The organism is Kitasatospora sp. NPDC003701 (assembly GCF_053587085.1).
In genome coordinates, this window is the sequence record NZ_JBSFNM010000022.1 from 1 (window position 1) to 55,922 (window position 55,922).

The 55,922-nt window shown below is 74.6% G+C and carries 51 protein-coding genes and 2 pseudogenes (1 of these 53 running past the window's edge); 31 read left to right on the top strand and 22 right to left on the bottom strand.

Annotated features, from left to right (window positions below):
* Window positions 1–108: 108 nt before the first annotated feature.
* Window positions 109–1,497: an APC family permease gene (locus tag ACWDRR_RS21445; protein WP_449773889.1), complete on the bottom strand. Its 1,389-nt coding sequence runs from the start codon at window positions 1,495–1,497 to the stop codon at window positions 109–111.
* A gap of 328 nt (window positions 1,498–1,825) precedes the next feature.
* Between ACWDRR_RS21445 and ACWDRR_RS21450 the strand changes: the two genes are divergently transcribed.
* The 3 genes from ACWDRR_RS21450 to ACWDRR_RS21460 are packed head-to-tail and all read left to right on the top strand — an operon-like array spanning window position 1,826 to window position 6,662.
* On the top strand, window positions 1,826–2,851 hold the full coding sequence (locus ACWDRR_RS21450; RefSeq protein WP_449773765.1) for a chitinase: 1,026 nt from the start codon (window positions 1,826–1,828) through the stop codon (window positions 2,849–2,851).
* An 11-nt stretch (window positions 2,852–2,862) separates the two neighbouring features.
* On the top strand, window positions 2,863–4,518 hold the full coding sequence (locus ACWDRR_RS21455) for a glycosyl hydrolase family 8 (RefSeq protein ID WP_449773766.1): 1,656 nt from the start codon (window positions 2,863–2,865) through the stop codon (window positions 4,516–4,518).
* Window positions 4,518–6,662, top strand: a complete 2,145-nt coding sequence (locus tag ACWDRR_RS21460; RefSeq protein WP_449773767.1) for a PQQ-dependent sugar dehydrogenase — start codon at window positions 4,518–4,520, stop codon at window positions 6,660–6,662. The genes ACWDRR_RS21455 and ACWDRR_RS21460 overlap by 1 nt, the downstream gene beginning before the upstream one ends.
* A 211-nt stretch (window positions 6,663–6,873) precedes the next feature.
* Here ACWDRR_RS21460 and ACWDRR_RS21465 read toward each other — a convergent pair whose 3' ends face one another.
* Window positions 6,874–8,391 carry an MFS transporter gene (locus ACWDRR_RS21465; RefSeq protein ID WP_449773768.1) on the bottom strand — a complete coding sequence of 506 codons (1,518 nt, stop codon included), beginning with the start codon at window positions 8,389–8,391 and terminating at the stop codon, window positions 6,874–6,876.
* A 326-nt stretch (window positions 8,392–8,717) separates the two neighbouring features.
* Between ACWDRR_RS21465 and ACWDRR_RS21470 the strand changes: the two genes are divergently transcribed.
* Window positions 8,718–9,260 carry a hypothetical protein gene (locus ACWDRR_RS21470; protein WP_449773769.1) on the top strand — a complete coding sequence of 181 codons (543 nt, stop codon included), beginning with the start codon at window positions 8,718–8,720 and terminating at the stop codon, window positions 9,258–9,260.
* A gap of 229 nt (window positions 9,261–9,489) precedes the next feature.
* Here ACWDRR_RS21470 and ACWDRR_RS21475 read toward each other — a convergent pair whose 3' ends face one another.
* The 11 genes and pseudogenes from ACWDRR_RS21475 to ACWDRR_RS21525 all read right to left on the bottom strand — a co-directional run bounded on the left by ACWDRR_RS21475 (window position 9,490) and on the right by ACWDRR_RS21525 (window position 18,925).
* On the bottom strand, window positions 9,490–11,067 hold the full coding sequence (locus ACWDRR_RS21475) for a carbamoyltransferase C-terminal domain-containing protein (RefSeq protein WP_449773770.1): 1,578 nt from the start codon (window positions 11,065–11,067) through the stop codon (window positions 9,490–9,492).
* 48 nt (window positions 11,068–11,115) lie between these two features.
* On the bottom strand, window positions 11,116–11,943 hold the full coding sequence (hisN, locus tag ACWDRR_RS21480; protein WP_449773771.1) for a histidinol-phosphatase: 828 nt from the start codon (window positions 11,941–11,943) through the stop codon (window positions 11,116–11,118).
* A gap of 4 nt (window positions 11,944–11,947) precedes the next feature.
* On the bottom strand, window positions 11,948–12,637 hold the full coding sequence (locus tag ACWDRR_RS21485; RefSeq protein ID WP_449773772.1) for a methyltransferase: 690 nt from the start codon (window positions 12,635–12,637) through the stop codon (window positions 11,948–11,950).
* Between the two features lie 31 nt (window positions 12,638–12,668).
* Window positions 12,669–13,958, bottom strand: a complete 1,290-nt coding sequence (locus ACWDRR_RS21490; protein ID WP_449773773.1) for a DegT/DnrJ/EryC1/StrS aminotransferase family protein — start codon at window positions 13,956–13,958, stop codon at window positions 12,669–12,671.
* A gap of 29 nt (window positions 13,959–13,987) precedes the next feature.
* Window positions 13,988–14,956: a Gfo/Idh/MocA family protein gene (locus ACWDRR_RS21495; protein ID WP_449773774.1), complete on the bottom strand. Its 969-nt coding sequence runs from the start codon at window positions 14,954–14,956 to the stop codon at window positions 13,988–13,990.
* 145 nt (window positions 14,957–15,101) lie between these two features.
* Window positions 15,102–15,572: an NUDIX hydrolase gene (locus tag ACWDRR_RS21500; RefSeq protein ID WP_449773775.1), complete on the bottom strand. Its 471-nt coding sequence runs from the start codon at window positions 15,570–15,572 to the stop codon at window positions 15,102–15,104.
* 516 nt (window positions 15,573–16,088) lie between these two features.
* Entirely contained in the window at window positions 16,089–16,931 is an 843-nt protein-coding gene (locus ACWDRR_RS21505) for an SAM-dependent methyltransferase (RefSeq protein ID WP_449773776.1), read from the bottom strand.
* A 335-nt stretch (window positions 16,932–17,266) separates the two neighbouring features.
* A pseudogene (locus tag ACWDRR_RS21510) lies at window positions 17,267–17,565 on the bottom strand (IS5/IS1182 family transposase); the annotation flags it as partial.
* A gap of 27 nt (window positions 17,566–17,592) precedes the next feature.
* Window positions 17,593–17,736 (bottom strand): annotated as a pseudogene (locus ACWDRR_RS21515) (IS30 family transposase); the annotation flags it as partial.
* A 151-nt stretch (window positions 17,737–17,887) separates the two neighbouring features.
* On the bottom strand, window positions 17,888–18,154 hold the full coding sequence (locus ACWDRR_RS21520) for a hypothetical protein (protein ID WP_449773777.1): 267 nt from the start codon (window positions 18,152–18,154) through the stop codon (window positions 17,888–17,890).
* A 48-nt stretch (window positions 18,155–18,202) separates the two neighbouring features.
* Complete coding sequence (locus tag ACWDRR_RS21525) at window positions 18,203–18,925, bottom strand: VanZ family protein (RefSeq protein WP_449773778.1); 723 nt, start codon at window positions 18,923–18,925, stop codon at window positions 18,203–18,205.
* Between the two features lie 205 nt (window positions 18,926–19,130).
* On the opposite strand from ACWDRR_RS21525, the gene ACWDRR_RS21530 reads away from it, so the two are divergent.
* A complete protein-coding gene (locus ACWDRR_RS21530) occupies window positions 19,131–19,433 on the top strand; it encodes a YkvA family protein (protein WP_449773779.1) in 303 nt (100 codons plus the stop codon).
* A gap of 91 nt (window positions 19,434–19,524) precedes the next feature.
* Here the strand turns inward: ACWDRR_RS21530 and ACWDRR_RS21535 are convergent, their stop codons facing one another.
* Window positions 19,525–20,289: an alpha/beta hydrolase gene (locus ACWDRR_RS21535; RefSeq protein WP_449773780.1), complete on the bottom strand. Its 765-nt coding sequence runs from the start codon at window positions 20,287–20,289 to the stop codon at window positions 19,525–19,527.
* A gap of 290 nt (window positions 20,290–20,579) precedes the next feature.
* Between ACWDRR_RS21535 and ACWDRR_RS21540 the strand changes: the two genes are divergently transcribed.
* The 5 genes from ACWDRR_RS21540 to ACWDRR_RS21560 all read left to right on the top strand — a co-directional run bounded on the left by ACWDRR_RS21540 (window position 20,580) and on the right by ACWDRR_RS21560 (window position 25,936).
* Window positions 20,580–21,365, top strand: coding sequence for an ABC transporter ATP-binding protein (locus ACWDRR_RS21540; RefSeq protein WP_449773781.1), 786 nt, complete (start codon window positions 20,580–20,582; stop codon window positions 21,363–21,365).
* Between the two features lie 5 nt (window positions 21,366–21,370).
* Complete coding sequence (locus ACWDRR_RS21545) at window positions 21,371–22,864, top strand: FtsX-like permease family protein (RefSeq protein WP_449773782.1); 1,494 nt, start codon at window positions 21,371–21,373, stop codon at window positions 22,862–22,864.
* Complete coding sequence (locus tag ACWDRR_RS21550; RefSeq protein ID WP_449773783.1) at window positions 22,857–24,164, top strand: sensor histidine kinase; 1,308 nt, start codon at window positions 22,857–22,859, stop codon at window positions 24,162–24,164. Before ACWDRR_RS21545 ends, ACWDRR_RS21550 begins: the two co-directional genes overlap by 8 nt.
* Window positions 24,165–24,617: 453 nt before the next feature.
* Window positions 24,618–25,148, top strand: coding sequence for an SMI1/KNR4 family protein (locus ACWDRR_RS21555; RefSeq protein ID WP_449773784.1), 531 nt, complete (start codon window positions 24,618–24,620; stop codon window positions 25,146–25,148).
* A gap of 215 nt (window positions 25,149–25,363) precedes the next feature.
* On the top strand, window positions 25,364–25,936 hold the full coding sequence (locus tag ACWDRR_RS21560) for an SMI1/KNR4 family protein (RefSeq protein ID WP_449773785.1): 573 nt from the start codon (window positions 25,364–25,366) through the stop codon (window positions 25,934–25,936).
* Between the two features lie 123 nt (window positions 25,937–26,059).
* On the opposite strand, the gene ACWDRR_RS21565 is transcribed toward ACWDRR_RS21560, so the two are convergent.
* Window positions 26,060–26,749, bottom strand: a complete 690-nt coding sequence (locus ACWDRR_RS21565) for a LuxR C-terminal-related transcriptional regulator (RefSeq protein ID WP_449773786.1) — start codon at window positions 26,747–26,749, stop codon at window positions 26,060–26,062.
* A gap of 197 nt (window positions 26,750–26,946) precedes the next feature.
* Between ACWDRR_RS21565 and ACWDRR_RS21570 the strand changes: the two genes are divergently transcribed.
* Entirely contained in the window at window positions 26,947–27,528 is a 582-nt protein-coding gene (locus tag ACWDRR_RS21570; protein ID WP_449773787.1) for a DUF6368 family protein, read from the top strand.
* Window positions 27,529–27,636: 108 nt separating this feature from the next.
* On the opposite strand, the gene ACWDRR_RS21575 is transcribed toward ACWDRR_RS21570, so the two are convergent.
* The gene (locus ACWDRR_RS21575) at window positions 27,637–27,867 is read right to left on the bottom strand and encodes a hypothetical protein (protein ID WP_449773788.1); all 231 of its coding nucleotides are present in this window, start codon (window positions 27,865–27,867) and stop codon (window positions 27,637–27,639) included.
* Window positions 27,868–28,193: 326 nt separating this feature from the next.
* On the opposite strand from ACWDRR_RS21575, the gene ACWDRR_RS21580 reads away from it, so the two are divergent.
* The 13 genes from ACWDRR_RS21580 (at window position 28,194) to pgm (ending at window position 44,280) form a co-directional block, all read left to right on the top strand.
* Window positions 28,194–28,742 carry a DUF4240 domain-containing protein gene (locus ACWDRR_RS21580; RefSeq protein WP_449773789.1) on the top strand — a complete coding sequence of 183 codons (549 nt, stop codon included), beginning with the start codon at window positions 28,194–28,196 and terminating at the stop codon, window positions 28,740–28,742.
* Between the two features lie 95 nt (window positions 28,743–28,837).
* Window positions 28,838–30,043: an AAA family ATPase gene (locus ACWDRR_RS21585; RefSeq protein WP_449773790.1), complete on the top strand. Its 1,206-nt coding sequence runs from the start codon at window positions 28,838–28,840 to the stop codon at window positions 30,041–30,043.
* Window positions 30,040–30,537: a bpX5 domain-containing protein gene (locus ACWDRR_RS21590; protein WP_449773791.1), complete on the top strand. Its 498-nt coding sequence runs from the start codon at window positions 30,040–30,042 to the stop codon at window positions 30,535–30,537. Before ACWDRR_RS21585 ends, ACWDRR_RS21590 begins: the two co-directional genes overlap by 4 nt.
* Window positions 30,534–32,210, top strand: coding sequence for a hypothetical protein (locus ACWDRR_RS21595; protein WP_449773792.1), 1,677 nt, complete (start codon window positions 30,534–30,536; stop codon window positions 32,208–32,210). Before ACWDRR_RS21590 ends, ACWDRR_RS21595 begins: the two co-directional genes overlap by 4 nt.
* Window positions 32,207–35,173, top strand: a complete 2,967-nt coding sequence (locus tag ACWDRR_RS21600; protein ID WP_449773793.1) for a bpX6 domain-containing protein — start codon at window positions 32,207–32,209, stop codon at window positions 35,171–35,173. The genes ACWDRR_RS21595 and ACWDRR_RS21600 overlap by 4 nt, the downstream gene beginning before the upstream one ends.
* A gap of 461 nt (window positions 35,174–35,634) precedes the next feature.
* Window positions 35,635–36,696, top strand: a complete 1,062-nt coding sequence (locus tag ACWDRR_RS21605; protein WP_449773794.1) for a phosphatidylinositol-specific phospholipase C domain-containing protein — start codon at window positions 35,635–35,637, stop codon at window positions 36,694–36,696.
* An 82-nt stretch (window positions 36,697–36,778) separates the two neighbouring features.
* Complete coding sequence (locus tag ACWDRR_RS21610) at window positions 36,779–37,210, top strand: GNAT family N-acetyltransferase (protein ID WP_449773795.1); 432 nt, start codon at window positions 36,779–36,781, stop codon at window positions 37,208–37,210.
* 205 nt (window positions 37,211–37,415) lie between these two features.
* Complete coding sequence (locus tag ACWDRR_RS21615; RefSeq protein ID WP_449773796.1) at window positions 37,416–38,465, top strand: DUF4129 domain-containing protein; 1,050 nt, start codon at window positions 37,416–37,418, stop codon at window positions 38,463–38,465.
* The gene (locus tag ACWDRR_RS21620) at window positions 38,462–39,049 is read left to right on the top strand and encodes a hypothetical protein (protein ID WP_449773797.1); all 588 of its coding nucleotides are present in this window, start codon (window positions 38,462–38,464) and stop codon (window positions 39,047–39,049) included. The genes ACWDRR_RS21615 and ACWDRR_RS21620 overlap by 4 nt, the downstream gene beginning before the upstream one ends.
* Window positions 39,050–39,131: 82 nt before the next feature.
* Window positions 39,132–40,235, top strand: a complete 1,104-nt coding sequence (locus ACWDRR_RS21625) for an AAA family ATPase (protein WP_449773798.1) — start codon at window positions 39,132–39,134, stop codon at window positions 40,233–40,235.
* Entirely contained in the window at window positions 40,232–41,800 is a 1,569-nt protein-coding gene (locus ACWDRR_RS21630) for a DUF58 domain-containing protein (protein WP_449773799.1), read from the top strand. Before ACWDRR_RS21625 ends, ACWDRR_RS21630 begins: the two co-directional genes overlap by 4 nt.
* Entirely contained in the window at window positions 41,797–42,429 is a 633-nt protein-coding gene (locus ACWDRR_RS21635; RefSeq protein WP_449773800.1) for a hypothetical protein, read from the top strand. The genes ACWDRR_RS21630 and ACWDRR_RS21635 overlap by 4 nt, the downstream gene beginning before the upstream one ends.
* 201 nt (window positions 42,430–42,630) lie before the next feature.
* Complete coding sequence (gene pgm, locus ACWDRR_RS21640) at window positions 42,631–44,280, top strand: phosphoglucomutase (alpha-D-glucose-1,6-bisphosphate-dependent) (protein ID WP_449773801.1); 1,650 nt, start codon at window positions 42,631–42,633, stop codon at window positions 44,278–44,280.
* A 181-nt stretch (window positions 44,281–44,461) separates the two neighbouring features.
* Here the strand turns inward: pgm and ACWDRR_RS21645 are convergent, their stop codons facing one another.
* A complete protein-coding gene (locus ACWDRR_RS21645) occupies window positions 44,462–45,310 on the bottom strand; it encodes a hypothetical protein (RefSeq protein ID WP_449773802.1) in 849 nt (282 codons plus the stop codon).
* Window positions 45,311–45,606: 296 nt separating this feature from the next.
* On the opposite strand from ACWDRR_RS21645, the gene ACWDRR_RS21650 reads away from it, so the two are divergent.
* Window positions 45,607–47,280, top strand: a complete 1,674-nt coding sequence (locus ACWDRR_RS21650) for a phospholipase D-like domain-containing protein (protein ID WP_449773803.1) — start codon at window positions 45,607–45,609, stop codon at window positions 47,278–47,280.
* 54 nt (window positions 47,281–47,334) lie between these two features.
* On the opposite strand, the gene ACWDRR_RS21655 is transcribed toward ACWDRR_RS21650, so the two are convergent.
* Window positions 47,335–47,631, bottom strand: coding sequence for a hypothetical protein (locus ACWDRR_RS21655; RefSeq protein WP_449773804.1), 297 nt, complete (start codon window positions 47,629–47,631; stop codon window positions 47,335–47,337).
* A gap of 383 nt (window positions 47,632–48,014) precedes the next feature.
* Between ACWDRR_RS21655 and ACWDRR_RS21660 the strand changes: the two genes are divergently transcribed.
* The gene (locus ACWDRR_RS21660; protein WP_449773805.1) at window positions 48,015–48,575 is read left to right on the top strand and encodes a hypothetical protein; all 561 of its coding nucleotides are present in this window, start codon (window positions 48,015–48,017) and stop codon (window positions 48,573–48,575) included.
* A 38-nt stretch (window positions 48,576–48,613) separates the two neighbouring features.
* On the opposite strand, the gene ACWDRR_RS21665 is transcribed toward ACWDRR_RS21660, so the two are convergent.
* Window positions 48,614–49,033, bottom strand: coding sequence for a PPOX class F420-dependent oxidoreductase (locus tag ACWDRR_RS21665; protein ID WP_449773806.1), 420 nt, complete (start codon window positions 49,031–49,033; stop codon window positions 48,614–48,616).
* 234 nt (window positions 49,034–49,267) lie between these two features.
* Between ACWDRR_RS21665 and ACWDRR_RS21670 the strand changes: the two genes are divergently transcribed.
* A complete protein-coding gene (locus ACWDRR_RS21670; protein WP_449773807.1) occupies window positions 49,268–50,839 on the top strand; it encodes a S8 family peptidase in 1,572 nt (523 codons plus the stop codon).
* A gap of 31 nt (window positions 50,840–50,870) precedes the next feature.
* Here the strand turns inward: ACWDRR_RS21670 and ACWDRR_RS21675 are convergent, their stop codons facing one another.
* On the bottom strand, window positions 50,871–51,773 hold the full coding sequence (locus ACWDRR_RS21675; protein ID WP_449773808.1) for a LysR family transcriptional regulator: 903 nt from the start codon (window positions 51,771–51,773) through the stop codon (window positions 50,871–50,873).
* Window positions 51,774–51,890: 117 nt separating this feature from the next.
* Between ACWDRR_RS21675 and ACWDRR_RS21680 the strand changes: the two genes are divergently transcribed.
* The 4 genes from ACWDRR_RS21680 to ACWDRR_RS21695 all read left to right on the top strand — a co-directional run bounded on the left by ACWDRR_RS21680 (window position 51,891) and on the right by ACWDRR_RS21695 (window position 54,440).
* On the top strand, window positions 51,891–52,817 hold the full coding sequence (locus ACWDRR_RS21680; protein WP_449773809.1) for a pseudouridine-5'-phosphate glycosidase: 927 nt from the start codon (window positions 51,891–51,893) through the stop codon (window positions 52,815–52,817).
* Between the two features lie 4 nt (window positions 52,818–52,821).
* On the top strand, window positions 52,822–53,700 hold the full coding sequence (locus ACWDRR_RS21685) for a carbohydrate kinase family protein (RefSeq protein WP_449773810.1): 879 nt from the start codon (window positions 52,822–52,824) through the stop codon (window positions 53,698–53,700).
* Between the two features lie 48 nt (window positions 53,701–53,748).
* Entirely contained in the window at window positions 53,749–54,051 is a 303-nt protein-coding gene (locus ACWDRR_RS21690; RefSeq protein ID WP_449773811.1) for a hypothetical protein, read from the top strand.
* A 134-nt stretch (window positions 54,052–54,185) separates the two neighbouring features.
* Entirely contained in the window at window positions 54,186–54,440 is a 255-nt protein-coding gene (locus tag ACWDRR_RS21695; RefSeq protein ID WP_449773812.1) for a hypothetical protein, read from the top strand.
* 150 nt (window positions 54,441–54,590) lie between these two features.
* Here the strand turns inward: ACWDRR_RS21695 and ACWDRR_RS21700 are convergent, their stop codons facing one another.
* Together ACWDRR_RS21700 and ACWDRR_RS21705 are read right to left on the bottom strand one after the other, a co-directional pair.
* Window positions 54,591–55,523, bottom strand: coding sequence for an aldo/keto reductase (locus ACWDRR_RS21700; protein WP_449773813.1), 933 nt, complete (start codon window positions 55,521–55,523; stop codon window positions 54,591–54,593).
* Between the two features lies 1 nt (window position 55,524).
* On the bottom strand, window positions 55,525–55,922 hold the 3' portion of the coding sequence (locus tag ACWDRR_RS21705) for an NAD-dependent epimerase/dehydratase family protein (protein ID WP_449773814.1). It continues 553 nt past the right edge of the window; 398 of the gene's 951 nt are visible here — the last part of the coding sequence; the start codon falls outside the window, past its right edge; it ends in the stop codon at window positions 55,525–55,527.

Consider the following 55,922-nt stretch of genomic DNA (forward strand, 5'->3'; position numbering starts at 1 on the left):
CCCCGCGGGCCGCCCCCCTCATCTGACCGGAGAACCCCCCGCAACACCACCGGGGGGGCCGGGGGGGGGGGGCCCGGGCCCCCCCCCCCCCCCGCCGCGGTAGGTCGATCAGGCGGGGACCTCCTCCGCCGCCAGGTACTCCTCCCGGACCTCGCGCGGGCCGAACGGCCAGGTCCGTTCGGCGCGGGCCCAGAGGAGGAAGGCGCCGCAGCCCGCGACGACCCAGGCCAGTGACCACTCGATGGGGTGGAAGCCGGGCGCGTTGCGGTCCGCGTAGCCGTAGATGACCAGCCAGCCGACGGCCGCGATGATCCCCGGCGCCGGGTAGAGCCACATCCGGTACGGCCGGGCGAGCCCCGGCTGGCGGCGGCGCAGCACGGTGACCGCGACGATCTGGGCGAGTGCCTGGACGATCACCATCACGGTGGTGAGCAGGTTGATCAGCAGGGTGAGCGGCGGGTGGGCGGTGCTCGCGCCGAGGTGGCGGCCGAGCAGGAACCCGGCCGCGGTGAGCACGCCCATGGCGGCCAGCCCGAGGACGGGGAAGCCGTGCCGGGGGTGCAGCCGGCCGAAGGCCCGGAAGAAGACGCCGTCGCGCGCGGCGTCGTACGGCACCCGGGAGCCGCCGAGCAGGCCGGCGAGCACCGAGGCGAAGGCGGTGATCAGGATCAGCACGGTGACGACCTGGGCGGCGCCCTTGCCCCAGGTGCTCTCCAGGACCGCCGAGGCCACCGACTTGGAGGCGACCGAGTCCGGGTCGAGCATCGCGTGCCAGTCCATCGCGCCCAGGACGCCGATCTGCAGCAGCAGGTAGATGGCCATGATGCCGACGATGGACAGCACGATGGCGCGCGGCAGCACCCGGCCGGGTTGCCGCACCTCCGCGCCGAGGTAGGCGGCGGTGTTGTAGCCGAGGTAGTCGTAGATGCCGATGGTGAGGCCGGCGGCGAAGCCGATCCAGAACTGGCCGTGGGTGAGTTCGACGGCGTGTGCGGGCCAGTCGAAGGCGCGACTCGGGGTGAAGTGCGTGTAGCAGGCGACGATCACGGCGAGCACCGAGAGGATCATCACGCCCCACATCACGGTGGTGAGCCGGGCGATGTTCTCCACCCGCCGCCAGAGCAGGACCACCACCAGCGCGCAGAACGCGAGTCCGACCAGGTCGCCCTGACCGCTCGTCATGCCCGGCCAGAGGTAGCCGAGGTACTGGACGAAGCCGACCACGCCGGTGGACATGATCAGCGGGATGAAGAGCATCGCCGTCCAGACGAAGAGGAACGGCATCAGCCGCCCCGTCCGGTACTGGAAGGCCTCGCGCAGGTACACGTAGGTGCCGCCGGCCCCGGGGAGCGAGGCGCCGAGTTCGGCCCAGACCAGACCGTCGGCGAGGGCGAGGACGGCGCCGGCGATCCAGCCGATCACGGCCTGCGGGCCGCCGAAGGCGGCGACCATCAGCGGGATCGTGACGAAGGGTCCGATGCCGCACATCTGGCTCATGTTGAGGGCGGTGGCCTGGAACAGGCCGATTCTTCGGGACAGGCCAGGGGACACCGGGGCCTCCGGACGTGGGGGAGCGGGCGCCGGGCGGAGTGCCGGGGAGGATCAAGTTAGGGAGCATTACTTATTTCGTCAAGATGTCGGTGGGGGGCGAGGGTTGCGGGAGCGACCATTGGGAAACTTTCCTAACGAAAGTCATTGACCCGGCGGCCCGGCGCCCCGATCCTGGTGGCGCCCGCCACGGCCGCCGTCGTCCGTCCGCGAGTGCTCGCCCGTCCTCCCCCCGGCCCGTCGCCGCCGTGCGGCGGGTTGACGAAAGTGAGTTGGCATGCGCATATCCACCGGAGTCCGTTGTACCGCCCCGCTGCTGGCCGCCGCGCTCGGCTCGGCCGCCCTGCTGCTGGCCCCGGCGGCCACCGCGTCGGCCGCCCCGACCGCGAGCGCGGCCCCCGGCGCGAGCGCGGCCGTGCCCGCGATGGCCGCCGCGCCGTACGAGTACCTGGGCTGGGGCAGCCCGCAGAAGCCCACCGACGTGATGAAGGCCGCCGGGGTGAAGTGGTTCACCCTCGCGTTCATCCTCTCCGACGGCGGCTGCAACCCGAAGTGGGACGGCAGCCGGGCGCTCACCGGCGGGTCCGACGAGGCCGCGATCAAGTCGATCCGGGCGGCCGGCGGCGACGTCGTGGTCTCCGTCGGCGGCTGGAGCGGCAACAAGCTGGGCGAGAAGTGCTCCAGCGCGAGCGCGCTGGCCGGTGCGTACCAGAAGGTGATCGACGCCTACAGGCTCAAGGCGCTGGACATCGACATCGAGGACACCGAGTTCTCCAACGCGACGGTCCGGCAGCGCGTCGTCGACGCCCTGAAGATCGTCAAGACGAAGAACCCGGGCATCGTCACCTACGTGACCATGGGCACCACCCCGAGCGGCCCGGACGCCACCGGCAAGGACCTCATCAAGCGCGGTGCGGCGGCCGGCCTCGCCAACGACGGCTGGGTGATCATGCCGTTCGACTTCGGCGGCCACAGCGGCACCATGGGCCAGGCCTCGGTCAGCGCGCTGGAGGGCCTGAAGGCCGCGGTCAAGAGCGCCTACGGCTACAGCGACGACGCCGCCTACCGGCACATCGGCGTCTCCTCGATGAACGGGAAGACCGACGAGGCGGGCGAGACCGTCACCACCGCCGACTTCCGGACCATCCTCGGTTACGCGCAGCAGCACCACCTCGCCCGGTACGCCTTCTGGTCGGTCAACCGCGACCGCGCCTGCGGCTCCGGCACGGACGCCGACGCCTGCAGCGGCGTCGCGCAGTCCCCGTACGAGTTCACCAAGATCGTCGTCCAGTACCAGGGGTGAGGAGCATGTCGATGGCACAGCTGATCACCGGGCATCGCGCCCGTGCCGGCGCCCTGCTCGCGGGCGCCGGCCTGGCGGCGGGCCTGCTCGGGGCCCCGCCGGCCTCGGCCGCGCCCGTCCGCTACGAGGCGGAGGGCGCGGGCCTCTCGCAGGGCGTGGTGGAGGCCAACCACACCGGCTACTCCGGCACCGGCTTCGTCAACGGCGACAACGTCGCCGGCAGCTGGGTGGAGTTCACCGTCAACGCGGCGGGCGCGGGCAGCGCCACGCTCTCGCTGCGCTACTCCAACGGGACCACCGTCAACCGGCCGGCCGACGTCGCGGTCAACGGGGCCGTCGTCTCGGCGGCCCGCTCCTTCACCTCCACCGGGACGTGGGACAGCTGGGCGGACTCGGCGCTCACCGTCCGGCTCGCCGCCGGGGCCAACCGGATCCGGCTCACCTCCACCACCACCGGCGGCCTGCCCAACCTGGACTACCTGGACGCCGAGCTCGGCGGCGGCCCGCCCGCCGGCGGGCCCGCGGTACCGTTCGGCAGCCACCAGTTCCCGTACGCGGCGGGCACCCTGAAGCCCACCGGCGCGCAGTCCGCGATCGACCAGCAGGTGATCGACAAGTACAACGCCTGGAAGGCCGCCTTCGTCAAGCAGAACTGCGGCAACGGCTGGTACGAGACCATCTCGCCGGACGCGGACCACCCGTACGTCGCCGAGGGCCAGGGCTACGGCATGGTGATCACCGCGCTGATGGCCGGGGCGGACGCCAAGGCCAGGACGACCTTCGACGGCATGGTGAAGTTCGTGCTCGCGCACCCGTCGGTGAACAACCCCGACCTCCTCGCCGCCGAACAGGACTCCTCCTGCCGCAGCGTCAACGGGTCCGACTCGGCGACCGACGGCGACCTGGACGTCGCGTACGGGCTGCTGCTCGCCGACAAGCAGTGGGGCAGCGGCGGGACGTACAACTACAAGGACCTGGCCGTGAAGCACATCAACGCGATCAAGGCCGGTGAGGTCAACCCGAGCACCCACCTGATGCGCCTCGGTGACTGGTCCACCTCGGGCGACTCGACCTACTACATCACCCGCTCCTCGGACTGGATGATCGACCACTTCCGCGCCTTCCGGACCGCCACCGGCGACGCCGCGTGGGACACCATCCGCACCGCGCACCAGAACCTGATCACCTCCCAGCAGTCCAGGTACGCCTCCGGCACCGGGCTGCTCGCCGACTTCGTGGTGAACACCAACGGCACGGCCAAGCCGGCCGCCGGCGAGGTCCTGGAGAGCCCCAACGACGGGGACTACTCCTGGAACGCCTGCCGCGACCCGTGGCGGATCGGCACCGACGCGGTCACCAGCGGCGACGCCGCCTCGCTCGCCTCGGCGCGCCGGCTCAACACCTGGATCAAGGGCAAGGCGGGCGGCAACCCGGCGAACATCGCCACCGGCTACAAGCTGAACGGCACGGTCTTCGAGAACGGGCGCGACATGGCGTTCACCGCGCCGTTCGTCGTCACCGCGATGACCGACCCGGGCTCGCAGGCCTGGCTGGACGCGCTCTGGACCAAGCTGGCCGCCACCGCGATCGACGGCTCGCTGTACTACGGGAGCAGTGTGCAGCTCCAGTCGATGATCGTGGCCTCCGGCAACTACTGGGTGCCGTGATGGCGGCCGGAGCAGGGCCGCGCCACGCGCGGACGGCGGCCGCCAGGGCCGGCGGTGCGGTACTCGCCGCCGCGGGCCTGATCCTCGGGGCGGTGGCGGCGCCGCCCCCGGCGAGCGCCGCGACCGGAGCTGCGCCGAGTACCGCGACCGGAGCCGCGCCGAGTGCGGCGGCCGGGGGTACGCCGAGTGCCGCGAGCACCGACTACCAGGCCGAGGACGCCGTGCTCGCGCAGGCGAAGACGGCCACCAACCACACCGGCTACACCGGGACCGGCTTCGTCGACTACACCAACACCACCGGCTCCGCCGTCGAGTTCACGGTGAGCGCCACGGCGGCCGGCAGCGCCTCGCTGGCCTTCCGGTACGCCAACGCCGGGACGGCGAACCGCCCGATGGACATCGCGGTCAACGGGAAGGTCGTCGCCGCCGGTGTCGCCTTCCCGCCCACCGCCGACTGGGACACCTGGGCGGAGAAGACCGTCGGCGTCGTCCTCGCCGCCGGCACCAACCGGATCCGGGCCACCGCCACCACCGCCGACGGCGGCCCCAACCTCGACCGCCTCCGGGTGGGCGCGGCGGCCGACACCACCGCGCCGAGCCGGCCCGGCACGCCGAGCTGCTCCGCGATCGGGCCGAACGGCCTCACCCTCGGCTGGGGAGCCGCCACCGACGACGTCGGCGTCACCGCCTACGACCTGTACGAGCACGGCAACAAGCTCGCCGAGGCGCCGGGCACCGTGACGTCCTGGCAGCTCACCGGGCTGACCCCGGGCACCACCTACAACCTCACCGTGATCGCCCGGGACGCGGCCGGCAACGCCTCGCCGGCCAGCGTCGCGGTCGACTGCACCACCACGGCGACCACCGACCCGCCGCCGAGCGCGCCGGGCACCCCGACCGTCTCGGCGGTCACGGCCACCGGCGCCACCCTGACGTGGGGCGCCGCCACCGACGACAAGGGCGTGGTGGCGTACGAGGTCCGCAGCGGCTCCGCCGTGGTGACGACCGTCACCGGCACCCCGCCGGCCACCACGGCGGCGGTCACCGGGCTCGCCTGCGACGCCCCGTTCACCCTGTCCGTGGTCGCCCGGGACACCGCGGGCAGCTACTCGGCGCCGTCCGGCACGGTCTCCTTCACCACCGGCGCCTGCCCGGCCGACGGCGGCGTCCCGGGCTCCCCGAGCCCCTTCTCCACCGGGTGGACGATCCCCTGGGGCATCGCCTGGCTGCCCGACGGCAAGAGCGCGCTGGTGACCGAGCGGGACAGCTTCAAGGTCTTCCGGCTCACCACGGCGGGCGCCAAGGCGGCGGTCGGCACCGTGCCCAACGCCGTCACCACCGACGGCGAGGGCGGCCTGCTCGGCATCGTCGTCGACCCCAACTGGTCGGGCAACCACTACGTGTACCTCATGCACACCGCCGCCGAGGGCAACCGCATCGTGCGGATGACGTACGACGGCAGCACGTTGAGCGGCTACAAGGTCCTGCTCCAGGGCATCAGGAAGAACCGGTACCACAACGGCGGACGCCTCGCGTTCGGCCCCGACGGGTACCTGTACGCGTCGACCGGCGACGCCCAGACGTCCTCGCTGGCCCAGGACAGGAACTCCCTCAACGGGAAGATCCTGCGGCTGACCACCGACGGCAAGGCGGCCCCCGGCAACCCGTTCGGCAACTACGTCTACAGCTACGGCCACCGCAACCCGCAGGGCCTGGCCTTCGACCGCAACGGACGGCTCTGGGAGGCGGAGTTCGGCGACTCCAAGCGGGACGAGCTCAACCTGATCAAGCCCGGGGCCAACTACGGCTGGCCGACCTGCGAGGGCACCTGCAGCGTGGCGGGGATGACGAACCCCAAGGCGAGCTGGCCGGTCAACGAGGCCTCGCCGAGCGGCATCGCGATCGTCCGCAACGTCGTCTACATGGCCGCGCTGCGCGGTGAGCGGATGTGGCGCATCCCGATCGACGGGAACACCGAGAACGTCGGCACGCCGACCTCCTACTACGTCGGCGCCTACGGCCGGCTGCGGACGGTGTCCAAGGTGCCCGGGGCCGACCGGCTCTGGCTCACCACCACCAACGCCGACAACAACGGCGGGGCGGCCGACGGCGCCGACAAGATCTTCACGATCTCGATCGGCTAGCGGGACCCGGGAGCGGCCTTCGGGACCCGGGAGCGGCCTTCGGGACCGGGGCCCGGTAGTGGGACTCGGAAGCGGCCTTCGGGACCGGGACCCGGTGGCGGGACCCGGGAGCGGCCTTCGGGACCGGGGCCCGGTGGCGGGTCCGTTCCGTCCGCCCGGGCCCGGAGGCACTCTCCGGGCCCGGGCGGGTCGGGCCCCCGACCCGCCCGGGTCAGGCCGTGTCGCGGTCGATCTCGCTCTCCCGGACCAGCCAGAGCGCGAGCGCCGCGCCGACCAGACTGACCACACCGCCCAGCAGCAGCACGGCGTTCAGACCGTCCAGGAACCCCGCACGGGCGGCGTCCGCGACGGCCTGGCGGCCCGCCTCGGGGACGGCGGCGAGGACCTCCGGCAGGCTGCCGGAGGAGGCGGCCTCGATCAGCTCGCGCGGTCGGGCACCCTCCCCGGTCGGCGTGCCCGCCGCCAGTTCGCGGACCTTGTCGGCCCCTCGGCCGACGAAGACCGCCCCCCAGACGGCGATGCCCACCGCGATGCCGACCTGCCGGAAGGTGTCGTTGATACCGGCCGCCATCCCGCTGTTCTCCTTCGGCACCACGCTGACCGCCACGTCGGCGATCACCGGGTTGATCAGGCCGACGCCCACGCCGCCGACCAGGAAGCCGGCCAGCAGACCGGTCCAGTCGTCCCCGGGCTGGACGTCGCCCATCAGGAGCAGGCCCGCGCCGATCGCGACGAGGCCGGCGCAGAGCATCAGCCGGGCCGGCACCCGGGAGAGCATCAGGCCGGAGAGCGGGGCCACGACGAAGCTGAGCGCCGTGATGGGCAGGTAGCGCACACCCGCCGCGAACGGCGAGAGCCCGAGGTAGTTCTGCAGGTACAGCGTCAGGTAGAGGAACAGGGCGAACAGCGAGCTGGACACCGCGAACGCGGCCAGCTGCACGCCGGTGAACGCGTGCCGGCGGAAGAGGCCGAGCGGCAGCATCGGCTCGGGGACGCGGCGCTCGATCACCACGAACGCGGCCAGCAGGACGGCCGAGCCGGCGAACAGCGAGACGATCAGCGTGCTGCCCCAGCCCTCGGCGTTGCCCCGCACCAGCGCCAGGACGAGCAGGAAGAGGCCGCTGCTGAACGCCGCGACCCCGGCCCAGTCGACCCGGGTGGCGTTCGGATCGCGGCTCTCGGCCAGCTTCAGATAGGTGACGACCAGTGCGGCCGCTCCGATCGGCACATTGAGGTAGAAGATCCACTCCCAGCCGAGCGAGTCGGTGAGCGCCCCGCCGATCAGCGGGCCGACCGCGACCGCGACCCCGATGGTCGCCCCGTACAGGCCCATCGCGGTGCCCCGCTCGCGGCCGGGCGGGAACTCCTGGGCGACCAGGGCCAGCGACACCGCGAACATCGCCGCGCCGCCGATGCCCTGGATCGCGCGGGACACGTTGAGGAAGGCCGGGTTGGGCGCCAGGGCGCAGAGCAGCGAGGCGGCGGAGAAGATCACCAGGCCGGCGGCGAAGGTCCGGCGCCGCCCGAGGCGGTCGGCGAGCGAGCCGGCCGTCAGCACCAGCGCGGCCAGGGAGAGCGCATAGGCGTCGAACACCCACTGCAGATCGGTGAAGTCGGCGCCGAGGTCCTTGCGGATCGACGGCAGGGCGACGTTCACCACCGTGATGTCGAGCAGCAGCATGAACGTCGCGACCGAGACGGCGATGAGGGTCCACCACTTGCGTTGCACGGCAGCCGGTCTCCTTGACCCGCCGACCGGGGTTCGGTCGGGAAGGCACCGACCGTATGCAACGCCGTGGTTGGAATCCGGGCAAACGCGGCCGGTCCGGTGCATTTAGGCCCTGTCCGGCCGACGCGGCGGCCCCGTCGTTCGGTGGCCCGGCGGTGAGGTGGCGTGCTCGGGCGAGCGGTGGGTGATCGGCGACGGGGGTCGGTGACGTTCCGTGTCCGTCAGATCTCGATCTGCCAACGAAGTGTGAGAGATGTGCGTACGGCGTGTTGCCAGCCTGATTGAATCACGAACATCTTTTCATCGGAACGGAGCGTTCTCCTCTCATGTCTTCACGGATGCGCGGCGGCCGTCGCGGCCTGGCCGCCGTTGCCGGACTCGTCTTCACCGTCGGTCTCGCCCTGACCGGGTGCGACCCGTCGGCGGCCGACAGCGCCACCGCCGCCGCCACCCCGCCCGCCGTCACGGCCCCGGCCGCACCCGTCGCCACGGCCGCGCCGAGCACGCCTGCGCCGACCACCCCCTCTCCGGTGGTGACCGCCCCGCCGGTGACCACACCGCCGCCGCCGGTGGACCCGGCGCCCGCGCCGACCGCGGCCAAGCCCCAGTCGCCCGCGCCCAAGACCCAGCCGCCCGCCACCAAGGCGGCGCCCGAGCCCAAGGCCACCACCGCGAAGCCGCCGGCGGAGCCGGAGCCGGCGCCGACCAAGGCGACCACCGGCGACTGCGAGATCCGCTCCAACGCCGGCAACTGCTACAAGGCGGGCCAGTTCTGCCGCGACGACGACCTCGGCAAGAGCACCCACGAGGCCGGCGGCCGGGTGATCTACTGCCGGATGGTCAGCGGCAAGCCGCACTGGCAGGCCTGATCCGAGGGCGTGCACCGACGGAGGCGCCCGGCGGCCCGCGCCGCCGGGCGCCTCCGTCGTCCCGAACCGGCCTGGTGCTCCGGCCAGCGCCTCGGCCAGAACGGCGCAGTAGCCGCCCCAGGCCGCGAAGTCGGAGTGTGGGGCCGTGGCGAGCAAGCTGACCCGCTACGACACGACCCGCGAGTCCTACCAGGCCGCCGTCACCGTCGCCTCAATCCTCCTCCGGATTTCAAGACGGGCCCTGGCGTCGCGGTGTGACGAAGACGTCGTTCACGACGTACCCGTCCAGTCCGTGCAGCTCGCCGTAGGCGATCAGGTCGCTGCTCCGGTTGATGAACCCGCGTCCCGAATAGTTGAGCGACGTGTTGCAGAGGACGCTGAATCCGGTGAGTTCGCCGAAGGCGGTCAGCAGTGCACCCATGGCCGGGTTCGCGGTCGGGTCGACGGTCTGGGTGCGGGCCGTTCCGTCGACGTGGGTCACCGCGCGCAGGTCGGCGGACTCGACCCGGCTGAAGTACAGCATGTAGGGGTCGGGGAGGCCGCCGCCGAACCAGCGGCCCGCTTCCTGCTCCAGGCAGATCGGGGCGATGGGGCGGTAGCTCTCGCGCTGTTTGATCCTGTTGAGCCTGGCCGTGGTCTCCTCGGTGAAGGGAGCGGCCAGGATCGACCGGTTCCCGAGGGCGCGGGGGCCGATCTCCCAGCGGCCCCGCGCCCAGCCGATGATCCTCCCGTCGCGGAGGTGGCGGGCGACCTCGCGGTGGTCCAGCGGGCGGATCTCGTAGTGTTGCGGGTCGAACTCGATGTCCTCCACGAATTCGCCGCCCGCGTAGACGTCCCACTCCAGGTCGGCCGACCCGGTGTAGTAGTGCTGGGCGTCGATGGCGGTGCCGATCGCGGAGCCGCTGTCGTTGGGACACGGCGGAACGAAGACCGCGGGGAAGAGCCCGCACTCGCGCCAGCGCCGGTTCCACTCGCAGTTGAGCCCGCAGCCCCCGGAGACGAGCAGCGGGAATCCCTCGGTCAGGTGCTCCCGGGCGTACGCGTGGAAGCGCTCGAAGATGGCGTCCGAGAGCCGGGCCGCCAGGTTCTTGTACGCGCTCGACTCCACACCGACGTTGTGGAAGGGGGAGTCGGTCATCCGGTCCTTCAGGCTTCCGGTGATGACCTCCTTCTGGCCGAGGACGAAGTCGATGACGTCCTGTTCCGCCCGGGTCGCCGGCCGGTCCTCGGCGAATCCGGCCAGGGCCATCTGCTTCCCCGCGTCCTGGAACCGGACGAACTCCTGGTGCGGACTGAACTTCGGGTCGGCGAGCGCGAAGCCGTAGGAGTACTTGTTGCCGGGGTAGTTGAGCACCTCCTTGAGATGGGTCACCTTCCCGTGCTCGTCGATCCGGTAGAACGAGCCGATGTTCCCCTCCCACACCAGGCTGTAGAAGGGCTGGTCCCGGCGGAGTGCCGACATGCCGTAGGACGTCATGATGTGGGAGCGCTCATGGGTGGACGAGAAGACGCGCACGGCCTTGCCGAAGAACCGGCCGGCCTCGTCCGTGATCGCGGCTGCGCCCACACCGAAGTACCCGGCGCGCGAGGGCTGGTCGGTGCACTGGGTGCCCTTGATCCAGCCGCTCACGGCGACGACGTCGGGCTGCCGGTCCAGCCGGTCCGCCGCCGTCGCGAACAGTTCGGCCGTCGGATTGCTGTAGCGGAGGAACGAGTCCTTCTCGGCTTCCAGGGAGAAGAGCAGCCTGCCGTCGTCGACGGCCGCGATCGCCCCGTCATGGCCTTCCTTGAGGGAAAGAATCAGCATGATGGTCCGTTTCTCGGTGGGTTCCGCGTCCGACGGTTCGGGGCGGGCTCAGGGTCCGGGCGGCCCGGGTGCCGCGGGCGGCGCCGAGAGGGCCTGCACGGCGAGCCGGTGCAACCGCGGGTTGGCGGACAGGGCGCCGGTGCCGTTCCGGGGCGAGGCGCCCAGGAGGTCGGTGCAGAGGCCGCCGGCCTCCTCCACGAGAACCTGTACCGCGGCGATGTCCCAGGGGTTGACGACCGGTTCGGCCGCGATGTCGAGCGTTCCCTCGGCGACCATGCAGTGCTGGAGGAAGTCGCCGAAGGCACGGTCCTCCCAGCAGGCTTCGGCCAGGCGCAGATAGGCCGCACGGGAGTGGAAGACGTCCCAGGTCCGGGTGCTGGTGGTGGAGAGGTACGCCTGGTCGAGGCGGGTGCGGCCGGAGACCCCCAGGCGCACGGGGGTGGTGCCGGCCGGTCCCCGGCGCAGCCAGGCGCCCCGGTCCGTCGCCGCCCACCAGCGGCTGTGCAGGGCGGGGGCGCTGATCACGCCGACGGTGGGGCGGTCGTCCTCCAGCAGGGCGATCAACGTGGCCCACACCGGTACGCCGCGCAGGAAGTTCTTGGTGCCGTCGATGGGGTCGACCAGCCAGGTGCGCCCGGAGGTGACGGAGCCGCCGGTCTCCTCCCCGGCGAACGCGTCATCGGGGCGGGCGGACCGCAGTTCTTCGCGGACGGCCGTCTCGACGGCGGTGTCCGCGTCGGTCACGGGTGTACGGTCCGGCTTCTCCCGGACCCGCAGGTCGAGGGCGTGGAAGCGGCGTACGGTGAGCCCGTCGGCGAGGTCGCCCAGCCGGAGGGCCAGTTCGAGGTCGTCCTCCGGTGACGGGGGCGGCGTCACCGGATCACCTCGTCCGCAGTTCGAGCAGGTGGTACTCCATGACGCCCACTTCCTCGATCCGGCGGACCTTGCGCAGCATGTCGATCCGCAGGCCGGCCTCACCGGCGAGCACGTCGAGCCGTTCACGGTCCCCGAGGTGGGCGGTGCCCAGCAGCAGCCGGCCGCCGTCGGTCAGGTGCTCGTGCGCCCCGGCGAGGTAGCGGGCCTGGCCCCGGTAGCCCGGGTCGAAGACGGCGGTGTGGATGTCGCTGGAGAGGGCGAAGCCGTCCTCCACGTAGGTCCAGGGCACGTTCCAGAAGATCGTGTCGAAGCGGCTCAGGGGATCGAGCGCCGAGTACATGTCGCTGTGGAGGACGCGGACCCGGTCGCCCACACCGTGCCGCTCGGCGTTGGCGACGGTATTGGCCACGGCCTTCTCGTTGATGTCCAGCGCGGTGACGGAGGCACAGCCACTGAGTGCGGCGGTGACGGCGATGACGCCCGTACCGCAGCCGACCTCCAGGAACGAGCCGTCCCGGGGATAGGGCACCATCGAGGCCATCACCTCGGTGGCCGCGCTCAGTGTGCTGGGCCAGACACCCCGGTGCAGGCTCCACTCCCGGCCCAGCAGGGTGAAGGTGTCCGGCAGGTCGTCACCGGCGAGAGCGTGCTGCAGGGCCCTCGCCACGTCCTCCGGCGACTCTTCGACAGTCATGCCCACTCCCTCTTCGGCGGTGCGGTTCCGGTCATCGGGTCAGCTCGGCGGCGTACCGGACCAGCGCTTCGCGGTGCCGGCCGATCTTGCGGAACGCCTCGGCGTACTGGTCGATGAGCACCGTGTCGTCGGGCCAGGCGGTGAAGGTCGGCAAGGAGAGCGCGTGCTGCTCGACGTGCTCGGCCTGCGAGTCGGCCCCCGGCGTGGTGGCCTTCTTCGGGACTCCGGGGAAGAGGGGGTTCTCGGTGCGGGCGTAGAGCGGCAGGGTGGACAGCCGGGGGCCGGAGGGGGCGCCGACCTCCATGCCCTCGGCGCGCAGCGCCCGGATGAGCACCGAACGCGGAACGCCACCCAGCGCCTCGGGCCGGTAGAGCGGCTTGTAGCCGTACCAGGCGCCCATGTCGACGTGGTCGGCGACATGGACCTGCTGCAGGTACTCCACGTCGGCGAGCTGCTCGCCGAGGTGCCGCAGGCACCGGTGCCGGGCCTCCTTGCGTGCGGGGAAGGCGGCGAGGGCGTGCCGGGCGACGATGGCGTTGAACGGCGACATGCGCAGCTTGAGTCCGAAGCCCGTGACCCAGTGGGCCCGCAGGTCCTCGTCGAGGACGGAGTCCCGGGAGCGGTCCCGGTAGTGCCCGAGGAGGGTGGCGCGGTCCTGGACCCCGGGGTCGCTGGTGACGAGGATGCCGCCCTCTCCGGCGTAGACGGCCTTGTTGGCCTGGAGGGAGAAGACGGCGGCGTCGCCGAAGGTGCCGACCGGCCGGCCCTTGTAGCGGCTGCCGTGGGCGTGGGAGCAGTCCTCCAGGACGCGCAGCCCGTGCCGTTCGGCGATCGCCAGGATCGCGTCCATGTCGCAGGGGTGGCCCCACTGGTGGACGACGGTGACGACCTTGGTGTGCTCGGTCAGCGCGGACTGGAGTGCCTTGGGGTCCAGGCCGCGGGTGTCGGGGTCGATGTCGGCGAGGACCACGTCACCGCGCAGCGCGAAGACGGGGCTCAGCGCGGCGTGGTAGGTGAGCGCCGGTCCCACGACGTCCACCCCCTCGCGCACGCCGAGGGCGAAGTAGGCGGCGAGGAGCGCGCTGGTGCCGGAGTTGAAGGTGACCGCGTAGCGGGCGCCGCCGTCCAGGAAGGCGAGGAAGTCGGCTTCGAGCCGGCCGATGGGGCCGCTGTTGCCCTTGATGGAGATGTCGGTGTTCCGCTGCGCGGCCAGCTCGGACAGCTCCGCCTCGTCCGCGGGGGGCGGCCACACCTCGTGGGGCAGCGGCCGCGAGATGGCGGGTGCGCCCCCGAGGAGGGCGAGCCGTTCGTCGGTGCTCATGTGCTCTCTTCCTGTCCTTGCGGGGTGGGTCAGGCGCATCGGTTGGTGAGGCCGCTCGTTCCGCCCGGTCGGGCCCGGTAGATTCCGTCGATCGTGCGGACGGTGGCGAGTTGACGCAGGAGGTGGTCCCGGCGGTAGTCGCGGTCCTCCAGGCGGTCCAGGTAGTGGATGAACATGGAGCGCGTGATGTCGGTCCTGGATCCTTCCGGGGCGTAGCGTTCCAACGGGGCCCCTCCGACGGCGTGCAGGATGGCCGCCCCGGGGGAGACGGTCAACGCGCCTTCCGAACCGAGCACGCAGAGCTGTTCGGTCTTCGCGAGGCTGTGGCGCGAGATGCGCAGCGAGCCCGCCAGCCCCCTCGACGGGTAGCTGCACAGGAGGGCGACCAGGTCCTCCAGCCGGCGGTCCCGGGTCTCCTGGTACTGGTGCACGAAGGCCGAGTGCACCCGGGGGGCTTCGGGGAACATCCCGTTGAGCACGTCGACGAGGTGGTAGCCCATGTCGAGGAGCACACCGCCCCTCGCCTGCTCCCGGGACGCGCGCCAACCCGTGGTCGGACGGGCCAGGTTGAAGTGGTAGTCGTAGGAGAACCAGTAGGGCCTCCCGATCCGCGCGAGGTTGTCCCGGGCGAACCGGAACACCGGGTCGAAGTTCCGTTGCAGCAGTGTGAAGACGCTGCGGTCGGCCTGCTGCGCGAGATGGATCAGTTGGCGCGCTTCGGGTTCGGTGACCGCGAACGGCTTCTCCTTGATGACGTGCCTGCCGTGCGCCAGCAGCCGCGTACAGACCGGGAAATGCTCGCCGTGCGGCACGGTGACCACTGCGGCGTCGAAGTCGACGGCTTTCAGTGCCTCGTCGAGGCTCCCGTAGTACGGGAATCCCCATTCGTCGGCGAGTGGCACGGCGGGCGGGGCGGAGTCGACGCCGCCGACGATATCGGCACTCTCCTGGACGATCGGCAGGTACTCCTTTCCTTGATGCCCGGCAAATCCGATCATCAGGACTCGTGGTCGCGGACGGATGTTCTTCAGCCTGTCGCCGGGCATGCAGAATATTCCCCTCGCAGAACACCGCTCGACGATGACGTGGGAAGTCGGGAAAGAGTTGTGCGGCCCGGATCGGACTTGTGTGTCCGCAGACGGTTCAGAGAGCCGTGCGGCTCCCCGAAGGGTCGGGGCGCCAAGCGTGTGCCGCGGTCACGACGTCCTTGATGAAGGTGCTGCCGCTGCGCAGGGTGTTCTCGTCGAGCAGCGTGACGTCCTCGGCGGCCAGCCAGGCGAACTCGGTGTGCTTGTCCGGTTCGAGTGCGGGCGAGGAGAGGTCCCCGTCCACCTCGACGAGGTAGTCCGACTCGATGTGCCGGATGCCGTCCCCCGTCCACTCCGTGTGTGCGACCCGGGCGAGAACGCGGCGCAACCGCCACCCCGTCTCTTCCGAGATCTCCCTGCGGAGCGCTTCCAGGAGGGATTCCCCCGGTTCGACGGCGCCACCGACCACGTCCCAGCAGCCGGGGAAGAGGGAGCGGTCGGCGGAGCGGCGTTGGACGAAGATCCGGCCGGCCGGATCACGGATCAGCGCGCCCACCACCGGTCGGGTCCGGGCTGCCCCGGTCATGAGGGTCCCCCGTCGCGCTCGGACGGGCACGGGGGTACGGAATCAGTATTCCCGTACGAATGGTCGAACGGGCGGGGGGTCGGGTATTCCGAACGGCGGGGTCGAGGCGGGACGAAGCGGCCTGGATTCGAACTGGAGAATGAACGACCTGAAGCTTGCATCTCCACTCCGCGAGGTTAGCCGAATCCCGGAGAACAGGTGCGAGGACGAACTATTTCGGGGCGCCCCGAGTTCGACTTGACACGGCGAACGGTCGCGTGCTGAGGGATTGCCTCCCGGTGTGTGCCGCGGATCCGCCCCGGCGGAATCGCCGGGGCGGCGCCTTGTCCGCGCACGGTCCGGTATCGGCCCGGTCCACCTGCTCCATGGCGACGGGGCTCCGGCAGCGGATTCTTGAGCGATTCTTTCCTGCCACCGCTGACGGATCGTGAGGGAACTCTATTGGCCGGATCGGCTACGCCTTCGCGTCCCGGCGATGCCGTCCTCCGGCCCCGCCGACCCGGCCGGCGCCTCCGTTCACCGGCGGCGCGCGACCACGAAGGCGTAGCCGATCTCCGCGAGGGCACCGAACCGGGGGAGGGAACGGGCGAAGTCGAAGAACTCGTAGTGCGGGGCGTCCGCGGAGGGGGTGACATCCGCGAAGGCATCGGCGAACGCCTGGTAGGTGGGCCGGACGTGCTCCCCGATGTCCTGGAACTCCAGGACCTCCAGACCGGCGCGGTCGAGGGCCGTGCGGAGCTCCGCCGGCTCGGGGAGCGCGGGGGACCCGAACGCCCGGCAGGTCCGGCGGACCGTCTCCGCGGCCTCACCGGTCACCGGCGACCGGAGCAGCACGTCGGTGACGACCAGCGTGCTGCCGGGCCGCAGGGTCCGGGCGATCTCGGTGAGGGCGGCGGTCCGGTCGGGAATGTGCATCATGGACTCGATCGCCCAGGCACCGTCGAAGGACGCGGACTCGAAAGGCAGTGCGCAGGCGTCCGCGTACCGGAAATCCACCCGGTCGGCGAGCCCGGCGGCATCCGCCCTGGTCCGTGCGAGGGCGATGTCCTCGGCGCTGACCGAGACTCCCGACACCTGGCCACCGGTGGCCCGGGCGATGCGCAGCGCGGGCCGGCCCGTTCCGCAGCCGACATCCAGCAGACTGCGGCCGGGTGCGGCGGCCAGCCGCCCCGCCACGAGGTCGGTGAGCCGGTCGGTGGCCTGGTCGAGCGACCGTCCGTCCGCCGGGTTGTCCCAGTAGCCGACATGGATGTTCCCGTCGACGGACGCGCCGTCCACGGTCTCGGTGTGCTCGTCACGGAGCGGGTCAGGGTCGAGTGAGGACGGGACGCCGTGCTGCACGGACGGGTTGTCGGTCATCGCGATCTCCCGGGTACGAGGGGTGAGTCGGCGGGTGACGAGGGGCGTCGGCGTTCGCCGGGGAACGGGCACAGGTGTTCCCGGACGAACGCGACGCCGTTCCGCATCTCCTGAAGGACTTCCCGTGCGACCGGTGGTGGGAACCGCAGCTCCGTGACCGGTTACCGCAGGACGGTGATGGAGGTGGCGAGGTGGCCGTCGTGGACGTGCCAGTGGCCGTCCAGGGCGGGGAGCGGGGAGGGGACGAGGAGGACGGCGGTGAAGGTGCCGTCCGGGCGGAGGGTGAGGTCGGCCTCGGAGAAGTCGACGAAGGTGCGGGTGAGCGGGAACCAGGTGTTGCCGCCCGTGCGGACGAAGCCGAGCGGGCGGCCCCGGCCGTTGCAGGCCAGGTGGAGCTTGGTGCTCAGTCCTCCGCGGGATCGACCGAGGGCGTGATCACCCGCTTCGTCCCGATCGGTTGCCCCCTTTTGCCGCCGGTGGCGTGCTGGTGGGCCCGCACGATCGTCGAGTCGACCGACACCAGCCGGTCGATGTCCCCGGCCGAGTCCTTCTCCGCCTGGATCGCCCGCAGCATCCGCGAGAACGTCCCGTCCAGCGCCCACCTGCGGAAACGGGTGTAGGCGGTTTCTAGCGGTCGTTGCAACACGTGGTCGGTTGTCTGGGCCGCGAGGAGTTCAGCCAGACGCTCGGCTGGGGTTTCCCGGCCGAGCGTTTTGCGTGGGCGGCGGTTGAGCTGGTCGGCGACGGCGACCAGGCGCTCGGGCGTGTGGGCGGACAGGTCGGTGCCCTTGGGGAAGTACTGGCGCCCGGGCCCGGTCGGAGGGGCCTGAGTGAGGTCCGTCGGCACCGCCGATCGGGCGACCGGCCGTGCCGTCCAGGGTGTTCGGGGCGCCGGGAGGCGGTGCACGCCAAGCGTGCTGCGGCCTCGCCGTGCGGCCGGGGGCCGCCGCCCCCGGCTAGGCCGCGGTGCGCCGGGCGATCAGGTTGCCGATCGCGGTGTAGACGACCGCCGGGATGCCGTAGTCGAGCAGCACCTGGACGGTGTGGTCGGAGACGTTGAAGAGTCCGCGCGACCAGCCGGCCAGCCAGTCGGCGGCCGTGTGGAACCAGTCGACGACGGTGTTCGCCCGGTTGGCGTCGAGCAGATCGAGGAAGATCCAGACGACCAGCACGCCTGCGACGACGTGGGCCAGTGCTCTGATGGCCGAGTTTGCGCTTCTCATGCTCTCCGCATTGCCCGTGGAGCCCCGGGCAAACCGGCGTCATTGATCTCAATTCCCTTGGTCTGAAAGGGCTTTGTCAGAAGGAAGAGGCTGCCGCGGTCGACGGTGCACCGTGCGGGCCAGCCGCCGGCCGACCAGCAGGTAGCCGAGCAGCGCGCCCGTGGTGTTGAGGACGACGTCGTCGATGTCAAAGGCCCGGCCGGTGACGAGGGCGCCCTGGACCAGCTCGACCAGCAGCATGACCGCCGCCGTCCGGATCAGCACCCGGAACAGGCCCCGGGCCCGGGGCCACAACACCGGGAGCAGCAGCCCGAACGGCGCACCGAGCAGCACGTTCCCGCCGACCTGGCGGATCGCGTCCACGGTGGTGGCGTGCAGCAGGTAGTGGCGCAGCGAGTCGCCGGGCCGCACATTGCTGTGCACCCGGCCCACGGCTCCGGGGACGGCGACGAGCGTCACGCGGGCCAGTACCACCGCGAAGGCGACCATCATGAGGAAGGCCACGAGCAGCGCGAGCCACCGGCCCAGCGTCGCGGCCCAGGAGCGGCGCTCGCGGAGCGGTGCGCCCTGCCCGGGCGGATCGCCCGCCGGCGGTTCCCCCGTCAGCGGCTCCCCGGTCAGCCGCTCCCCGATCAACGGCTCCCTGGCCAGCTGCTCCCGGGCGTCGGCGGCCTGCGGCGTCCGACCGCGCCGCAGCCTTGCCGTAAGGGGCCGCCGGTGGCCCGCCCGCGTTCCGTCCCCCGCACCCGCTCCGACGGCCTGCTCCGCCATGATTCCTCCTCGGCTCCCGCACCGCGCCTGCCGCCGTCTACCCGCGCGACGCCCACCCACGCCGCGAGTCGCGGTCGCCTCGTCGGAACGTACGCTCGGCGGTGTTCGTATCGTTGACGAGAAGGTCGCGGTCGCCCGGTCGTGCGCACGGTCTGCCGAAAACGGGGCAGGTTCCCGGGGAGGCACCGAGCGGAAGGTGGTTCGGATGGATGGCACGAGCGTGCTCTGGTGGGTGGCCGGGGGCCTGGTGGCGGTCACCCTGGTGGTGGCGGTCGTCCTGGTGGTGAAGCTGGTCCGGGCCCGGCGGCTGCTGGGGGCGTCGGGCATCCCGATGTCGAAGAAGGTCCTGTTCTGGGCGTCGATCGTCTACCTGGTGAGCCCCGTCGACCTGCTGCCCGACCCCATCCTGCTGGACGACATCGGCTTCCTGCTCCTGGCGCTGCGATCGCTGAGCAAGGCCGGACTCCGGGTGGGGGATGCCGGCGAGGTCGCCCGGCTGAGGAGATGACGGGCGGCCTCCGCCGACCGGTCTCACCGACCTCGCGCGGGGGCGCCGTCGCGGGGCCCGGCCGGTGCGCCGGGCCCCGCGACCGCGCGGGTCAGGCCGGTACGGTGACCGCCCGGCCGAGGTGCCGGGCGAGGAACCGGACCGCACTGTCGGCCTCGAACCGGGGCAGGTCGATGTGCTTGCCCGCGTTGGCGTGCAAGGTCTTCTCCGTCGAGGCGAAGGCGTCGAACAGCGCGAGGCCGGCCTCGCGCGGGATGCGCTCGTCGTCCCACTGCACGGCGAACTCGATCGGCACGGTGATCTGCCGCGCCTTCTCGATCAGGGCGTCGGGCCACATCAGGCCGAGGACCGCCGCCGTGATCCGGGGCTCGGCCGCCACCAGCGGCAGCCCGATCGCGGTGCCCATGGCGATGCCGAAGTAGCCGACCGGCCCGTCGGCGCCGATCTCCGGGAGCGCCTGAAGGGCGTCCAGGACCGCCTGCCACTCGGGCACGGCGAGCTCCGCCAGGCGGGCGTTGTAGCGGACGACGATCGGCCCTTCCGGCTCGCCCACCGCCTGCGCCTCGCGCAGCGCGGCGATCTCCTGCTCGTCGTACGCGGTACGCGGCCGGTCGCCGTGACCGGGCGCGTCGATGACGGCGACATGGAAGCCGCAGCCGGTCACCAGGAGGTGGGCCCGGCCCGTCATCGCCGGATGCTTCTTGTGGGCGCCGCCGCCGTGGCCCATCAGGACCAGGGGCGCGCGATCGGCACCGGAGGCCGGTGACCAGAGGACCCCGGGGACGTCGCCCACGGTGAAGTCGCGCTCGACCATGCCGTTCGACGACGACTCGGCGGTGAACTGCGGAGTGTGCACAGGTGTTGCCTTTCGGGAGTGCCTTGGTGTCGAGGCGCTCCCGGCGACAGCTGTGTCAGTCGCCGGCCGTGGCAGGAACGGGGAGCACCCACATCGCTACAGCGTTCACGGGTCTCACCTCCTCGGGCGGTGTCACGGTCGACCGCAAGGTACCAGCCCGATCATCAGCGCTCCAACCCCTTTCCACCGAGGGGGCGGGTGCTGTTCCGGCCGGGGGTTCGGTTTTCCGAACCCCCGATCCGGGGGCGGGCACGATCGATCGCCGCGCCCGGCCGGTCGACGATGAGGTCATGGCTGAAGCGATGACCACCACAAGCACGACGCCCCCGTCGGACGGGGGCCCGCCGTCGGCCCGGCCCGCGGCCTGCGCCGAGGACCTGCACCGCGCCTACGGCCGCGGCGCCGCCGCCGTCCAGGCGCTGCGCGGGGTGTCGGTCGCGTTCGCGCCCGGCACCTTCACCGCGGTGATGGGGCCCTCCGGGTCCGGCAAGACCACCCTGCTGCACTGCCTCGCCGGCATGGACCGCCCCACCCGCGGCACCGTCCGCTGGGGCGACACCGAGGTGTCCCGGCTGTCCGAGCGACGGCTAGCGGAACTGCGCCGCCGCCGGGTCGGGTTCGTCTTCCAGGCGTTCAACCTCATGCCCGCGATGACCGTCGCCCAGAACGTCGAGCTCCCCGGCCGGCTGGCCGGAGCCCGGCCCGACCGGGCCACCGTGCTGGACGCGCTCGCCCGGGTCGGCCTGGCCGGGCGCGAACGGCACCGGCCGGGCCGGCTCTCCGGCGGCCAGCAGCAGCGGGTCGCGATCGCCCGGGCCCTCGTCGCCCGCCCGGACGTGCTCTTCGCCGACGAACCCACCGGCGCCCTCGACCGTGCCACCGGCCACGAGATCCTCGCCCTGCTCCGGACCGGAGTGGACCGGGACGGGCAGACCTGCGTGATGGTCACCCACGACCCGGTGGCGGCCGGCTACGCCGACCGCGTCCTGCTGCTCGCCGACGGCCTGGTGGTCGACGAGCTGGAGCGGCCCACGGCGGCGCTGGTCGGCGAGCGCCTGAGCCGGCTGGGCGGGTGAGCGCGATGCCCGGCCCGACCCCGACCGCCCTGCCCGCCCCGGCCGCCCCGACCCCGGCCGCCACCCGTACCGCCCCGGCGACGGGCCGCCCGGCCTTCGGCACCGTCGTGATCCTGGCGCTCGGGCAGCTCCGCCGCAGCCCCGCCGCCTTCGCCGGCTCGGCGGCCGCGCTCTTCCTCGCCGTCGCCACGGTGACGCTGTTCGGCTCGCTCTTCGCGGCCGCGGCAGCGACTCCCGCCGCTTCCGCCGCTTCCGCCGCCGGGCGGGCGCCCGCCGGTCCCGGGCTGATGGTGATCGCCGGCGCCTTCGGCGAGATCGCCGTGCTGGTCGCCTTCTTCGTCCTGGTCAACGCCCTGGGCTTCGCCGTCCGCCGGCAGCACCGCGAGCTGGCACTGCTGCGGACCGTCGCCGCCACGCCGCGGCAGGTCCGGCGGCTGGTGCGCGCCCAGGTGGTCGCGACCACCCTGCTGATGGTCGTACCCGGCTGCGCGGCCGGCGCGTTCGCCGCCCGCCGCTTCCTCGCCGCGCTGCAACAGCAGGGCATGGCCGCGCCCGCCGTGCGGGTGCCGGGCACGCCGCTGCCGATGCTGGTCGCGCTCGCGACGGCGCTGCTCGTCGGCCTGGCCGCCGGCGCCGTCGCGGCCCGGCGGATCTCCCGGATCGCGCCCGCCGCCGCACTGACCGCGAGCTCGACCGAACACGGCCGGACCGGGCCGGTGCGACTGCTCGCCGGGGCCGGTGCGCTGGCCGGCGGCGGGCTGCTGGTCCGGCTGGCCGCGACCCGCCCGGCCGACCAGCCGGACAAGGCCGGGCAGGCGGCCCTGCTCGCCTCGGTGGTGCTGCTCGCGGCCGTCGCCCTGCTGGGCCCGCTCGCGGCCCGCGCGGTCGCCGCCGTGCTGGGCGCGCCGGTGCGCTTCGCGGCGCCGCGCTCCGGCTGGCTGGCCGACGCCAATCTGCGCGGCTACGCACACCGGTTGTCCGCCGCCGTGGTGCCGGTCGCACTCCTCGTCGGCCTCTCGGGCACCATGTCGATCATGACAAGCACCGCAGAGCACGCGGCGAGCCGGGCGGCGGCCGGCGCCGGCGCCGTGACCTCCGCCACCGACGTCTGGCTGCGCCAGGCGGAGCTGGCCATGCTGGTCTGCTTCGCCGCCGTCTCCACCGTCAACACCCTGGTGGCGCTGACCGCCGACCGCCGCCGCGAGTTCGCCCTGCTCCGGCTGGTCGGCGCGACCCGCCGGCAGCTGCTGCGGATGCTCACCGTCGAGGCCGTGCTCACCACGGCCGTCGGGGTCCTGCTGGGCGCGGCGGTCGCCGCCACCGCCTCGGCGGCCTTCAGCAGGGCGCTCACCGGCTCCGCGCTGCCGACCGTCCCGGCGGCCACCTGCGGGTGGATCGCCGCCGGCGCGGCCGCGCTGACCGTGCCCGCCGTCCTGGGCACCGGCCTGCGCGCCGTCACCGGCCCGGCCGCGGAACTGGTCGGCGGCGGCCGTGACTGACCGCCGCCGCCGCGGTCCGAGGACGGCGGGCCCGGGCGGGCGGCGCCGCTCCACGGTCCGCGGCGGCGAGCTGCTCTTCGCCGTCGCGTGCCTGCCGCTCGCCGTCCTGGGCGGCGGCTACGCGCTCGCCGTCCTCTACGCGGGCGCGCTGCTGTCCCTCACCGTCCTCGGCCTGCCGTTCGTGGTCGCCGCCCTGTACGGCACGCGCGGCCTCGGCACGCTCCACCGCCGGCTGGTGGGCCGGCTGCTCGGCGAGCACGTCGAACCCCCGGCCCCGCTGCCGGCCCAGGACGGCCTGCTCGCCCGCGGCCGCGCCGTCCTGACCGACCCGGTCGCCTGGCGGGCCCTGCTCTACCTGCTGCTGCGCCTGCCGCTGGGCCTGCTCGGCTTCGCCGCGGCCGTCGTCCTGCCGCTCGGCTGCGGCTGGCTGATCGGCTTCCCGCTCTGGGTACGGCTGCTGGAGCCGGGCGAGCGGCCCGCCGGCCTGCTGGACGCGGCCGCCGTCCTGCTGGGCCTGGCCGTCCTCGCCGCCGTGCCGTGGGCCAACCGCGCGCTCGGCGAGGCGAACCGGCGCCTGGCCCGCCTGCTGCTCGGCCCGGCCCGCGCCCAACAGCGGGTCCGCGCACTCGAATCCGCCCGTGCGACGCTCCTCGCCGGGAACACCGACCGGCTCCGCCGCCTGGAACGCGACCTGCACGACGGCACCCAGGCCCGGCTGGTCGCCCTCGCCATCACCCTCTCACTGGCCGACGACGTGCTCGACCCCGCCGCCGCGCAGCCCGACCTCGCCCGCCTGCGCACCCTGGTCGACCGGGCCCGCGGCCAGACCGACGACACCATCGCCGAGCTGCGCCGGCTCACCCGGGGCATCCACCCGGTGGCCCTGGACGGCGGCCTGGGCGAGGCGCTGCCCGGGCTGGCCACCGGCTCGGCCGTGCCGGTCACGGTCCGGCTCGACCTGCGGGAACGGCCGGACGGGGCGATCGAGCAGGCCGTCTACTACTGCGCCGCCGAGCTGCTCACCAATGTCACCAAGCACAGCGGGGCCCGGGCGGCCGAGCTGTCGGCGACTGCCGTCGACGGCCTGGTCCGGCTGACGGTGCGTGACGACGGGCACGGGGGCGCCTCGTTCGGTGCCGGCGCGCGTCCCGCGTCCGGCGCGGCCGACCCGGTGTCCGCCGCCGGGACCGGCCTCGCGGGGCTGCGCGAACGGCTCGCCGCCGTGGACGGCGTCCTGCGGGTGGAGAGCCCGCCGGGCGGCCCGACCGTCGTCACGGCCGAGCTGCCGACCTCGCTCTGACGGACCGTCGGTTCTCTCGCGGCGCGGCGCGGCGCGGCCGGTCGGGGACGGGACGGCGGCGGTTTCGACGGTCCCGGTCCTCGCTCGCCGGAGATGCCGCTCGCCCGAGGTGCCGCTCGCCCGAGGCGCCGCCCGTTCGAGGTGCCGCTCGCCCGAGGTGCCGCCCGTTCGAGGCTCCGCCCGCCGTGCGGAGCAGGAAGTCGGCCGGTTCGACTTCCTGTGCTTCGGCCGACCTGTCGGCGTGCCGGCGCGGAGCACGCTGCGGCGCACCGGAACCGTAGGCGGCGTCGACGACCGGGCGGACCGAAGCTCACGCCAAGGTGACGTGCAAGCCGCCCTCGGCCAGGCTGTCGAGGACCTCGGCGAACCGATCGCGGGACCGACCGCCCTTTTCCGGACCAAGAAATGATCTTGCAGCTGAGGCCAGTGCGGCTGAGCCGTAGGCTGCGTGCCATGGCGCGATTCGATGAGGTCATGGCGACGTTCTGGGGTGCCGGCGACTACGGCGTTCAGCAACCTCTGACGGACGAGATGGTGCGAGAAGTCGAGCGCCTGCTCGGTGTGACGCTGCCCTCGGCCCTGCTGGATCTCCTGCGGGTTCAAAACGGCGGCAGCGTGGCTGCTGATGACGATGCGTTCCCCACCCGTCGGCCAACCTCGTGGAGCGATGACCACGTTCCCTTCGGCGACTTGATGGGCATCGGGCGATGCGCCGGGATGACCTCGTTGCTCGACTCCCTGTACTTGGTCGAGGAGTGGGGTATGCCAGCAGCACTGGTGCTGCTCTCCGGTGATGGGCACTGCTGGATCGCGCTCGATTACCGAACTTGCGGGCGAGATGGCGAGCCCTCCGTCACATGGTTCGAGACCGACCTCGGCTCGGAGCTCGCCCTGGCTGATGACTTCCGCTCGTTCGTCGAGGGCCTCACCGCAGGCAGCACGTTTGGCGACAGCTCCGCTGGTGACCCCGTACCAACTTGTTGACAGCGGCGTCTTCCAGGCCAAGGGCTCAATCATGAGGCAGCCGTCTTCAGAACCCGGGGCAGGTGGACGTGGAGGTGCTCGACCTCGACCTGGTGGCCACGATCACGGAGTTCGCGGGCGAGGATTTCGGTGAGACCGACCGCCCTTTTCCGGACTAAGGCCCGGAGGCAGGGGGCCATGACATTGGCAAGGTTCTGCTTTGGCACCCTGGTCGCATGGACGACTTTGCTGGCACCCAGACACCGGTCCGCCGTCTGACCGATCCCGCGGAGGCGATCACGGCGTTGGAGCTCGCGGTGCCGGGCATGACCTCGCTGCGACTGCCGACCCCACGAGTCATCGACTGGCCTGCACTGGAGGCCGAGCTGGGCGTGGCACTGCCGGTGGACTACAAGCTGCTCTGCGAGCTCTACCCGTCTTTCGTCATCGGCGACTTCCTGGGCGTCGGCAGTCCCGAGCCCGGTGGGGAGACCGGATGGGTGCAAGGGACGCGAGAAGAGCTGGAGACCATCGCGGAGTGGTGCGAGGAAGCTGACCTGGCCGTCCCGCTTCATCCGTTCCCCACCCCAGGTGGCCTGCTTCCCTGGGCCGTTTCGCCGCAAGGGGACTTCTTCCTGTGGAGCACCAATCCGACCGACCCGCAGGAGTGGACGGTCACCGTCGCCTCGCGAAGTTCCGTCTGGTGGCACTACACCGGTGGGGCGGTTCAGTTCCTTGCCGACTTCGTCGCCGGTGTACTGGAGCCGTGGGCATTGCCCCGGGTCCGAGCCGAGGTCGTTGCCTGGTGAGGCGTCAGAGAACCACCAGTAGCGGCGACGGCCCTGCGAACCGGCACCCAGCCGACGAAGACACGCGGCCTTGTGACAAGTGGCGAAGCGTTTCCCGGGGGCGGTCGCGGCCGGCCCCGGGGCTCAGGAGCCGAGGCGGCGGTCGTCGACCGCCCCGGTGGAGGAGAGATAGGTGAGCACCGCCTTGACCCGCCGGTTGTCCGCCTCGGTGGCCGGCAGGTCGAACTTGGTGAACACGGCGGCGACATGCTTCTCCACGGCCCGCTCCGACACCACGAGGCGTGCGGCGATCGAGCGGTTGGAGTGGCCCTGCGCCATCAGCTCCAGCACCTCGCGCTCGCGCGGCGTCAGCGCGTCCACCCGGCTGCGCCGGCCGCCCCGCATCAGCCGGGTGACCACCTCGGGGTCGAGCGCCGTACCGCCATCCGCGACCCGGTGCAGCGCGTCCACGAACTCGGACGTCCGGGCGACCCGCTCCTTCAGCAGGTACCCGATCCCCGCCGCGCCGCCGGCCAGCAACCGACCGGCCCAGGCCGTCTCGACGTGCTGGGAGAAGACCAGGATGCCGACCTCGGGAGTGCCCGCCCGGAGCTCCACGGCGGCGCGAATGCCCTCGTCCGTGTGGGTGGGCGGCATCCGGATGTCCACCACGGCCACGTCGGGCCGGTGCTCCGCGACGGCGGCGAGCAGCGCCGGAGCCGTGCCGACGGCGGCGACCACCTCGCAGCCGCGGGCGCCGAGCAGTTCGACCATCCCGTCCCGGAGGACGACGGAGTCCTCGGCCAGTACCACGCGCAGCTGCCTGTCGATCATGAGGCCATTATCGGGTCGGGGCGCTGGGGCGCTGGGCCGTTCTGATCGCAGAGGTGTGAGTCGGCAGGCCGACCGTCGTGCCGGCATCGAATCTGTCGCCCGGGGCGGGCTCCGGCCCGAAAAGATCGGACGCCCGCCACCGGTACCTGGTAGAACCGCGTCCGGTGGCACCTGGGCCACGAGGCTCTGGGGGCGGGATGTCGGGACCGGCCGTGGGACCGTGGCTCTTCGAACCGTGCGGGTTCGCGGACCTCCTGGCCGATGTGGTCCCGTGGTTGGAGACCTTCTGCGCCCCGGTGGAGACCGAGACCGGCGACGGCGTGGACTTCTGGGTGCGAGACGGCTCGGCCCTGGGACTGCGGGCCTTCGATCCGGCCGGCGTCGGCGTCTTCTTCCTTGCGGAGGACGAGGAGATGCCTGCCGAGGACGAGGACTACTCGGCCTTCTCGCGGCCACCGGTGCAGGGGCTGGTGGTCGGCGCCGGCTGCTCGGGCCTGGTGAACCACGTGCTGCTCGGTCACCTGGCACTCGCTCTCGCCCGCCGTCTCGATGCGCTGGTCGACTTCGGCGGTCTCCTGAGCAGCCGCCCCGCCGTGGGAGAGGACACGGGCAACGAGGCGGTGCTGGCCCGGGCGAGGGTACTGGCGTCTGCCTTCCCGGGAAGGCTCGCGGAGGTGTCCTATGACACCTGGGGCGGAGGGCGATGGCTTCGGCACGTCGGAGACGTGGAATTCCTGCAAGCATGGCTGCAGCACCCTGATTTCCACTTGATCAAGTAGTGCCTAGGCGTCTTCGGCGCCGCCTGACGCCTGGGCCTCGCCGCCACCCGGGACCGGGTTCTCGGCGTGCAGTGGTGTCGAGCGTGAGCGACCTTGTGGGAAAGGCCGTCAGAAGCTCCAGCTGTAGAGGCCGCCGCCTGTGGTCACCGCAGACGCCGCGAGCCGGGCGACTCCTTGCAGGACCGCCGGCGGAGCATCGTCGGTCATGTCGTCCCCGTCGGCAGACCTGAGCCGCGTGGTCCAGCGATCGGCCGGCTCCGCCGGCTCGGTGGAGCGGGCGTTGGCCAACGCCCGGGTCAGCCGCCGCGGCAGAGCGAACACCTCGACGCCGTCGTTCAACGGGGGAGTGACCCACTCCGGCCACAGCCCCCGAGGGCTCCTCGAAGTACATGTCCCACTCGGCGATGGCACTGTCCGGCTCAATGAAACGGCAGGTCACAGACTCGAAGGCCTCACCAGGCCCCCGCAGCCGCGTCGCTGCGGCGGTCCTGTCATCGGGAGCGGGGAAGACACTGTGTCGTGGGCCGTCTCGGCATGACGGCAGCCGCCGAACCGGCGCCGATGACGGTCGTCGCGACCGGGTGACATCCACTTCGACCGGTCACCAGCGCCTCCGGGGCCGACTCGCCGGCCGCATTGTCGGAGCCGCGTGCGAGGGTGCGGGCATGAACGGAAGTGATGTGCGCGAGGTGGCCGCCGGGGGCGGCGCGGCCGACGCCGACGCGGCGGTGATGGCCTGGGGGCGGTTCTGGCAGCTGGTGGAGCTCCTCGGGGGCGAGTCGGGTACCGCGACGTGCCAGGGCCTCGAGGAGGGCTGCGCCCGGCTGACGGAGGCTCTCGTCCGCGAGCCGGTGGGGCAGGTGATCGGCTTCGGCGAGCGCCTCGCGGAGGCGTTGTACCGGATCGACCGGGAGGAGTTCGGCTCCTTGCCCGCCCACTCGGCGGAGCTGCCCGGCGAGCCGGCGCTGCCGCAGTCCGACGACGGCTTCCTGTACGCGCGGGCCGCCGTGGTGGCCGCCGGGCGGGAGGTCTACGAGGGGGTGTTCGGTGCGCCGGAGCGGTTCGCGCCGTTCGCGAGCCGCCACTGCGAGGAGCTGCTCCACGTGCACGAGGAGGCGTACGAGCAGCTGACCGGCGCGGAGTGGGAGCACCTCACCCGCTACGACTACGAGTCGTGTGCGAACCGGGAGGGCTGGCCGGGCCTGCACGGCTGAGCGGGCGTGGGAGGTTCTGGGCGGGCCGGCCACCCTGCCCCGGCCGGGAAACCGGTTGGTGGGCGGGTCGGGGCCGCCCGTAGACTCCGGTGCTCGTGACCGAGACCAGCACCATCGCAGCCGCCCGCGCCGCCGACGCCGAGGTGATCGGCTCCGCCGTCGCCGCCGCCGGGCAGGGCATGATCGACCGCGAGACCGTGGCCGAGGTGGTGGTCCTGTGCGCGGTCGCCGGTGAGCACCTGCTGGTCGTCGGCGCACCCGGCACGGCCAAGTCCGAGGCGGTCCGGCGGATCGCCGGGCAGCTCGGCGGCCGCTACTTCGAGTACCTGCTCGGCCGGTTCACCGAGCCCAATGAGCTGTTCGGCCCCGTCGACCTGCGCCAACTGCGGGAGGGCCGGGTGGAGTTCGAGACCGCCGGGATGCTTCCCGAGGCCGAGATCGCCTTTCTCGATGAGGTGTTCCTCGGCTCCACCGCCGTCCTCAACACCCTGCTCGGCCTGCTCAACGAGCGGGTCTTCCGGCGTGGTCGCACCGTGCTGCACAGCCCGCTGCGGGTCTGCGTGGGCGCCGCCAACCACCTGCCCGACGATCCGGCGCTCGCGGCCTTCGCCGACCGCTTCCTGGCCCGGGTCTTCGTCGAACCGGTGGCGGACGCGCGGCTGGAGGAGCTGCTGGAGGCCGGCCGCCGGCCCGCGACGGCCCCGCTCCACACCCCGGCCCCGCCCCACCCGCTGGACCTCGCCGACCCGACCGACCCGACCGCTCCGGCCGACCGGCTCGCCGCCCTCGACCGGCTCGCCGCCGCCGCGCGCGCCTGCGACCTCGACGAGGTCACCCCGCTGGTGGCCGCCGCGCTGCGGCGGCTGCGCGCCGCGGGCGTGCCGATCAGTGACCGGCGGGCGGTCCGCTCGCAGAAGCTGGTCGCCGCCGCCGCCGTGCTCGATGGCCGGACCACGGCCTCGGCCCGGGACCTGTGGGTGCTGCCGCTGGTCGCCCCCACCGCCGACGCCCAGGCGCAGGCCCGTGACACCCTCGCCGACCTGGTCGAGAAGGCCGCCAACCGCAGCCTGGTGCACGCCGCCGAGGAGCTGTCCCGCAGCTCGGCGGCCCGCGCCGAGCGGCTCGTCCGCACCGGTACCGCGCTGCTGGCCGCCCACCGCACGCTTCCCGAGGGCCGCGACTCCCGGCTGCGGCTGGAGGCCGCACTGCGCGAGATCGACGCCGGCTTCGACCCGGCCGACCTGTCGGGTGCGCTGGCCGGGATACGCGCCGAGCTGGTTGCGGCGGTCGCCCCCTCGTGACGGCCGCCGCCCCTCCGTCCTTCCCGCTCCGCTGGGAGCGCCGCGAGCCGCCGCTGCCCGCTGCCGCCGTGCTCGCCCTGGGTGACGCCGTGCCCGCCCTGGCCGTGGCCGCGCGCGAGCGGCTGGTCGGCGGCGCCCGGCTCGGCGTGGTCGCCGGCGACGGTGCGCTGCTGGTCCTGGGGGCCGAGGCCGACCTGCCGTGGGCGGACGGCACCCGCTACCTGGGCGTCGACGCCGGCGTGCTGGTGCCCACCACCGCGCGTCCCCGGCCCGCGGCCGCGCTCTGGCGCACCGCGGTCGGCGCCGAGGGCGACCGGCTCTGCGTCCTGCTCCCCGGTCACGCCCTGGTCGCCGACCCGCCACCCCCGACCACCGACCCGGCCGCGCTGGACCCGTACACCGGTGACCCGGCCGCCGGGGGCGCGAAGAGCGACGCCCCGACCACCGACGCCCCGACCACCGACGCCCCGGCCGCCGGGAGCGCCCCGCGATGACCACCCGCCTCCCCGCCGCGCTGGCCCCCTGGGCCGCCGGCCTCTCCGCGCTGACACCCGAACTCGCCGTCGCACTGGGCCCGCTGCTGCGCCGCCTGGACGCCCTGATCGGCGCGGGCGAACCCGCCGTCGACGACCGCGGCACCCCGGACGGACACGGCGGGCTCACCCGCTCCGGCCGGCCCGACCAGCTGCTGCCCTCGGAGTGGCTGCTCGCCGACGAGGCCCCCGACGAATTCCTGCGCCGCCTGGCCGAGGGCGAACTCCTGCACCTGGCACCCGAGTTCCGCGCCCCGGCGGCCCGCGGCCGGATCGTCGCGCTGGCCGACACCGGCCCCACCCAGGCCGGCGCCGGCCGACTCGTCCAACTCGCCGCGCTGCTGGTCCTGCACCGCCGGGCGGCCGAGCGCGGCGCCGAGCTGGTCGTCGGCATCCTCGGCGACCCGCCCGGCCAGTGGCTCACCGGCGACCTCCCCGAGCTGCTGCCGCGCTGGCTCGAAGCCCGCCGGCACGCCGACCCGACGCCCGAGGACGTCGGGCGGGCCGAGCAGGAGCTGGACGCCGCCGACCGGTCCTGGCTGCTCACCTCACCCCGGCTGGCCGACCGGCTCGTCTCCCACCGGCGGGTCCTGGCGAGCGAGCCGAGCGGCTGGAGCGCCGACGGCGCCATGCGCGTCACCGTCCGCCTCGCGCGGACGAGCGTCGACCTGCCGCTGCCCGCGACGAAGATCGCCGTCCGGGCGCTGCGCGGGGCCGAGTTCCGCCGGGCCGCGCCGGCGGTCGTCACCCTGCCGGTCGCGACGACCGGGCGGGCGCTGCCGGCCTTCACCACCGAGGCCCGCACCCTGCTGCTGCGGGGTGTGCACGCCAACACCCTGCTCGCGGTCAACCTGCCGAGCAGCGCGAGTCAGCACCCCGCCCCGCTCCAGGCCCGCCGCCACCACCTGCACGGGCCGGTCGTCGCGGCGGGCCGGATCGGCCGGCGCCTGATCGCCCTGCAGATCCGGAACGAGCGGCTCGTCCCGTACGTCAGCGGCCGCCCGCTCGGGGAGAGCGGCGAGTACACGGCCGAGCTGGGCGCCCTCGGGCTCGACCGGACCCTGCTGGAGGAGCTGCTCACCGGCCCGGTCCGGCCGGTGCTGCGCGACGGCGACGACCTGCTCTGCCCGCTGGGCGGCCGGTGGTGGCGGATCGCGCGGGACGGCAGCGCCCGGGACGACGGGCCGCTGGCCCCGGGGACGGAGGAGCGCGGCTTCCAGCGGTTCCGGGAGCGGCGGCTGTTCGGGCACCCGCTGGTGCCCGCGGCCGAGCGGGCCCGGCACGTCGTCCACGGCGGCACCACCCAGGGCTGGTCCGAGGACGGCAGGAACTGGGTGCTGCAGTGCCGCCAGGGCGATCCCTTCCCGCTCTCGTTCCGGGAACACGCCGACGTGGTCGGCCTCGTCCACGACGGCGGGCTCCCGGCACTGATCACCTGCACCCGGAGCGGCCGACTGGTGCGCAGCGTCCGGGCGGACGGCACCCGCACGCTCAGCCGCTTCTCCGGCGGCTCCGCCCCGCCCGCCGTCCACCCGACGCTGCCCCTGCTCGCCGCCGAACCGCGTCCGGGCCGGGTCGTGGTCGGTGACGCCAACACCGGCCGCATCCACCACCACCTCGGGAGCGACCAGTGAGCGCGACGGCCGCAGTGTTCAGGGGCACCGTGACCGCCGCGGGCTTCGTCCTGGACGCCCCGGTGATCGGCGAGGGCGAGGCCGCCGAGCGCGTCCTGGCCCGCTGGGAGGACGGCGCCGACCTGCGCCGGCTGCCGGACGGCCGCTGGCTGCTCGTCCTCGCCGAGCCGGTCGGGACACGGGGGGACGGCGCACCCGGGCTGCCGCTGCGGCGGTCGGACGGCGGCGGCCTGGCAGCCGTCGGCACCGAGGGCGCCGCCGTGCCGCCGGGCCGGCTCGCCCTCACCACGGCGGGCGCGGTGACGACGCACCGGATCGCGGACCTGCCGCCGTTGGACCCGTCCGGCTGGCTCGACCCGGCCGGGCTCACCCTCCACCGGCTCGCGCCGGTCGGCGCGGTGGCCGAACCCGGGCCGGTCGCCGAGGACCTGCCGCGCCGGGCCCGGCCGGACCTGCGGGCGGCGGCCGGGATCGGGGCACGCTCCGCGCGTGCCGGCCGCCTGACCGGGGCGGCCCCGGCGGGCGGCCGGCTGCGCCGGCCGTTGCGCGCAGCGAGCCGGCCGGGCCCGTCCCGGCTGTCCGGGCTGTTCCGCCGGCCCTGGCTGCCCCGCTGGGGGGACGCGTCCGGACCGGTGGCGTTCATGGCGACGGCCGGGCTGATCGTGGTGGCCGCCCTGCTCCTGGTCCTCTGGTTCGCCCACCTGGCCCTGGAGCGTGGCATCCACCCCGGCGGGATCCTCGTCGCCCTGACCGTCGCCTTCACGATCGCCCGGGTCCGGGGCAGCCGGGACAGCACCTCCGACGCCGCCCCGGGCACCACCACGCCCGCCGCCGCCCGGCCACCCCGTCCGCGCAGGGCGCCCCGCACCCGCCGGCCGCTGCTGGGCGGCCTGCTCGCCCGCCTCGTCGTGCGCACCCCCGCCGGCCGGCTCGTCCGGGGCCGCCACGCCCGCTACCTGCGGGAGCTGACCCGCGCCTTCGAGCAGCGCCGCTGGGAGGACGCCCTGCGCGACGCCCTGCGACTGTCCGGCGACGACGGCGCCACCGAGCAGGGGTGGCTCTCGCTCGGGCTGCCCCGCCGCTTCGCGGGCGCGCTGCGCCCCACGCCCACCACCGGCGGTCCGGGAGCGGTCTCCCCGATGTCCGGATCGGCCGTGCAGCAGCACCTGGCCGGTCTCTACCGGCAGGCCGCCGACGCCCTGGAGCGCGAGGGCCGGATCGACGAGGCCGCGTACGTGCTGGCCGACCTGCTGGACACCCCGGCCGAGGCGGTCGCCCTGCTGGACCGGCACGGCCGGACCGCCCAGGCCGCCGAACTCGCCGAGGGCCGCGACCTGGCCGCCGATCTGGTGGTGCGGCTCTGGTGGCGGGCCGGCGAGCGCGAGCGCGCGATCCGGACGGCGCACCGGCGGGCCGCCTTCGCGGATGCGGTCGAGCGGCTGGGCGCCGACGACCCGCCGGCCGGGCGCGAGCTGCGGGCGGCTTGGGTCGAACACTGCCGGGCGGGCGGCGACCGGCTCGGCGCGGTCGAGGCGGCCTGGCCGGACGAGACGCTGCGGCCCACGGTGGCCGCGGACCTGCGCGACGCGGTCGCGCTCGGCGGCCCGGCGCGCGGCCGGGCGCTGGCCCACCTGCTGGCCCTCGGCGCCGGGGAGGCGACCCGGGCGCTCGCCCGGGCCGTCCTGGAGGACGACGGCGACGGCAGCGACAGCGGCGAGGGCGGTCGCGCGCGGACGACCGGCCGGTCCGCGCTGGCCACCGCGCTGGCCGAGCTGCCGGGCGCGGACCCGGCGGGCGACCGGGAGCTCGCCACGGCAGCGGTCCGCGCCGTGGTCCGGGACGGCGGCTTCGGCGACGCGGGCAGGCTTCACAAGCGCACCGAACAGGCCCTGTTCGAGCAGCTGGTGAAGCGCGCCGACCCCCTGGCGGCGGCGGATCTGCCACGACCGCGGCGCGCCACCGGCCCCACGGCCGGCGGTGGCGGCGACCTGGCCTTCCTGGACCGGCCCGGGACGCTCCCGGTCCTGGACGCGGCGCGGCTGGAGTCGGGCCTGCTGCTGGTGGCCTGCGGCCAGGCGGGCGTACGGCTGCTGGGACCCGACGGCCGGGTCCGGGCCCGCTGGGACGTCCCGGCGGACGAGCTGGTCCTGGCCGACCACGGCGGCACCGCGCTGCTGGTGGCCCGCTACGGGCAGGTCCGCGAGATCTCCCGGCTGGACCTCGGCACCCGTACCGTCCGGCACTGGAGCACGCTGCGGGTGCGCGGGCTCGTGCCGTCCTTCGACGGCCGGCAGCTGCTGACCGTGGACGAGGACGGCATCGCCGTCCTCGACACCCTGGCAGCGCGCCCGACCGTGGTGTGGCGCGAACTCGGCGGCGAGCAGCGGCCGGTCGGCCCGGTCGTGCGCACGCCCACGTCCTGCGCGGCCGTGGTGTCCTCCCGCCTGGCGGGGGGAGGGGAGCTGACGGAGCTGTGGCGCTGGGACCAGCCCGGCTGGGAGCTGCGCTCGCGCACCGGACTGGACGCCGGGAGCCTCACCGGGGGCACGGCGGTGCTGGCGAGCGGCCGGCTGCTGACCGCCGAGCCTGACCGGGAACAGGGTCGCACCGCGCTGCGCTGGTCGGCCGACCAGGCACCGGTGGAACAGCTCGTCGAGGGCGTCGCCGCGGCGGGCCCGGTCGTCGACGGCGAGCACTGGGCCCTCACCCTCACCCCGGCGGCCGACGGCACCGTCCGCGTCCGCACCGGCACGGCGACCGCCACGACGCCGCTGCGGACGCTGCTCCTGCCGAACGCGACCACGACGCGGAGCCTGCCGGGGGAGGCGGCTGCGACCACCTCCTCGGTCGGCCTGCGCCACCACGGCGGCGCGCTGACGTTCTGGCACCGCTCCGGCCGGCTGCTCGCCACCACCGCCGACGGCTCCGCCGTCCTCGCCAACCTGCGCGTCACCGCCGGCTGACGCGGGCGCGCCGCCCGAGCCGAGCGACCTCGGCGGCCGCCGCGCACGCGGGCCGGGTCCGGGCCCGCCGGCCAGCCCACCCCGCGCGACGAATCCGTGGTCGCCCGCCGCCGGCGGGACGACGGCCGCCCGCCCGGCCTCGCCGGAGGCGGGCGGTGTGCAGCTCCGCGCGGGTGCCTCGGCGGCGAGCGGCCACCGGTGCGGCCAGGCGGCCGCGAGATCCAGGCGGTAGGCGCGCCGGAGGCGTTGGCCGGGGGCGGCCAGCCGGTCCCCGGTCCGGAACGGGTGGCGCGGGCGGGCCGGGGCGATCCGGTTGCGTTCGGCGTACCGGCGCGCAGCGGGATCGTCCCGCGCCGGTCACGGTGTTGTTGTGTCCCCTTCATGTGAGAGATGCTCAGCCGCGGCATCCTTCCGAACGGCGGAAGCGACCGCCGACCGTTCTGACAAGGGGACAAGACATCGTGACCGCACGCCGCGCCCTCGCCGGCACCTTCGCCACCGGTCTGCTCGCCGCTGCCGCCGCCCTCCTGCCGGTGCAGTCGGCGGACGCCACGACCGGCGCCGGTGAGCTCCCGTTCGGCTCGGCCACCACCGTCGGGCTCCACAACACCTACGACCCGGCCGCGTTCGGCTACCTCGCCCAGGGCCTGGACACCGGCACCGGCATGATCGAGCTGGACGCCTGGACGAACACCGTGACCAAGGAGTGGAAGGTCAGCCACTCCAACCCGCTGGGCAACTCCAACAACTGCGTCAGCGCGACCACCCCCGCCCAGCTCTACACCGGGGGCGCCAACAAGAACCTGGAGACCTGCCTGGACGACGTCCGGGTCTGGCTCGGGGCCCACCCCGGCGCCGGTCCGCTGGTCGTCAAGCTGGAGCTCAAGGCGGGGTTCGCCGCCAACCGCGGGATGGGCCCCGCCCAGCTCGACTCCCTGATCGCCGGCCACCTGGGCTCCGCCGTGCTGCGCCCGGCCGACCTGCTCGCCAAGCCGGGCGGCGGCTCGTACGCCACGGCGGACGAGGCGGTCCGCGCCGGCAACTGGCCGACCAGGGCGGCGCTCGCCGGGCGGGTGCTGGTGTACGTGATCCCCGGATCGCTGGAGGAGGGCAACCCCTTCGACACCCTGCCCACCGACGTCGAGTACGGGCGCCACCTGCGCGACCTGGCCGCGGCCGGGCGGATCGGCGACGCCCAGGTGTTCCCCGCCGTGCACGGCGCCGCGGCCGGCGACCCCCGGACCAAGTACGCGGAGGCGGCCATCCGCCCGTGGTTCGTGGTCTTCGACGGTGACGCCGCCGCCTACCTGGGCGGCATCGACACGGCCTGGTACGACAGCCGGCACTACCTGCTGACGATGACCGACGCGCAGAACGTCGCGCCCGCGATCAGCGCCACCGACCCCACCGCCGACCAGGCCCGCGGCCGCACGGAGCAGCTCGCCCGGGCGCACGCGAGCATCGTCTCCAGCGACTGGCGGGGGCTCCCCGCCGTGCAGTCCCTCGCCCTGCCGCGAGGCTGACCGCCCGCCCGCGCGCACGCCCGTCGCGCCCCCGCCCCTCCGCAGATCCGGGGCGGGGGCGCGACGGTCTACGATGTAATGTATGACTACTACGACTGACCATTACGAGCTGCGTGCCGGAGTGCCGGACGTGGAGACCTTCCGGCGGCTGCGGACCGGCGCGGGGATGAGCGACCGCCCCGCCGCGGCGGTGGCCGCCGGGCTCCCCAACACCTGGCACGGCGTGACGGTGCACCTGGGACCCGCCCCGGACGGGGAGGTGGTCGGGATGGGCCGGATCGTGGGCGACGGCGGGTCGGTGTTCCAGATCGCCGACGTCTGCGTCCTGCCCGAGCACCAGGGCCGCGGCCTCGGCGGGCGGATCATGGCGCTGCTCACCGCCGAACTGGAGAGCCGGGCCCCGGCCGGTGCGTACGTCTCCCTGATCGCCGACGGCGACGCCCACCGCCTCTACGCCCGGTACGGGTTCACCGGGACGGCCCCGCACTCGGTGGGCATGCACCGCCTGGTCTGACCTGCCTCCTCCGGCCGCCCGTCGCGCAGCCGGTCCGGCGCCCGGTTCCGCAGCCGGTCCGGCGCCCGGTTCCGCACGCGGTCCGGCGCCCGGTTCCGCGCCCGCCGCAGCAGCCCCCGCCCCGGGGTGACAGCCCGACAGTTGGTGTGCGACGCTGCACCTCGCGCGGAACCGACCGCGCTGCGGGGGAACCGGGGGCGGCCGCATGCACGACGGAACACGGCCGAGCGAACCTCGGCACGACGGCCGGAGCCGTTCCGCGGACGGTGTCCGCGACGCCGTCCGCGGGCGCAGGCCGGGCGGCCGGCTCGTCGGCGCCCTGCTGGTCCTCGCGGGCCTGTTGCTCGCCGCCTCGGCGCTGCGGCCGGACGGCGGGCTGCTCGGTGCGCCCTCCGCCACGGTGCCGGTCCGGACCGTCGGGTTCGTCCTGCTGCTCGCCCTCGGCGCGTTGATCGTCATCGGCCGGTTCGCGGTGCGCTACCGCGAGGAGGTCCGCCACCTGACCGGGCCGACGCCGTGGGCCGAGCGGCTGCGGGAGGCGACCGCGGTGCTCCTGGTCGGGGCCGCCGTCGCGGTGCCGGTGCTGATGTTCCTCTTCCACAAGCGGGTGGACACCGGACCGGTCGACCCGTCGCCGGACACGCCACCGCCGCCGGAGCTCGTCACCCTGCCTCCGGACCCCTCCCCGCCGCCCCGGCTCGGTGACCCGGCGTCCGAAAGCCTGCTCATGACGGTGCTCCTGGTGCTGCTCGGCGTTCTCGCCGTCGCCGTGGTGGTCGCCCTGGTGGTCGCCGCCGTCCTGCTGCTCTGGCGGCTTCGCCCCTCCCGTCGGCGACCGCCGACGGCGCTCCCCGCCGCACCGGCCCGGTCGCAGGACGCCCTCGCCGCCGCGGTCGTCACCGCACGGCGCGCCCTGACCGGTGACGACGCACGGGCGGCGGTGATCGCCTGCTACGCCGCGATGGAGGCCTCGCTGGCGGAGTCCGGGCTGTCCCGCCGGGCCCCCGACAGCCCGACCGAACTGCTGGAGCGGGCCGTGGCCGACGACCGCGTCGACCCCGTCCACGCGCGGGTGCTCACCGCGCTGTTCCGGGAGGCGCGGTACTCCACCCACCCGATGGACCGGACGCAGGTGAACCGGGCGCAGACCGCGCTCGACGCGCTCGCCGAGCGCCTGGCGGCCCGGGACGACCTGCCGCCGGAGCCGGTCGCGGCGGTCGGAGCCCCGGACGACCGGACCGGAGGCCGTCGATGAGCACCCGCCCGAACCGGCCGCCGGCCGGCCACGACTATTCCGCCGGCCACGCCGGCCGTGCCGACCGCGTCGACCCGACGGACCCGCCCCGCGACGGGCTCGCCGCACCGGGCTCGATCCGGCACAGCCTGATCGAGCTGACGGTGGCCGCCGTCCTGGCCGAAGTCCTGCTCGCCCTGGTCGGCGGCGCCTCCGCGGCCGCCGCCGGAGCGGTCCTGCTGACCGCCGCCGCCCTGGTCGCCGGCCGCTACGTCGCCGGCGCGGGGTTCCTCGACATCGGCCTGCGCAGCCGGCGGCGCCTGATGGACGCCCGCGAGCCCGGCCTCGGCGACTGGCGCTGGACCGTCCGTCAGGGCCTCGACCCGCAGGGCGACGCCCGGCCGCTGCGCGGCCGGCTCCGACGGCTCTTCGCCGCACGCCTGTCGGAGGTCCACGGCGTCTCGCTCACCGCCGACCGTGACCGGGCCGCCGAACTGATCGGCCCCCGACTGTGGCCGTGGATCGATCCGGAGAACCCGGATCCGGACGCGATCGTCCCGAGCCCCGTGCTCCTCGCGCTCGTCGACCGGCTCGAATCGCTCTAGCCGCCCCACCGGCCTCCCGCAGCACCCACCGTTCCCCGCAGGTTCCGGTCGATCGCCGCAACCGCCGCCCTTCAGGAGCACCATGACCGCCGTTCCCCAGGCCCAGGCCCCCGCCCCGGACGCCGCGCAGGCCCCGGACACCGAACACGCCCCGGGCGGTCCGACCGAGGTGGCCGTGCTGACACCGCAGGAGGCCGGCCGGCGCGCCCGTGCGGTGATCGAGGAGATCGAACGGGCCGTGGTCGGCAAGCCCGACGCCCTCCGTCTGGTGATGCTCGGCGTGCTGGCCGGCGGCCACGTGCTGATCGAGGACCTGCCCGGGCTCGGCAAGACCCTGCTGGCCCGCTCCTTCGCCACCACCCTCGGCCTGGACTTCCGCCGGATCCAGTTCACCCCGGACCTGCTGCCCTCGGACGTCACCGGCGCGCCGTTCTACGACCGGCGCAGCGGCGAGATGGTCTTCCGCCCCGGCCCGCTCTTCACCCAGCTGCTGCTGGCCGACGAGATCAACCGCACCCCGCCGAAGACGCAGGCCGCGCTGCTGGAGGCGATGGCCGAGGGCCAGGTCTCCGTCGACGGGGCCACCCGCCGCCTGCCGCAGCCGTTCGTGGTGATCGCCACCGCCAACCCGATCGAGTACGAGGGCACCTACTCGCTCCCCGAGGCCCAGCTCGACCGCTTCCTGCTCCGGGTGCGGATGGGCTACCTCTCCACCGGTCTGGAGGCCTCGATGCTCCGGGCCCGGCTGGACCGCGCCGTGCCCGAGCCGGTCCTGGAGACGATCAGCAGCCCGGCCGAACTGCTCGCGATGCGGGCGGCGTTGGAGCGGGTCGAGGTCGACGACGACCTGGTCGACTACGTGATCGCGCTGGTCCACGCCACCCGCGACGACGCGCAGATCCAGGTCGGCGCCTCCCCCCGGGGCGGTCTCGCGCTGGTCCAGCTGGCCCGGGCCCGCGCGATGCTGGAGGGCCGCGACTACCTGACCCCGGAGGACGTCAAGGCGCTCGCCGTCCCGGCGCTGGCCCACCGCATCACCCTCACACCGGAGTTGTGGGTGCGCCAGATCGAGGCGGACGACGTCCTGGCGCGCCTGGTCGCGGCCGTCCCGGCGCCGCAGACCCTGCCGCGCGCGGCCGGCGGCCGGGGGAGCGGCCCGGTGGCGGCCCCGGACGGCGCCCGGTGAGCGCCGAGCCGTCCGCCGAGCCGTCCGCCGAGCCCTCCGCCGCCGACCGGTCCGGGCAGCGGGCCCACCGGCTCGCCGCCCAGACCGCCGCGCCCGGCCGGCGCCCGGTCCGGCGGCTCGCCGGCCCGGCCGCAGGCCCCGGCCCGGGCCCCGTGCGCGGCCGCCCGGCCCGGACCGGCACCCGGAGCGCCGGCCGGACCGGCACCCGCGGCCCGGAGCGGGCCCCGGATCCGTCCGGCGCCCGGTCGGCCGCCCGCCTGGTGGCCCGCAGCGTCCGGGCCACGGAGGCCGGCCTGCCCACCACCCCGCCCTCGCCGCACTGGCGGGCCGGCGAGCGGGCCCTGCGCCTGCTCACCGTCGCCACCGTCGCGGCCGTCGCCGCGCTGGCCACCGGCCACGCCTGGCTGCTCGCCCTGGCGGCGGGTCCGGCCGTCCTGCTCGCCCTGGTCGCCCCGGGGCGCGGCCGGCCGTCCCGGCTCACCGCCGAGAGCACCGCCGCACCGCGCCGCTGCCTGGAGGGCGAGCCGATCACCGTACGGATCACCGTCCGCCACGACGGGCGGATCGGCCGGCTCGACCCGACCGTGGCCCTCGGCCCGGGCATCGCCCTGACGGCGGTGACCGTCGGCGCCACCGAGGTGGACCTGGTCGTCCGCGCCGAACGCTGGGGCCGCTGGACCCTGGGCAGCGCCGACCTCGACGTCTACGACGCCGGCGGGCTGACCCGCCGGACGGTGCGCACCGAGCTCGGCGAGGTCGACGTCTTCCCGGTGCCGAGCGCGGCCCGCCTCACCCCGATCCCGGTGCGGCTGCCGGAACGCCTCGGCGAGCACACCACCGCGCAGGAGGGCACCGGCGTCGAGGTCGTCGGCGTGCGCCCGCACGTGCCGGGCGAGCGCCAACGGCGCATCCACTGGCCGTCGACCACCCGCCGCGACGCCGTCCAGATCAACCAGTTCGCCGCCGAGCGGGCCGCCGACGCGGTCGTCCTGCTGGACACGCTGGCCGACTTCCGCGACGCGGCCACCGGCCTGTCCAGCCTGGACGAGACGCTGCGCGCGGCCGGCGGGCTGACCCGCGCCTACCTGCGCCGGCACGACCGGGTCGGCCTGATCGCGGTCGGCGGGAAGCTGCGCTGGCTCACCGCGGGCAGCGGGGACCGGCAGTTCTACCGGATGGTGGAGAGCGTGCTGGAGGTCCGTCAGGACCGGGGCCACCGCGTGGCCGCCGGCCTGCCCCGGCTCCCGCTGGCCGCCCTGCCCGGCCACGCGCTGGTGTACGCGTTCACCTCGCTCGCCGACCAGCGCATCCTGGACGTGCTCGGCCAGGTCCGCGACCGCGGCAATCCGCTGGTCGTGGTGGAGATCCCGGCCGGCGAACCGGCGGTGGAGCCCGGCGACGAGATCGGCGCCGTCGCCCTGCGGCTCTGGCACGCCGAACGTGAGGCGATGCGCTCGGCCCTGCGCGCCCGGGGCATCCCGGTGGTCCGCCACACCCCGGGCGAGGCGCTCGACCTGGCGCTCGCACCGCTGCTGCGCCGCCGGATCGGGGGAGGAGCCCGATGACCACGACCGCTGACGGGGCCGCGACCGCCACCGCTGACGACCCTGCCGTCGAGCCCCGGCCGGCGGCTGCCGCCCCGTGGGTCCGTCCGGTCGAGCGGGCCGCCCTGCGCTGCTCCGGCGTCGCCCTGGCGCTCACCGCCGCCGGGGTCGGCGGCAGCGCCGGCGGTGCGGTGGACCGGGCCGGGCCGGTCGCCGCGGCCGTCGCCGCCGCCTTCGCGCTCTGGGCCGCCCCGCCGCTGGAGGAGCCACCGCGCCACCCGCACACCTGGACCGGCCGCCTCGCGGCGTCGCGCGGCACCGTGCTGGCCGCCGGGAGCGTGCTGCTGGCCGCGCTGGGCGATCCCCCGCTCGGGCGGGTCGCGGCGGTGGCCGCCCTGCTGATCGGCTACCTGCTGCTCGTCGACGCCCTCGGCCCGCAGCGCCACCGGATCCGGCCCGCGCACGCGCTGGCCGCACTCGCCGCGTCCGGCCTGGTCCTGCCCGTCGCGTTCGCCTCGACCGGGGCGGGGGAGTGGTCGCGGCCGGTCGCCCTGATCGGCCTGGCGGTCGTCGGGTGCGGCCTCGCCCTGGCCCTGCCGCCGCGGCGCCGCCCCGGGGCGCGGCCGGTGGAGCCGCACGCCGGCGACTGAGCGGCGCCGGGCCCGCGACGGCCCGGCCGGGACGGCCCGCCGCGGCCGTCCCGGCCGCCCGCGCGTGGCGCCCCGGCGGCCCGGGGCGGCGGCCCCGGGTGGGCCGAAGGTCGCGCGCTGGCTACGATCGGTGAGCACGGGGCACAGGATGCGCCGGTCCGCGCGGCCGGCGTACGGCGAGGAACACTGGTGGGAGAGACGATGGCACACGCACGGGCCGGGCAGCAGGCGCAGCCGGACGACCTGGTGGACGTGGCGCGGTTGGTGACGGCGTACTACACGCTGCACCCGGACCCGGAGGAGCCGGGCCAGCGGGTGGCGTTCGGCACCTCGGGGCACCGGGGCTCCTCGCTGGACGCGGCGTTCAACGAGGACCACATCGCCGCCACCACGCAGGCGATCTGCGAGTACCGGGCCGCCCAGGGGATCACCGGCCCGCTGTTCCTCGGGGCGGACACCCACGCCCTGTCCGAGCCGGCCCGGGCCACCGCCGTCGAGGTGCTGGCGGCCAACGGCGTCACCGTCCTGCTGGACAGCGCCGACGGCTACACCCCCACCCCGGCGGTCTCGCACGCGATCCTGGCCCACAACCGGCGCCACCCGCAGGCGCTGGCCGACGGCATCGTGGTGACGCCCTCCCACAACCCGCCGCGCGACGGCGGGTTCAAGTACAACCCGCCGAGCGGCGGTCCGGCCGGCTCGGAGGCCACCGGCTGGATCCAGGACCGCGCCAACGCCCTGATCCGGGACGGCCTGCGGGGCGTCAAGCGGGTGCCCTACGCCCGGGCCCTGACCGCCGCGACCACCGGCCGCCACGACTACCTCACCGCCTACACCGAGGACCTGGTCTCGGTGCTGGACCTCGACGCGGTGCGGGCCGCGGGCCTGCGGATCGGCGCGGACCCGCTGGGCGGGGCGTCCGTCGCCTACTGGGGGCGGATCGCCGAGACGCACCGCCTGGACCTGACCGTCGTCAACCCGGTCACCGACCCGACCTGGCGCTTCATGACGCTGGACTGGGACGGCAAGATCCGGATGGACTGCTCCTCGCCGGCCGCGATGGCCTCGCTGATCGAGCGCCGGGACCGGTTCGCGATCGCCACCGGCAACGACGCGGACGCCGACCGCCACGGCATCGTCACCCCGGACGGCGGTCTGATGAACCCGAACCACTACCTGGCGGTCGCCGTCGACTACCTCTACCGCCACCGCGCCGACTGGCCGGCGGACGCGGCCGTGGGCAAGACGCTGGTCTCCTCCTCGATGCTGGACCGGGTCGCCGGCGACCTCAAGCGGGAGCTGATCGAGGTGCCGGTCGGCTTCAAGTGGTTCGTCGACGGGCTGCTGGAGGGCTCGATCGCGTTCGGCGGCGAGGAGTCGGCCGGGGCGTCCTTCCTGCGCCGGGACGGCGGGGTGTGGACCACCGACAAGGACGGCATCCTGCTGGCCCTGCTGGCCTCGGAGATCACCGCCGTCACCGGCCGCACGCCCAGCGAGTACTACCGCGACCTCACCGGCCGTTTCGGTGCCCCCGCCTACGCGCGGGTGGACGCCCCGGCGGACCGGGAGCAGAAGGCGCTGCTGGCCCGGCTGTCGCCGGAGCAGGTCCGGGCCGGCGACCTGGCGGGCGAGCCGGTCACCGCCGTCCTCACCGAGGCGCCCGGCAACGGCGCGGCGATCGGCGGGATCAAGGTCTGCACCGAGAACGCCTGGTTCGCGGCCCGCCCGTCGGGCACCGAGGACGTCTACAAGATCTACGCGGAGTCCTTCCACGGCGCCGACCACCTCGCCCGGGTCCAGGCCGAGGCGCGCGAGCTGGTCAACGAGGTCCTGGCCGGCCCCGCGGCCTGACCTCCCGCGCCGAGGCGCGGCGTCGGGGGCCCGGGTGGCGAGCGCAGGCCCGCCGCCCGGGCCCACCGCGACCCGCCATGACCGGTCGACCCCGTGTCCGTCCACCTCGGACGGGTCCGACGGATCGTCAATGATCCTCGGACGTCGGGAGATTGTCGGGTGCGCCGGGGCCCGGCCCGGCTCAGCTCCCGGCGGCCGGGGCGGGCTGTTCGGCGTCGCCGAAGCGCGCCAGGGTCAGCGCGCCCACGACGGCCGCGGCGAACCCGGCGACGGCGAGCGGCGTCGCGTCGTGGCGGGTGCGGTCGCCGAGCAGGAGCACCCCGACGACGGCCGGGCCCAGGGTCTCGCCGAGCACCATCGCCGCCGTCGCCGCGGTGACCGAGCCGCTCTGCATGGCCCAGGTCAGTGCGGTGAAGCCGCCCAGTCCGGCGACGGCGATCGCGTACGCCGACGGCTCGCCGAGCAGCTCCGGCAGTCGGGGCTCCGGCAGCACCCGCACCGCGACGCCCACCACCCCGAACTGCAGGCCGGCCACCAGGCCCAGCAGCGGGGCGCGCCGCGTCCCGGCCAGGTGGACCACCGCCCACCCGACGGCGGTCAGGACGATCGAGACCACCAGCACGCCCAGCCGCAGCGGCGGGTCGCCGGTGCCGCTGCCGTCGCGTCCGGCGGTCAGCGCGAGCACGCAGAGCCCGACGCAGACCGAGGCCACCCCGACCCACTCGCTGCGGCGCAGCCGGATCCGCAGCACCCGGGCCGCCCCGACGGCGGTGACGGCGAGCGCGGAGGCCAGGGCGGCCTCGACCACGTAGAGCGGCAGCCGCTCCAGCGCGACCAGTTCGGCGGCGAACCCCAGCATGTCCATCCCGACGCCCACCAGGAACGGCCACTGGCGGAACGCCCCGGCCAGCGCGGCGGCCTCGCCCGGCCGGTGGCCGACCGCGGCGCGGCGCGCACCCACCGCCTGGAGGACGGTGGCCGAGCCGGTGAGGAGGGCGGCCAGGAGCGCCGCCAGCAGGCCGAGGGACATGGGCCGACGGTACGGATCCGGGGCCGGTCGGGTGCGCCCGGCTCGCCGGTCGGAGGGCGCGGATCGAGGCCGCCGTCACCCGCCCGGACGCCCGGGCCGCCCGGGTCGGCGGGCCGTCACACCGGTGGTCCGACAGCTTCTCTGACGTCGCGTCGGCCGATCGGCGGGGGTCGAACGGCGGGTCGGTTTCCGGCCCGGTGACTGGTTGTCATGCGCAGTTGGACAAGAAGTTACTTTTCGGTAATCTCTGGTCGTCCCACGGGTGAACCACCCGCCGCTTCCTGAAGGAACCTCACGTGCACCTCCCCTGGTCCCACCGGTCCGGCCGCCTCGTGCGATCGGCCCTGGCCGTCGCCGCAGCCACCACCCTGTTCGCCGCCGTCCCGCCCCCGTCGGCCCTCGCGGCCCCCGCGGACGGCGCGGTCCCCGTGGGCGGCGCCAGTGCCGACGGGGGCGGCGCGACCCACCTCGACGCGGTCGAGCGCGCGCTGCGCGAGGTGTCGCCCGGCCTGGAGGGCACGGTCTGGGAGCGCACCGAGGGCAACGCGCTGACCTCCGCCACCGACGACCCGGCCGGCTGGCTGCTCCAGACGCCCGGCTGCTGGGGCGACTCCGCGTGCGCCGACCGCCGGGGCACCCGCGCGCTGCTCGCCCGGATGCGGGCCGACGTCGCCGCCGCCACCCGGACCGTCGACGTCTCCACCCTCGCGCCGTTCCCCAACGGTGGCTTCCAGGACGCCCTGGTGGAGGGGCTCAAGGCCTCGGCCGCCGCCGGTCACCACCTCCAGGTGCGGATCCTGGTCGGGGCGGCGCCGCTCTACAACGCGAACATCCTGCCCTCGCGCTACCGGGACGAGCTGCTCGCCAAGCTCGGCCCCGCGGCCGGTTCGGTGACCCTGAACGTCGCCTCGATGACCACCTCCCGCACGGCGCTCTCCTGGAACCACTCCAAGCTCCTGGTGGTCGACGGCCGTAGCGTGATCGCCGGTGGCATCAACGGGTGGAAGGACGACTACCTGGACACCGCGCACCCCGTCTCGGACGTCGACCTCGGCCTGACCGGGCCCGCCGCGACCTCGGCCGCGCGCTACCTTGACACCCTGTGGGCGTGGACCTGTGGCCGCACCGGCCTGTTCGACAACGCCTGGTTCGCCTCCTCCGACGGCGGCGCCTGCCGGCCCTCGATGGAACGCGACCTCAACCCCGCCGCGCCCGCCACCGGCACCGTCCCGGTGATCGCCGTCGGCGGCCTGGGCGTCGGCGTCAAGGCCGCCGACCCCGCCTCGGCCTACCGGCCCGGCCCGGTCGCCGGGGTCACCGAGACCCAGTGCGGCCCGCTCGCGCTGCACGACAACACCAACGCCGACCGCGACTACGAGACGGTCAACCCCGAGGAGAACGCCCTGCGCGCGCTGGTCGACAGCGCCCGCAGCCACATCGAGATCTCCCAGCAGGACATGAACGGCACCTGCCCGCCGCTGCCGCGCTACGACGCCCGGCTGTACGACCTGCTGGCCGCCAAGCTGGCCGCCGGGGTCAAGGTGCGCATCGTGGTCAGCGACCCGGCCAACCGGGGCGCCGTCGGCAGCGGGGGCTACTCGCAGATCAAGTCGCTCTCCGAGGTGTCCGACGTGCTGCGGGCCCGGCTGACCGCCCTGACCGGCGACCGGGCGAAGGCCGGCGCCGCGCTGTGCGGCAACCTCCAGCTCGCCTCCTTCCGCGCGGCCCCGACCGCCACCTGGGCGGACGGGCACCCGTACGCGCTGCACCACAAGCTGGTCGCGGTCGACGGTTCGGCCTTCTACATCGGCTCGAAGAACCTCTACCCCGCCTGGCTGCAGGACTTCGGCTACATCGTCGAGGACAAGGGCGCCGCGGCCCAGCTGGACCGCGACCTGCTCGCGCCGCAGTGGACGTACTCGCAGGCCGCCGCGACCGTCGACTGGACGAGCGGGCTCTGCCGGGCCTGATCGTCGGCCCCGACGCGATGCGGCCGGGGGCCGGGACGCCGTGGACCCCCGGGGTCACCCGGAGTCCCGGCCCCCGGCCGCTTCGTCGGTCCACCGGTCCTGGGCCCGTTCCCGGGTGTGACAGGGAAGGTGACGGCTCAGCGCATCGCCGCAGTTGGCGGCGGCCGCGCGGTGCAGCAGGGCGGTCAGACGGGTGGTGAACGGGCGGACCCGCCTTCGCAGGGCGGCGATGGCCCGGTTGTCGAGGCGTTCGACGGCGGAGGCCAGGGCCCGGCCGGCGCGTACGAGGGCGGCGCAGGTCAGGGCGGTGCGGTGGGCGGCGTGGTGCGGGAGTCTGCGGAACCGGTTCACGCAGGTGCAACATTCCGGCCGCCCGGCCGGTTCTGGTCGCCGCCCCCCTTTCTGGTGGCGAAAGCCCTGGCGCGCGCCCCTTCCCGGCGTCGCCGCCGTGGCGCGAGCGGTGGCGCGATCCGGTGGCGTGAACAGTGGCGCGGTGCGGGGGCGCGGTGCGGAGCCGCGGTGCGGGGGCGCGGGGCCGGGGGCGGTGCCTCGGGGTGGTCGGGATCCCGAAGCGCTTGCCGACCGGCGAAGTGGATGATCTGATCATCCTGCATCCTGCGGGGGCAGGGCAGGAATGCACGCCGCGGACGTCCGCCCGGTCCGGGCGCGAACGGCTGCGGCGGGGGAGGGGAAGGCCGATCGTCCTGCCCCGGAACGAGGGGGAGTACGTGCAGATGAAGAGACACACCGCCTGGCCGGCCCTGGTGGCCCTGCTGGGCCTGACGGGGTGCGCGGGCCTCGCCGACGGGTCGGCGGCGCCCGCGCTCGCGACCGCCACGGCCGGCGCCACCGGGACCACCTTCACGGTGCCGAGCATGCGGATGACCTGGACGCCCGACGTGACGCCGCCACCCGCGCTGGGGAGCGCCGCCGTCTCCCGGGGCGTGCGGATCACCCTCGCCGACCCGGTGCCCGACGGTGACGCGGCCCTCGTCCTGCGGGCCTCGATGACCAACACCGGAACCGAACCGGTCGGGGTGTCGGTCGTCCCGGAGCTGCTCTGCCGCCAGCCGGGCGGGGGTACCGGGCCGGCGCCCGGCACCACGCTGGTGAACCTCGGAGCGGTCGCGCCCGGCGCCTCGGTCGAGCGCACCGTCCGGGTGGGCCGGGCGACGGTGCGGTCCTGCACCGGGTCCACGGTCGTCGAGGCGATCCTGACGTACACGTCCGAGGACGTCTCGCTGTCCTCGCTGACCTGGTCCGTCCCGGAAGCCGTGGTCCGGCAGACCGGCTGACCGGCAGACCGGCAGACCGGCTGACCCGGCCGCCCGGCTCAGCCCGACACGTCGCGGGCGGTGCTGCTCCTGGCCACCAGGTTCCAGCTGATGACCCGTTCGGGATGCACCCGGAGGATCTCGTGGGCGAAGAAGTCCGGTGCCACCGGCGGGACGTCGACGGTCAGCAGCTCGGCGCGCCCGCGGATCTCCACGCCCCGGCCCCAGCCCGGCGCGGGCGCATCCGTGGCGTCGGCCGGCGTCATGTCGTCGACGAGGAAGGAGACCCGCGGGTCGCGGGCCGCGTTGCGGTACTTCTGGCTGGTGGCCATCCGGGGCCCGCCGATGTCGATGGTGCCGTCCTCGTTGAGCCGGAAGCCCACCGGCCGGACCTGGGGCGCTCCCTGCGGGCCGGAGGTGGCCAGCCGGCCGAGCGGCTGACCGGCCAGGTAGGCGCGCTCCTCGGGGGTGAAGACCATGACTGCTGCGCTCCGTTCGGTAGGGCCGGGTAACGCGTCGACCGTAGAGGGTGAAGCGGACTTGAGGTCAAGGACCCACCGAGCGGGGCGAGTCGAGGTGGTGCGCCTCCGGCGGTCGGGCTGCTCGGCCGGGCCGTCCGGTGATTCGGTGCATCTCGCCAACCCGCTGCTATTGCCGCTGGATTGACGATCCCTCAGGCTTCTTCCTCCGGAAGTCTTCGAGGGGGTGGGTCCATGGGCCCGACGCAAGGTCTTCGCCGTGTCCACGTCGTCCTCGGCGTCGCCACGGCGCTGGCGCTCGGCGCCGGCGGGGTGCTGCCCGCGTCGGCGGCCGCGCCCGAGGGGGTGGTCCAGGGGGCCCGGGCGGGGAACGCCGTCCCGGGCAGCTACCTCGTCGTGCTGAAAGCGCCGGCGGGCGGCAGCGGTTCGGTCGCGAGCAGTGCGGCGGTCCTCGCCCGCGCCTACGGCGGGACGGTCCGGCGGACGTACGACGCGGCACTGAACGGCTTCTCCGCCGAGCTCACCGAGCGCCAGGCGCGGCGGCTGGCCGCCGACCCGTCGGTCGCGCTGGTCTCGCAGAACCGCCGGCTGCGGGTGGACGGCAGCCAGCCCGCGCCGGACTCCTGGGGGCTGGACCGGATCGACCAGCGCCGCCAGCCGTCCGACAACCGGTACGCCTACCCGGACTCCGGCGGGCGGGGCGTCACGGCGTACATCGTCGACACCGGGGTGCGGATCACCCAGGAGGAGTTCGAGGGGCGGGCGTCGTACGGGTACGACGCCGTTGACGGCGACGGCGAGGCGGTGGACGGCCACGGGCACGGCACGCACGTGGCCGGGACGGTGGCCAGCAGCGTCTTCGGGGTCGCCAAGAACGCGCGGATCGTGGCGGTCAGGGTCCTGGACGACGACGGCTACGGCACCACCGAGCAGGTCGTCGCGGGCCTCGACTGGGTCACCCGGCACGCCGCCCGGCCCGCCGTCGTCAACCTGAGCCTCGGCAGCGAGCCGGACCCGGCCCTGGACGCGGCGGTCGCCAACTCGATCGCCACGGGCCTCACCTACACGGTGGCGGCGGGCAACGACGCCGTCGACGCCGCCGAACACTCGCCCGCCCGGGTCCCCACGGCGATCACCGTCGGGGCGACCGACGAGGACGACGCCAGGGCCTCGTTCTCCAACTACGGCCCGCTCGTGGACCTCTTCGCGCCCGGGGTGAACATCACGTCGACGCAGAACTGGAGCGACTACGGCGGGTTCGGCATCGACATGTCGGGCACGTCGATGGCGGCTCCGCACGTGGCGGGCGCCGCCGCGCTCTACCTGGCGGACCACCCGACCGCCACGCCCGCCCAGGTGGCCACCGCGCTCACCACCGCGGCCACCACCGAGGCGGTGGGCGACGCGGGGCCCGGTTCGCCCGACCGGCTCCTCTACACCGGCTCGGTGCCGCTCCGGCCACGCACCCGGTTCACCAACGCCACCCCGGTGCCCATCGACGGCGAGGGCGTCCACGAGTCCCCGATCACCGTCTCCGGGGTGGCCGGCAAGGCACCGAAGGACCTGGAGGTCCAGCTCGACATCGCCTACGAATGGCGCGGCGACCTCCGGGTCGAGCTGGTGGCGCCGAACGGCACGGTCCATCTGCTCCGCGAGGAGAAGATCTGGGACGGCGCCCCGGCGATCACCGGGATCGTCGGCGCCGACGCCTCGGCGAGCACCGCCAACGGCGTCTGGCGGCTGCGGGTGACCGACCTCTACGGCTACTGGACCGGGACGGTCAACAGTTGGGCCCTGCGGTTCTGACCGGCCGGCGGGGACCGGCCCCGGCGGGTGCTCAGCCGTCCTGGAGCGCGCCCGCCTCCTCGCGGATCAGCTCGCGCAGCGCCGCGAGCCGGGGCCGGTCGTCGTCGAGCCGCCACTGCATCTCCAGGGGCAGGACGGCCCGGCCGGTGAGCCGCACGGTGACCACCTCCTCGGTGAGGTGCCCGGTCATCGAGCGGGGGACGAGCGAGAACGCGCGGTTCTGGGAGAGCAGGTAGAGCCGCGAGCCGACGATGCGCGGCGGGCTGACCAGGACCGGCGGTTCGACGCCGCGCGCGGAGCAGAGGCCGAGGACGTGGTCGTAGTAGCGCGGGTGCTGCTCCCGGGGCCAGAGCAGGAGTGGGAGGTCCCGCAGCTCGTCCAGCCGGACGGTGCCGCGCCCGGCGAGCGGGTGGCCCCGGCTGAGCGCCACCCGGACGGGCTCGTCGGCGACCGTCTCCCGCCGGTAGCCGGGCACCTCGTCCAGGAAGCGGCCCAGGCCGATGTCGGCGAGCTCGGCGGCCAGCGTCGACGAGACGCGGCCGGTGTCGACGGACACCTCCGCCGTCTCCAGCGCGGGCAGTTCGCGCTCGGCCCGGCTGACCACGGCGGGCAGCAGCCGGTTCATGACGCTGGGGGAGGCGACGATCCGGGCCGTCCCCAGCCGCGACTCCTCGTGCAGCCGCACCCGGGTGAGCAGGGATTCGGCCCGGGCCAGCAGCCGGGCGCTCTCGGCGGCCATCACCTCGCCCGCCGGGGTGAGGCGGACCGCCCGGCGGCTGCGGTCGAACAGCTCGACGCCGACCGCCCGCTCCAGCCGGGCGACCTCCTGGCTGACCGTCGGCTGCGAGATGTGCAGGCGCTCGGCGGCGCGGCCGAAGTGCAGACCGTCGGCCACCGCGAGGAAGACTTCGAGTTGACGCAAGGTGAATCCCATAGCCGCGAGCCTATGGGAAGGGCCGGTACGCATTCTGGATCCCGATGCGAACGGTCCCTAGGCTGACCGGCACGTTGCCACACCGTGGTGGCATCCCACAGAGAGCGCGTGCCTCCCATGACCGGACTGCCCATCCGCATCTCCGACGACGTCGCCCAGGCCGTCGCCGACGGGACCCCAGTCGTCGCGCTGGAGTCGACCATCTTCACGCACGGGCTGCCGCGCCCCCGCAATCTGGAGGTCGCGCTGGAGGCGGAGGAGCAGCTGCGGGCCGCCGGGGTCGTCCCGGCGACGATCGGCGTCTTCGCCGGGGTGCCCACGGTGGGGCTCGGCGCCGACCAGATCAAGGAGCTGTCCGAGTCGGACGACCTGGACAAGGCGAGCCTGCGCGACCTGCCAGTGGTCGCCGCACTGGGGCGGCACGGCGGGACGACCGTCGCGGCCACCGCCTTCCTCGCCCACCGGGCGGGGATCCGGGTCTTCTCCACCGGCGGGCTCGGCGGCGTGCACTTCGGCGCGGCGGAGAGCTTCGACGAGTCCGCCGACCTGACCACGCTGGCCGCCACGCCCGTCACCGTGATCAGCGCGGGCGTGAAGTCGATCCTGGACATCCGGGCGACGCTGGAGCGCTTCGAGACGCTCAACATCCCCGTCATCGGCTACCGGACCCGCACGTACCCCGGCTTCTACGTCACCGACTCCGGGCACGAGATCGCCTACCGCGTCGACTCCCCCGAGGAGGCCGCGCGGGTCATCGCGGCCCGGGACGGTCTGGAGCTGCCCCAGGCCGTGCTGATCGCCAACCCGGTCGACCCCGCCGAGCAACTGCCGCCCCAGGAGCTCGACGCGCTGCTGGCCAGGGCCTGGGCCGAGGCCGAGCGCCGGGGCGTCACCGGCAACGCCTCGACGCCGTTCCTCCTCGACTACATCCAGCGCGACACCGGGGGCCGCAGCCTGGACGTCAACGTCGCGGTCTACCGGGGCAACGTCCGGCTCGGCGGCCGGATCGCCACCGCCCTGGCGGCGCTGCGGAACGAGGCGTAGACCGGTGCTCGGGGTACTCGGCGACCTGGTCGAAGACGTCGTGGTCTGGGTCGACGGGCCGTTGCGGCACGGCACCGACTCCACGGCCCGGGTCTTCCGGCGGCGCGGCGGCAGCGCGGCGAACGTCGCGAGCTTCGCCGCCGGCCAGTGGCCCGCACGGTTCATCGGCTGCGTCGGCGACGACCCGGTGGGGGACGGCCTGGTCGCCGAACTGACCGGTCACGGCGTCGACGTACGGGTCGTCAGGAGGGGCCAGACGGGCAGCATCGTCGTCCTGATCGACGACGCGGGCGAGCGGACGATGCTCCCCGACCGGGGCGCGGCCACGCTGCTGGACGCCGTGCCGGACGAGTGGCTCGCCGGCCTGGCCCACCTGCACGTGCCCGCCTACTCCTTCGACGGGGAGCCGGTGGGCGGCACGGCGGTCGACGCCCTGCGGCGCGTCCGGCGCGCGGGCGGCACCACCTCGCTGGACGCGTCCTCGACGGGCATGCTCGGCGGGTTCGGCCGGGAGCGCTTCCTCGCCCTCGCGGCCGGGTTGAGCCCCACACTGCTGTTCGCCAACCGGGAGGAGGCCGCGTTCCTCGGGCTCCTGGTGGACGGCCGCCCCGGCCCGGAGCGCGCACGGCTGGCGGCCACCACGGTGGTCACCAAGTCCGGGGCGGCGGCGACCGTCGTGGACGCGCCCGGGCGGGCCCCCTTCCCGGTGCCCGTCCCGCCGGTCGACGACGTCCGCGACCTCACCGGCGCCGGCGACGCGTTCGCCGCGGGCTTCCTCGCCGGCCACCTGGCCGGCGCCGACCTGCGCGAGGCCACCGCGTCCGGCCACCGGTGCGCGGCCAAGGTCCTGGCCTCCCCCGGAGCGTCCTTCGGCGACGGGTGAACGCCGCGCGGCCGACGGCTGTCGGTGGCGGGACCTAGCATTCCTGCTGTGTCGGTCAACATAGAACTCGGTCTTGTCGTCGACGGCCTCACCGGTCGGGAGCAGGCGTGGGAGGTGGTGCACGCCCTCGTCGCCGTGCTGCGGGACGAGGGGATCGAGGACGAGGTGCGGATCGGCGTGGGCGAGCTGGACGGGGAGTTCATCGTCTCCGGCGAGAGCGAGTACCCGCTGGTCATCACCCGGTTCTACGCCTGGCGGCCGGCGTTCGAGGGCTCCGTCGCCGAGGCCGTCGGGACGGTGGCGCCGAACGCCCGGGCGGCCGTCGAGTGGGGTTACCCGGACGAGCGCTGAGCGGCCGCGTCGGTCGGTCCCGCGGGCGCCGCCCCGGGCCCGCTGACACGCCCACGGACGGCGGAGAGTCCGTCACCGCGCACGGCCGGTCCGATAGGGATGGCTCGTCCATCGCCGATCCGAAAGGCCGACCCATGTTCCCGCTCAGCCCGATGCCGAAGTCGATGACGTCCGCCGTCCGCGCGGCCGGTGTCGTCCTGCTGCTCTCCGCGCCGCTGCTGGCGGCCCAGCCCGCGGCCGCCGAAGGCCCGAAGACGCCCCAGGAGGCCGCCGTCTGCCGGGGCGTCGTCGGCACCCTGGTCGGCGGATCCCTGCTGTTCGGCCCGGGCGGGGTGAACGCGGTCTGCGCCGTCCAGCCGGACAAGGCCCCGGCCGACGACCTGTCCTGACCCCGTGCCACCGGTGCGGCCGCACGGTCCGCGGCCGAACCGGACGGCGGCGACGAACGGCCGGGGCGCGCGACGATCCCTGGAGACCGCCCTGCGCGCCCCGGCCGTTCGGCGTGTCACGGCGCCCACCGGTACGGCCGGGGCGTCGTCTCACCCGGTCGTCCGTGCGGGCGGCTCGGTGGCCGCATCGGGTACCGGGTCGCCGAACGACCGGGCGAGGGCGGCGAGTTCGGCCGGTTCCAGGACGAGGTCGGCGGCCGCGGCGGAGTCGCGGATGCTGGCGGCCCGGCGGGCGCCCGGGATCGGGACGACGGCGGGGGAGAGGGCGAGCAGCCAGGCCAGCGCGATCCGCTGGGGCGAGACACCGCGCTCGGCGGCGATCCGGTGGAACGCAGCGGGCGCGACGGCGGTGTCCGCTGGGCGGTCGACGGCGCTGCGCGACAGTCCGCCCAGCGGACTCCAGGGCAGGAAGGCCAGCCCCAGGCGCTCGCTGAGCCGCAGCTCCGGCTCGGCGGTCCGGACGGCCGGGGAGAACCGGTTCTGCACCGAGACCAGTCCGGCGCCCAGGACGTCCCGCGCCACCAGGATCTGCTCCTCGTCGACGTTCGAGATGCCGGCGGCCCGGATCTTCCCGGCGTCCAGCAGCTCGCGCAGGGCGCCCACCGACTCGGCCCACGGCACCCCGGGGTCGGGCTTGTGCAACTGGTAGAGGCCGATCGCCTCGACGCCCAGCCGTCGCAACGAGCCCTCGCAGGCCTGCCGCAACCGCTCCGGACGGCCGTCGACCGTCCAGGAGCCGTCACCGGGCCGGCCGCGCCCGCCCTTGGTGGCGACCAGCACGGTGGCCCGGTCCGCGGCGGGCCGGGCCGCCAGGGCGCGGGCCACCAGCCGTTCGTTGTGGCCGAGTTCGCCGGCGTGCCAGTGGTAGGAGTCGGCGGTGTCGATCAGGGTGACCCCGGCGTCGAGCGCGGCGTGCAGGGTGGCCAGGGCGGACTCCTCGTCCGGGCGGCCCTCGACCGAGAGCGGCATCGCGCCCAGGCCGACCGCGCTGACGACCGCGGCGCCGATGGTGCGCTGTCGCATGTCAGACCTCCTGTGCGGGAAGGGCGGCGGCCTCGGCCACGGCGCCGGGCAGCCAGTCGGCCACCGGGGAGAAGTACAGTCCGAGCGCGACCGCGCGCCGGTTGTCCATCGGGTACCAGCGGTCGAAGGAGAACGGCGAGGCGTCGGCGCCCGCCGCCACCCGGTAGTGCGCGGTGGTGCCCAGCCGGTCGGCGATCAGCTCGCAGAGCGCGACCACGTCGAGGGCGTCCGGGGAGCAGGCGTTCAGCGGGCCGACGGCGGTGGAGGCCGCGGACCGCACCAGCGCGGCGGCGATCTCCTCGTGGTGGACGAAGGAGGTGGGCTGCGGATCGGCGTGCACCGCGACCGGCCGCCCGGCCGCGATCAGCTCCGTGTAGTGCGCCAGCCGGCCGGTGAAGT

Bases quoted from the DNA above. Each gene is read 5' to 3' on its own strand.
- ACWDRR_RS21445 (WP_449773889.1), bottom strand. From the start codon at position 1,497: ATGAGCCAGATGTGCGGCATCGGACCCTTCGTCACGATCCCGCTGATG.
- ACWDRR_RS21450 (WP_449773765.1), top strand. From the start codon at position 1,826: ATGCGCATATCCACCGGAGTCCGTTGTACCGCCCCGCTGCTGGCCGCC.
- ACWDRR_RS21455 (WP_449773766.1), top strand. From the start codon at position 2,863: ATGGCACAGCTGATCACCGGGCATCGCGCCCGTGCCGGCGCCCTGCTC.
- ACWDRR_RS21460 (WP_449773767.1), top strand. From the start codon at position 4,518: ATGGCGGCCGGAGCAGGGCCGCGCCACGCGCGGACGGCGGCCGCCAGG.
- ACWDRR_RS21470 (WP_449773769.1), top strand. From the start codon at position 8,718: ATGTCTTCACGGATGCGCGGCGGCCGTCGCGGCCTGGCCGCCGTTGCC.
- ACWDRR_RS21475 (WP_449773770.1), bottom strand. From the start codon at position 11,067: ATGCTGATTCTTTCCCTCAAGGAAGGCCATGACGGGGCGATCGCGGCC.
- ACWDRR_RS21485 (WP_449773772.1), bottom strand. From the start codon at position 12,637: ATGACTGTCGAAGAGTCGCCGGAGGACGTGGCGAGGGCCCTGCAGCAC.
- ACWDRR_RS21490 (WP_449773773.1), bottom strand. From the start codon at position 13,958: ATGAGCACCGACGAACGGCTCGCCCTCCTCGGGGGCGCACCCGCCATC.
- ACWDRR_RS21495 (WP_449773774.1), bottom strand. From the start codon at position 14,956: ATGATCGGATTTGCCGGGCATCAAGGAAAGGAGTACCTGCCGATCGTC.
- ACWDRR_RS21500 (WP_449773775.1), bottom strand. From the start codon at position 15,572: ATGACCGGGGCAGCCCGGACCCGACCGGTGGTGGGCGCGCTGATCCGT.
- ACWDRR_RS21505 (WP_449773776.1), bottom strand. From the start codon at position 16,931: ATGACCGACAACCCGTCCGTGCAGCACGGCGTCCCGTCCTCACTCGAC.
- ACWDRR_RS21520 (WP_449773777.1), bottom strand. From the start codon at position 18,154: ATGAGAAGCGCAAACTCGGCCATCAGAGCACTGGCCCACGTCGTCGCA.
- ACWDRR_RS21525 (WP_449773778.1), bottom strand. From the start codon at position 18,925: ATGGCGGAGCAGGCCGTCGGAGCGGGTGCGGGGGACGGAACGCGGGCG.
- ACWDRR_RS21530 (WP_449773779.1), top strand. From the start codon at position 19,131: ATGGATGGCACGAGCGTGCTCTGGTGGGTGGCCGGGGGCCTGGTGGCG.
- ACWDRR_RS21540 (WP_449773781.1), top strand. From the start codon at position 20,580: ATGGCTGAAGCGATGACCACCACAAGCACGACGCCCCCGTCGGACGGG.
- ACWDRR_RS21545 (WP_449773782.1), top strand. From the start codon at position 21,371: ATGCCCGGCCCGACCCCGACCGCCCTGCCCGCCCCGGCCGCCCCGACC.
- ACWDRR_RS21555 (WP_449773784.1), top strand. From the start codon at position 24,618: ATGGCGCGATTCGATGAGGTCATGGCGACGTTCTGGGGTGCCGGCGAC.
- ACWDRR_RS21560 (WP_449773785.1), top strand. From the start codon at position 25,364: ATGGACGACTTTGCTGGCACCCAGACACCGGTCCGCCGTCTGACCGAT.
- ACWDRR_RS21565 (WP_449773786.1), bottom strand. From the start codon at position 26,749: ATGATCGACAGGCAGCTGCGCGTGGTACTGGCCGAGGACTCCGTCGTC.
- ACWDRR_RS21570 (WP_449773787.1), top strand. From the start codon at position 26,947: ATGTCGGGACCGGCCGTGGGACCGTGGCTCTTCGAACCGTGCGGGTTC.
- ACWDRR_RS21580 (WP_449773789.1), top strand. From the start codon at position 28,194: ATGAACGGAAGTGATGTGCGCGAGGTGGCCGCCGGGGGCGGCGCGGCC.
- ACWDRR_RS21595 (WP_449773792.1), top strand. From the start codon at position 30,534: ATGACCACCCGCCTCCCCGCCGCGCTGGCCCCCTGGGCCGCCGGCCTC.
- ACWDRR_RS21610 (WP_449773795.1), top strand. From the start codon at position 36,779: ATGACTACTACGACTGACCATTACGAGCTGCGTGCCGGAGTGCCGGAC.
- ACWDRR_RS21615 (WP_449773796.1), top strand. From the start codon at position 37,416: ATGCACGACGGAACACGGCCGAGCGAACCTCGGCACGACGGCCGGAGC.
- ACWDRR_RS21620 (WP_449773797.1), top strand. From the start codon at position 38,462: ATGAGCACCCGCCCGAACCGGCCGCCGGCCGGCCACGACTATTCCGCC.
- ACWDRR_RS21625 (WP_449773798.1), top strand. From the start codon at position 39,132: ATGACCGCCGTTCCCCAGGCCCAGGCCCCCGCCCCGGACGCCGCGCAG.
- ACWDRR_RS21635 (WP_449773800.1), top strand. From the start codon at position 41,797: ATGACCACGACCGCTGACGGGGCCGCGACCGCCACCGCTGACGACCCT.
- pgm (WP_449773801.1), top strand. From the start codon at position 42,631: ATGGCACACGCACGGGCCGGGCAGCAGGCGCAGCCGGACGACCTGGTG.
- ACWDRR_RS21645 (WP_449773802.1), bottom strand. From the start codon at position 45,310: ATGTCCCTCGGCCTGCTGGCGGCGCTCCTGGCCGCCCTCCTCACCGGC.
- ACWDRR_RS21660 (WP_449773805.1), top strand. From the start codon at position 48,015: ATGAAGAGACACACCGCCTGGCCGGCCCTGGTGGCCCTGCTGGGCCTG.
- ACWDRR_RS21665 (WP_449773806.1), bottom strand. From the start codon at position 49,033: ATGGTCTTCACCCCCGAGGAGCGCGCCTACCTGGCCGGTCAGCCGCTC.
- ACWDRR_RS21670 (WP_449773807.1), top strand. From the start codon at position 49,268: ATGGGCCCGACGCAAGGTCTTCGCCGTGTCCACGTCGTCCTCGGCGTC.
- ACWDRR_RS21675 (WP_449773808.1), bottom strand. From the start codon at position 51,773: ATGGGATTCACCTTGCGTCAACTCGAAGTCTTCCTCGCGGTGGCCGAC.
- ACWDRR_RS21680 (WP_449773809.1), top strand. From the start codon at position 51,891: ATGACCGGACTGCCCATCCGCATCTCCGACGACGTCGCCCAGGCCGTC.
- ACWDRR_RS21695 (WP_449773812.1), top strand. From the start codon at position 54,186: ATGTTCCCGCTCAGCCCGATGCCGAAGTCGATGACGTCCGCCGTCCGC.
- ACWDRR_RS21700 (WP_449773813.1), bottom strand. From the start codon at position 55,523: ATGCGACAGCGCACCATCGGCGCCGCGGTCGTCAGCGCGGTCGGCCTG.